This window comes from Micromonospora sp. ATLC20 (assembly GCF_057196585.1).
The window spans coordinates 1-55,437 of sequence record NZ_JBXUOV010000009.1; the positions used below are offsets into that span (position 1 = coordinate 1).

55 protein-coding genes and 1 pseudogene (1 of these 56 only partly in view) are annotated in these 55,437 nt (G+C 73.5%); 25 read left to right on the plus strand and 31 right to left on the minus strand.

The window, feature by feature from the left end; translation table 11 throughout:
- A pseudogene (locus AC2CHG_RS03880) lies at positions 1–546 on the plus strand (serine/threonine-protein kinase); the annotation flags it as partial.
- 4 nt (positions 547–550) lie between these two features.
- Here AC2CHG_RS03880 and AC2CHG_RS03885 read toward each other — a convergent pair.
- From AC2CHG_RS03885 to AC2CHG_RS03925, 9 genes are all read right to left on the minus strand, one after another.
- Entirely contained in the window at positions 551–1,663 is a 1,113-nt protein-coding gene (locus AC2CHG_RS03885) for a glycosyltransferase family 4 protein (protein WP_484524184.1), read from the minus strand.
- An 82-nt stretch (positions 1,664–1,745) separates the two neighbouring features.
- A complete protein-coding gene (locus AC2CHG_RS03890; RefSeq protein WP_355512666.1) occupies positions 1,746–2,417 on the minus strand; it encodes a BON domain-containing protein in 672 nt (223 codons plus the stop codon).
- 147 nt (positions 2,418–2,564) lie between these two features.
- The gene (locus tag AC2CHG_RS03895) at positions 2,565–4,070 is read right to left on the minus strand and encodes a S1C family serine protease (RefSeq protein ID WP_484524163.1); all 1,506 of its coding nucleotides are present in this window, start codon (positions 4,068–4,070) and stop codon (positions 2,565–2,567) included.
- 62 nt (positions 4,071–4,132) lie between these two features.
- On the minus strand, positions 4,133–5,689 hold the full coding sequence (locus tag AC2CHG_RS03900; protein WP_366622388.1) for a sensor histidine kinase: 1,557 nt from the start codon (positions 5,687–5,689) through the stop codon (positions 4,133–4,135).
- Positions 5,686–6,387: a response regulator transcription factor gene (locus AC2CHG_RS03905; RefSeq protein WP_030271847.1), complete on the minus strand. Its 702-nt coding sequence runs from the start codon at positions 6,385–6,387 to the stop codon at positions 5,686–5,688. The genes AC2CHG_RS03900 and AC2CHG_RS03905 overlap by 4 nt, the downstream gene beginning before the upstream one ends.
- 63 nt (positions 6,388–6,450) lie before the next feature.
- Positions 6,451–7,071 (minus strand): PadR family transcriptional regulator, encoded by a 621-nt coding sequence (locus AC2CHG_RS03910; protein WP_262013919.1) that lies wholly within the window; start codon positions 7,069–7,071, stop codon positions 6,451–6,453.
- A complete protein-coding gene (locus tag AC2CHG_RS03915) occupies positions 7,068–7,898 on the minus strand; it encodes a DUF4097 family beta strand repeat-containing protein (protein WP_357209806.1) in 831 nt (276 codons plus the stop codon). Before AC2CHG_RS03915 ends, AC2CHG_RS03910 begins: the two co-directional genes overlap by 4 nt.
- A 153-nt stretch (positions 7,899–8,051) precedes the next feature.
- A complete protein-coding gene (locus AC2CHG_RS03920) occupies positions 8,052–9,014 on the minus strand; it encodes a lysophospholipid acyltransferase family protein (RefSeq protein ID WP_484524164.1) in 963 nt (320 codons plus the stop codon).
- Positions 9,011–9,787 carry a GNAT family N-acetyltransferase gene (locus AC2CHG_RS03925; RefSeq protein WP_484524165.1) on the minus strand — a complete coding sequence of 259 codons (777 nt, stop codon included), beginning with the start codon at positions 9,785–9,787 and terminating at the stop codon, positions 9,011–9,013. Before AC2CHG_RS03925 ends, AC2CHG_RS03920 begins: the two co-directional genes overlap by 4 nt.
- 173 nt (positions 9,788–9,960) lie before the next feature.
- On the opposite strand from AC2CHG_RS03925, the gene AC2CHG_RS03930 reads away from it, so the two are divergent.
- The 5 genes from AC2CHG_RS03930 (at position 9,961) to AC2CHG_RS03950 (ending at position 16,767) form a co-directional block, all read left to right on the plus strand.
- On the plus strand, positions 9,961–10,617 hold the full coding sequence (locus tag AC2CHG_RS03930) for a hypothetical protein (RefSeq protein ID WP_366622512.1): 657 nt from the start codon (positions 9,961–9,963) through the stop codon (positions 10,615–10,617).
- A 136-nt stretch (positions 10,618–10,753) separates the two neighbouring features.
- On the plus strand, positions 10,754–11,695 hold the full coding sequence (locus AC2CHG_RS03935; protein WP_370584921.1) for an ABC transporter ATP-binding protein: 942 nt from the start codon (positions 10,754–10,756) through the stop codon (positions 11,693–11,695).
- Positions 11,692–12,519 (plus strand): ABC transporter permease, encoded by an 828-nt coding sequence (locus tag AC2CHG_RS03940; RefSeq protein ID WP_366622381.1) that lies wholly within the window; start codon positions 11,692–11,694, stop codon positions 12,517–12,519. The genes AC2CHG_RS03935 and AC2CHG_RS03940 overlap by 4 nt, the downstream gene beginning before the upstream one ends.
- A 258-nt stretch (positions 12,520–12,777) precedes the next feature.
- Positions 12,778–16,521: a multifunctional oxoglutarate decarboxylase/oxoglutarate dehydrogenase thiamine pyrophosphate-binding subunit/dihydrolipoyllysine-residue succinyltransferase subunit gene (locus AC2CHG_RS03945; RefSeq protein WP_484524166.1), complete on the plus strand. Its 3,744-nt coding sequence runs from the start codon at positions 12,778–12,780 to the stop codon at positions 16,519–16,521.
- A gap of 66 nt (positions 16,522–16,587) precedes the next feature.
- A complete protein-coding gene (locus AC2CHG_RS03950) occupies positions 16,588–16,767 on the plus strand; it encodes a DUF6104 family protein (RefSeq protein ID WP_194800518.1) in 180 nt (59 codons plus the stop codon).
- A 6-nt stretch (positions 16,768–16,773) separates the two neighbouring features.
- Here AC2CHG_RS03950 and AC2CHG_RS03955 read toward each other — a convergent pair whose 3' ends face one another.
- Both AC2CHG_RS03955 and AC2CHG_RS03960 read right to left on the minus strand, forming a co-directional pair.
- The gene (locus AC2CHG_RS03955; RefSeq protein ID WP_484524167.1) at positions 16,774–19,011 is read right to left on the minus strand and encodes a bifunctional polysaccharide deacetylase/glycosyltransferase family 2 protein; all 2,238 of its coding nucleotides are present in this window, start codon (positions 19,009–19,011) and stop codon (positions 16,774–16,776) included.
- Positions 19,004–19,540 (minus strand): hypothetical protein, encoded by a 537-nt coding sequence (locus AC2CHG_RS03960; RefSeq protein ID WP_194800516.1) that lies wholly within the window; start codon positions 19,538–19,540, stop codon positions 19,004–19,006. Before AC2CHG_RS03960 ends, AC2CHG_RS03955 begins: the two co-directional genes overlap by 8 nt.
- Before the next feature lie 102 nt (positions 19,541–19,642).
- On the opposite strand from AC2CHG_RS03960, the gene pta reads away from it, so the two are divergent.
- Positions 19,643–21,709: a phosphate acetyltransferase gene (pta, locus tag AC2CHG_RS03965; RefSeq protein WP_484524168.1), complete on the plus strand. Its 2,067-nt coding sequence runs from the start codon at positions 19,643–19,645 to the stop codon at positions 21,707–21,709.
- On the plus strand, positions 21,706–22,818 hold the full coding sequence (locus AC2CHG_RS03970; RefSeq protein WP_366622371.1) for an acetate/propionate family kinase: 1,113 nt from the start codon (positions 21,706–21,708) through the stop codon (positions 22,816–22,818). Before pta ends, AC2CHG_RS03970 begins: the two co-directional genes overlap by 4 nt.
- An 80-nt stretch (positions 22,819–22,898) precedes the next feature.
- Here the strand turns inward: AC2CHG_RS03970 and AC2CHG_RS03975 are convergent, their stop codons facing one another.
- Positions 22,899–23,072: a hypothetical protein gene (locus tag AC2CHG_RS03975; RefSeq protein ID WP_262013929.1), complete on the minus strand. Its 174-nt coding sequence runs from the start codon at positions 23,070–23,072 to the stop codon at positions 22,899–22,901.
- Between the two features lie 181 nt (positions 23,073–23,253).
- Here AC2CHG_RS03975 and AC2CHG_RS03980 point away from each other — a divergent pair, with 181 nt between their 5' ends.
- The 3 genes from AC2CHG_RS03980 to AC2CHG_RS03990 all read left to right on the plus strand — a co-directional run bounded on the left by AC2CHG_RS03980 (position 23,254) and on the right by AC2CHG_RS03990 (position 25,916).
- Positions 23,254–24,252 (plus strand): alpha/beta hydrolase family protein, encoded by a 999-nt coding sequence (locus AC2CHG_RS03980; protein ID WP_484524169.1) that lies wholly within the window; start codon positions 23,254–23,256, stop codon positions 24,250–24,252.
- 124 nt (positions 24,253–24,376) lie between these two features.
- A complete protein-coding gene (locus AC2CHG_RS03985; protein WP_484524170.1) occupies positions 24,377–24,910 on the plus strand; it encodes a nucleotidyltransferase domain-containing protein in 534 nt (177 codons plus the stop codon).
- A gap of 40 nt (positions 24,911–24,950) precedes the next feature.
- A complete protein-coding gene (locus AC2CHG_RS03990) occupies positions 24,951–25,916 on the plus strand; it encodes an alpha/beta hydrolase family protein (RefSeq protein ID WP_262013932.1) in 966 nt (321 codons plus the stop codon).
- Positions 25,917–25,920: 4 nt separating this feature from the next.
- Here the strand turns inward: AC2CHG_RS03990 and AC2CHG_RS03995 are convergent, their stop codons facing one another.
- The 3 genes from AC2CHG_RS03995 to AC2CHG_RS04005 form a co-directional block, all read right to left on the minus strand.
- The gene (locus AC2CHG_RS03995; protein ID WP_355512279.1) at positions 25,921–26,883 is read right to left on the minus strand and encodes a zinc-binding dehydrogenase; all 963 of its coding nucleotides are present in this window, start codon (positions 26,881–26,883) and stop codon (positions 25,921–25,923) included.
- 76 nt (positions 26,884–26,959) lie between these two features.
- Positions 26,960–28,135 (minus strand): NAD(P)-dependent malic enzyme, encoded by a 1,176-nt coding sequence (locus tag AC2CHG_RS04000; RefSeq protein WP_402807422.1) that lies wholly within the window; start codon positions 28,133–28,135, stop codon positions 26,960–26,962.
- Positions 28,136–28,292: 157 nt separating this feature from the next.
- Positions 28,293–28,631 (minus strand): S26 family signal peptidase, encoded by a 339-nt coding sequence (locus AC2CHG_RS04005; RefSeq protein WP_484524171.1) that lies wholly within the window; start codon positions 28,629–28,631, stop codon positions 28,293–28,295.
- 78 nt (positions 28,632–28,709) lie between these two features.
- Here AC2CHG_RS04005 and sodN point away from each other — a divergent pair, with 78 nt between their 5' ends.
- From sodN to AC2CHG_RS04020, 3 genes are read left to right on the plus strand one after another with little or no spacing between them, the layout of a single operon-like run.
- The gene (gene sodN / locus AC2CHG_RS04010) at positions 28,710–29,114 is read left to right on the plus strand and encodes a superoxide dismutase, Ni (RefSeq protein ID WP_135241884.1); all 405 of its coding nucleotides are present in this window, start codon (positions 28,710–28,712) and stop codon (positions 29,112–29,114) included.
- Positions 29,111–29,635 (plus strand): GNAT family N-acetyltransferase, encoded by a 525-nt coding sequence (locus tag AC2CHG_RS04015; RefSeq protein ID WP_262013936.1) that lies wholly within the window; start codon positions 29,111–29,113, stop codon positions 29,633–29,635. Before sodN ends, AC2CHG_RS04015 begins: the two co-directional genes overlap by 4 nt.
- A 32-nt stretch (positions 29,636–29,667) precedes the next feature.
- Positions 29,668–30,075 (plus strand): ATP-binding protein, encoded by a 408-nt coding sequence (locus AC2CHG_RS04020; protein ID WP_013475278.1) that lies wholly within the window; start codon positions 29,668–29,670, stop codon positions 30,073–30,075.
- Between the two features lie 29 nt (positions 30,076–30,104).
- On the opposite strand, the gene AC2CHG_RS04025 is transcribed toward AC2CHG_RS04020, so the two are convergent.
- A complete protein-coding gene (locus AC2CHG_RS04025; protein ID WP_262013938.1) occupies positions 30,105–30,506 on the minus strand; it encodes a hypothetical protein in 402 nt (133 codons plus the stop codon).
- Positions 30,507–30,549: 43 nt separating this feature from the next.
- Here AC2CHG_RS04025 and AC2CHG_RS04030 point away from each other — a divergent pair, with 43 nt between their 5' ends.
- Positions 30,550–31,500 carry a diacylglycerol/lipid kinase family protein gene (locus AC2CHG_RS04030; protein WP_135241886.1) on the plus strand — a complete coding sequence of 317 codons (951 nt, stop codon included), beginning with the start codon at positions 30,550–30,552 and terminating at the stop codon, positions 31,498–31,500.
- Positions 31,501–31,947: 447 nt separating this feature from the next.
- A complete protein-coding gene (locus tag AC2CHG_RS04035) occupies positions 31,948–32,205 on the plus strand; it encodes a WhiB family transcriptional regulator (RefSeq protein ID WP_013288358.1) in 258 nt (85 codons plus the stop codon).
- A 63-nt stretch (positions 32,206–32,268) separates the two neighbouring features.
- Here the strand turns inward: AC2CHG_RS04035 and AC2CHG_RS04040 are convergent, their stop codons facing one another.
- From AC2CHG_RS04040 to AC2CHG_RS04055, 4 genes are read right to left on the minus strand one after another with little or no spacing between them, the layout of a single operon-like run.
- On the minus strand, positions 32,269–33,018 hold the full coding sequence (locus tag AC2CHG_RS04040; RefSeq protein WP_194800504.1) for a sirohydrochlorin chelatase: 750 nt from the start codon (positions 33,016–33,018) through the stop codon (positions 32,269–32,271).
- Complete coding sequence (locus tag AC2CHG_RS04045) at positions 33,000–33,749, minus strand: phosphoadenylyl-sulfate reductase (RefSeq protein ID WP_013288360.1); 750 nt, start codon at positions 33,747–33,749, stop codon at positions 33,000–33,002. Before AC2CHG_RS04045 ends, AC2CHG_RS04040 begins: the two co-directional genes overlap by 19 nt.
- Positions 33,746–33,904 carry a hypothetical protein gene (locus AC2CHG_RS04050; RefSeq protein WP_262013941.1) on the minus strand — a complete coding sequence of 53 codons (159 nt, stop codon included), beginning with the start codon at positions 33,902–33,904 and terminating at the stop codon, positions 33,746–33,748. The genes AC2CHG_RS04045 and AC2CHG_RS04050 overlap by 4 nt, the downstream gene beginning before the upstream one ends.
- Complete coding sequence (locus AC2CHG_RS04055; protein WP_484524172.1) at positions 33,901–35,610, minus strand: nitrite/sulfite reductase; 1,710 nt, start codon at positions 35,608–35,610, stop codon at positions 33,901–33,903. Before AC2CHG_RS04055 ends, AC2CHG_RS04050 begins: the two co-directional genes overlap by 4 nt.
- Positions 35,611–36,178: 568 nt before the next feature.
- Between AC2CHG_RS04055 and AC2CHG_RS04060 the strand changes: the two genes are divergently transcribed.
- Entirely contained in the window at positions 36,179–38,077 is a 1,899-nt protein-coding gene (locus AC2CHG_RS04060; RefSeq protein WP_484524173.1) for a glycosyltransferase family 39 protein, read from the plus strand.
- Here the strand turns inward: AC2CHG_RS04060 and AC2CHG_RS04065 are convergent.
- Positions 38,052–39,644, minus strand: a complete 1,593-nt coding sequence (locus AC2CHG_RS04065; protein WP_262013944.1) for a PAS domain-containing sensor histidine kinase — start codon at positions 39,642–39,644, stop codon at positions 38,052–38,054. The genes AC2CHG_RS04060 and AC2CHG_RS04065 overlap by 26 nt on opposite strands.
- Before the next feature lie 25 nt (positions 39,645–39,669).
- Positions 39,670–40,698 carry an SIS domain-containing protein gene (locus tag AC2CHG_RS04070; RefSeq protein ID WP_194800719.1) on the minus strand — a complete coding sequence of 343 codons (1,029 nt, stop codon included), beginning with the start codon at positions 40,696–40,698 and terminating at the stop codon, positions 39,670–39,672.
- Between the two features lie 184 nt (positions 40,699–40,882).
- On the opposite strand from AC2CHG_RS04070, the gene AC2CHG_RS04075 reads away from it, so the two are divergent.
- Positions 40,883–42,484: a tetratricopeptide repeat protein gene (locus AC2CHG_RS04075; RefSeq protein WP_484524174.1), complete on the plus strand. Its 1,602-nt coding sequence runs from the start codon at positions 40,883–40,885 to the stop codon at positions 42,482–42,484.
- A gap of 235 nt (positions 42,485–42,719) precedes the next feature.
- On the opposite strand, the gene AC2CHG_RS04080 is transcribed toward AC2CHG_RS04075, so the two are convergent.
- Positions 42,720–44,309 carry an MDR family MFS transporter gene (locus AC2CHG_RS04080; protein WP_463839184.1) on the minus strand — a complete coding sequence of 530 codons (1,590 nt, stop codon included), beginning with the start codon at positions 44,307–44,309 and terminating at the stop codon, positions 42,720–42,722.
- Positions 44,310–44,428: 119 nt separating this feature from the next.
- Between AC2CHG_RS04080 and AC2CHG_RS04085 the strand changes: the two genes are divergently transcribed.
- Positions 44,429–45,004 (plus strand): TetR/AcrR family transcriptional regulator, encoded by a 576-nt coding sequence (locus tag AC2CHG_RS04085; protein ID WP_262013947.1) that lies wholly within the window; start codon positions 44,429–44,431, stop codon positions 45,002–45,004.
- 6 nt (positions 45,005–45,010) lie between these two features.
- On the opposite strand, the gene AC2CHG_RS04090 is transcribed toward AC2CHG_RS04085, so the two are convergent.
- Positions 45,011–45,523, minus strand: a complete 513-nt coding sequence (locus AC2CHG_RS04090; protein WP_357209818.1) for a GNAT family N-acetyltransferase — start codon at positions 45,521–45,523, stop codon at positions 45,011–45,013.
- Positions 45,520–45,735: a biotin/lipoyl-binding carrier protein gene (locus AC2CHG_RS04095; RefSeq protein WP_135241895.1), complete on the minus strand. Its 216-nt coding sequence runs from the start codon at positions 45,733–45,735 to the stop codon at positions 45,520–45,522. The genes AC2CHG_RS04090 and AC2CHG_RS04095 overlap by 4 nt, the downstream gene beginning before the upstream one ends.
- 239 nt (positions 45,736–45,974) lie before the next feature.
- On the opposite strand from AC2CHG_RS04095, the gene AC2CHG_RS04100 reads away from it, so the two are divergent.
- Positions 45,975–46,049, plus strand: a complete 75-nt coding sequence (locus AC2CHG_RS04100) for a 50S ribosomal protein bL37 (protein WP_369752275.1) — start codon at positions 45,975–45,977, stop codon at positions 46,047–46,049.
- An 81-nt stretch (positions 46,050–46,130) separates the two neighbouring features.
- Here the strand turns inward: AC2CHG_RS04100 and rsrA are convergent, their stop codons facing one another.
- The 5 genes from rsrA to AC2CHG_RS04125 form a co-directional block, all read right to left on the minus strand.
- A complete protein-coding gene (gene rsrA / locus AC2CHG_RS04105) occupies positions 46,131–46,418 on the minus strand; it encodes a mycothiol system anti-sigma-R factor (protein ID WP_135241896.1) in 288 nt (95 codons plus the stop codon).
- Positions 46,419–46,420: 2 nt separating this feature from the next.
- Entirely contained in the window at positions 46,421–47,230 is an 810-nt protein-coding gene (locus AC2CHG_RS04110; protein WP_315985935.1) for a sigma-70 family RNA polymerase sigma factor, read from the minus strand.
- A gap of 228 nt (positions 47,231–47,458) precedes the next feature.
- On the minus strand, positions 47,459–48,070 hold the full coding sequence (locus AC2CHG_RS04115; RefSeq protein ID WP_484524175.1) for an alpha/beta hydrolase family protein: 612 nt from the start codon (positions 48,068–48,070) through the stop codon (positions 47,459–47,461).
- 100 nt (positions 48,071–48,170) lie between these two features.
- Positions 48,171–48,563: a WhiB family transcriptional regulator gene (locus AC2CHG_RS04120; RefSeq protein WP_013288375.1), complete on the minus strand. Its 393-nt coding sequence runs from the start codon at positions 48,561–48,563 to the stop codon at positions 48,171–48,173.
- A gap of 213 nt (positions 48,564–48,776) precedes the next feature.
- The gene (locus tag AC2CHG_RS04125) at positions 48,777–49,484 is read right to left on the minus strand and encodes an SOS response-associated peptidase (RefSeq protein ID WP_262013950.1); all 708 of its coding nucleotides are present in this window, start codon (positions 49,482–49,484) and stop codon (positions 48,777–48,779) included.
- Positions 49,485–49,586: 102 nt separating this feature from the next.
- Between AC2CHG_RS04125 and aroA the strand changes: the two genes are divergently transcribed.
- Genes aroA through AC2CHG_RS04145 form a run of 4 tightly spaced genes read left to right on the plus strand, consistent with a single transcriptional unit; the run spans position 49,587 to position 53,890 of the window.
- Entirely contained in the window at positions 49,587–50,888 is a 1,302-nt protein-coding gene (gene aroA, locus AC2CHG_RS04130) for a 3-phosphoshikimate 1-carboxyvinyltransferase (protein WP_366622338.1), read from the plus strand.
- Positions 50,858–51,985 (plus strand): ribosome small subunit-dependent GTPase A, encoded by a 1,128-nt coding sequence (gene rsgA, locus AC2CHG_RS04135; protein ID WP_366622336.1) that lies wholly within the window; start codon positions 50,858–50,860, stop codon positions 51,983–51,985. Before aroA ends, rsgA begins: the two co-directional genes overlap by 31 nt.
- A 60-nt stretch (positions 51,986–52,045) precedes the next feature.
- Positions 52,046–52,864: a histidinol-phosphatase gene (hisN, locus tag AC2CHG_RS04140; RefSeq protein WP_194800491.1), complete on the plus strand. Its 819-nt coding sequence runs from the start codon at positions 52,046–52,048 to the stop codon at positions 52,862–52,864.
- A gap of 60 nt (positions 52,865–52,924) precedes the next feature.
- Complete coding sequence (locus AC2CHG_RS04145) at positions 52,925–53,890, plus strand: hypothetical protein (protein ID WP_366622510.1); 966 nt, start codon at positions 52,925–52,927, stop codon at positions 53,888–53,890.
- Here AC2CHG_RS04145 and AC2CHG_RS04150 read toward each other — a convergent pair.
- Positions 53,773–55,041: a glycosyltransferase gene (locus tag AC2CHG_RS04150; RefSeq protein ID WP_366622332.1), complete on the minus strand. Its 1,269-nt coding sequence runs from the start codon at positions 55,039–55,041 to the stop codon at positions 53,773–53,775. The two genes, AC2CHG_RS04145 and AC2CHG_RS04150, sit on opposite strands and share 118 nt — an antisense overlap.
- 192 nt (positions 55,042–55,233) lie before the next feature.
- Here AC2CHG_RS04150 and AC2CHG_RS04155 point away from each other — a divergent pair, with 192 nt between their 5' ends.
- Positions 55,234–55,437 carry the 5' end (the start) of an SDR family oxidoreductase gene (locus AC2CHG_RS04155; protein ID WP_484524176.1) on the plus strand. The gene runs 795 nt beyond the window's last position, so only the first 204 of its 999 coding nucleotides appear in the window; it begins with the start codon at positions 55,234–55,236; its stop codon lies beyond the right edge, outside the window.

Here is a 55,437-nt window from a genome sequence, read left to right on the forward strand (position 1 = left end):
GCGCAGCCGAGCCCGGAGCCGGGGCAGGATCCCGCCGCGCAGCCGGCGCCGAGCCGGCGCCGCACCCTCACGCTGGCCGCCGTCGGCGTGACTGTGGTCGCCGCCGCGGCGCTGCTGGCGCCCGCGCTGACGCCGGACCGGACCACCGACCCGCGGGTGCTGCCGACCGCCGGGCCGGTGCAGCCGTCGCCCGCCGACCCGCCGGTGGTCGAGGAACCGGCCACCACGCCGCCGGCCGCGCCGACGTCAGTGCCGCCGAGCGGGGGCGCCCGCCCGCCGGCCACCGGTCAGGCCGACGCCGCCGAACGGGTGGACGGGCTGATCGAGGCCGGGCTGACCGAGGGCCAGATCCGCGAGGACGTCGGGGTGGACCTGCGCAACCTGCTGCGCAACGCGGTCGCCGCGAACGGCGAGGGCGAGGTGACCGCCGCCGTGGACCGGCTCCGCGGCAAGATCGACGAGCGTCGCCGGGAGGGCAGCATCAGCTCCGGGTACGCGCGGCGACTCGACGCCGCGGCGGCGGAGCTCGTGGCCGGGCAGACCTGACCGGTCAGCCGGCCACGGCGGGCGCGACCGTCCGGGATGCCAGGGCGGGTGCCCGCGCGGCCAGGAAGCCCCGGTAGACCGCCTCGTAGTCGGCGGCCATCCGCTCCACCGAGAAGTTCTCCGCGACGTGCGCGACGCAGTCCTGCGGATCCAGGTCCGCCGCCGCCCGCAGCGCCGCCGGCAGCTCGCCGGGGTGCTCGCAGACGAAACCGGTGATCCCGTCGCGGACCAGCTCCGGCACGGCGCCCCGGCCCAGCGCCACCACCGGCGTACCCGTCGCCATCGCCTCCACCATCACCATGCCGAACGGCTCCGCCCACTGGATCGGCATGATCAGGCAGCGGGCGTCCAGCAGCAGCCGCAGCGCGGTGGACCGGTCCGCGTTCACCACGAGCGTCACGTCGTCGCCGAGCAGCGGCCGGACCACCTGCTCCAGGTAGCGGCGCTCGGCCGGCTCGTTGCTCTTGCCCGCGAGCGTGAGCGGCAGCCCGGCGGCCCGGCAGGCCGCGATCGCCACGTCCGGGCCCTTGTCCGGGCTGAACCGGGCCAGCCAGAGCACCGGGCCCGCGCCCGGGCTGCGCTTGCGCGGGATGTCCCGCAGCGGCATCGCGTTGTGCACGGTGCCCGCCCAGGGCAGCCCCGGGTTCGCGCGGCGCTGGGCGTGCGAGATCGCGACCAGGCCCACCCCCCGATCGGTGTTGCCGAGCACGGTGCCGTACTCGCCGACCGGGTTGCCGTGCACGGTGGCCACTGTGGGCACGCGGCGGCGGCCGGCCACCATCGGGCCGATCGTGGTGTGGTCGTGGATCAGGTCGAAGCCGGCCGGGTCGACCAGGCGGTCCACGTGAGCGAGATGCGCCAGTTCGGGCAGCGACTCGCCCATCCGCTCGTACTGGAGGTCGTCGCAGGTGGAGACGAAGTCGGCGGCGGTGCCGTGCTCGGTGCCCGCGCCGAACAGCGTGACGCGGTGCCCCCGGTCGACAAGCGCGTCGACGAGGCCCGCTACCACCGTCTCCAGTCCGCCGTAGCCGGGCGGCGGCACCGACAGCCACGGCGGCACCACCATGGCGATCCGCAACGGCCCGGCCCAGGCGCGCTCCGAGGACTGCTGGTTCACGGCCACGAGTCCTCCCCGTCGGTCCCCGGCGTACCCCGCTGCGCGCGGGTTCCCGGCCCGGCCCGCGGTAAACGACCGGCGGTCAGCCGGACACCACGATCCCGACGTGCACCTCCCGTACGCCGGGCAGCGCCCAGGCGGCCCGTTCCGCGTCCTCCCGCTGCCACCAGGCGCTCACCACGCCGTCGAGCACCACCGTGTCGCCGTCGACCCGGGCGTCGATCCGCTCGGTCCCGGTACGCCGCAGCAGCAGGGCGCGCAGGTCGAGTCGCTTCTGTTCGTCACTCGGCGGCGTCGGGGGCCGCACCTCGACCAGGTTCGTCAGCCCGCGTACGCCGCGCAGCCGGCGCAGCTCCCGCTCGGCGGTACGGCGCTGGAAGCCGAACTCGACCTCGCCGCGCAGCATGATCCAGCCGTCGGCGACGGTCACGTCCAGCCGCTCGGCGGGCACGAAGCTGTCCCACTCCAGCGCCCGGCTCGCCGCGATCGCGATGTCGGCGTCGGTACGCCGGTCCGTGGCGGGCAGGTCGACCGCCAGGTCGCTGGCGACGGCCCGGACGCCGCGTACCCGGTGGGCGCAGCGCTCGGCGGCCCACCGCCGGGCGTAGCTGTCCACCTGGCCGGTGAGCGTCACGACGCCCCGCGAGACCGTCACGCCGATCTCGGTGGCCCGGGTCTGCGCGTCCCAGTCCAGTTCGGCGAGGACGTCGCGCTGGATCTGCTGGTCGGTACGCACGGCGGACGTGGTGGTCATGCCCCGAGCCTCCCGCCGGTACGGGTGAGGCGCGTTCACCCGTACCGGGTGAGAAACGAGGAGGGGCGGGGGGGGGGGGGGGGGGGGCCCCCCCCCCCCCCCCCCCCCCCCCCCCCCCCCCCCGGGAGGGAGGCAGGTTCCTCGGGACTATGACGTCTCGGCGAGCGTCACGGTTGCGCTCTCGCTGGATCCGTTTCGCTTGTACTGCACCTCGACCCGGTCGCCGACCTTGCCGGCCTGCACGGCACCGACCAGGTCGTTCGAGTCGTTGATCACCTTGTCGCCGAACTTGGTGATCACGTCGCCGCGCTGGAGCCCGGCCTTCTCGGCGGGGCTGCCGGGCGTGACGGCGGCGACGAGCGCCCCGCCGTCCTCGGCGCCGTTCACGCTCACCCCGAGCGAGGGGTGGCTGATCTTCTCGCCGCGCTGGAGCTTCTCGGCCACGTTCTTGGCCTTGTTGCTCGGAATGGCGAAGCCCACGCCGATGTTTCCGGTGCTGCCCTGCCCGGCGGTGGCGATGGCGGTGTTGATGCCGATCACCTCGCCGCGAGTGTTGACGAGCGCGCCGCCGGAGTTGCCCGGGTTGATCGGGGCGTCGGTCTGGAGCAGGCCGGAGATCGAGCTGGCGCCCTGCTGCGGGTTCTGCTGGCCACCCTCGCCCGCCTGGATGGTGCGGTCGCGGGCGCTGAGGATGCCGGCGGTCACCGAGCCCTGGAGGCCGAGCGGGCTGCCCAGGGCGAGCACCTGGTCACCGACCTGCATGGCGTCGCTGTCGCCGAACTTGGCCGCCTTCAGGTTGCCCACGCCACTGGCCTGGACCACCGCGAGGTCGGTCTTCGGGTCGGTGCCGACGATCTTCGCGGAGGCGCTCTTGCCGTCGGCGAAGACCACCCGCACGGTGTCGCCACCGGCGCCCGCGACGACGTGGTTGTTGGTGAGCACGAACCCGTCGGCGCTGAGGATCACCCCGGAGCCCTCACCGCTGTTCGTCATGATCGTGACGATGCTGTCCTGGACGGACGCCGCGATCTTGGGCAGGTCGGCGCTGTTGATCACCGGGGCGGCGGAGTAGGTGCGGGTGGGGCCGTCCCCGTCGAGCGCGAGGGCCAGCGCGCCACCGGCCACGCCGGAGCCGAACATCAGGGCCAGCGCCAGCGCGCCCGCGCCGACGAACTTCCCGGCCCGGCTGGGGCGCGGCGGCTGCTGCGAGCCCCACTGCGGCATCTGCTGCCCGGGCTGGTACGGCTGGTAGCCCTGCTGCGTCTGGTGCGGCTGCGCCTGGTACGACGGCACCGGCCCGCCGTGCTGGGTGGACGGGTAGCCGCCCGCGGTCTGCTGGTTCCAGCCGCCCTGCTGGTGCTGCTGTTGCCCGTACCAGGGGTGCGGCTGCCCCGAGGCCGGGTACGGCGTCGCCGGCTGCGGCGGGTACGGCCCGGCGGGCGCGGCGTCTCCGGCACTGCCGGCCGGGTTCGTGTCTCCGGCGGGTGTGCCGGTTCCGGCGGCCGGGGAGTCGGCCGGAACCGACGCGGGGGCCGGGGTGCTGGAGGAGTCCGACGTCCCGCTCTCGACGCGGGGCAGCTCGGCGGTGTGGTGCGACGGCTCGGCGTCGGCGGGGGCCGGCGACCGCTGCGGATCGGTCTCGTGGTCGGTCATGTCACCAGCTTTCCCCGTAGCACTGTCACCAGCCTGGAATCCGCCTGGAAGTTTTCTGAATGTCATTCCCCGGGCTCGGGCTCCTCCGGCAGCAGCGGCAGCTTCACCCGGAACGTCGCCCCGCCGCCCGGCGTCTCCGCCACCTCGACGGTGCCGTGGTGCGCGGCGACGAGCGCGGCCACGATGGCCAGGCCGAGGCCGGTGCTGATCGGTCCGCCGGCCCGGCGGGTACGGGCGGCGTCCACCCGGTAGAACCGCTCGAAGACCCGTTCGGCCTGCTCCGGGGTGAGGCCGGGACCGGTGTCCGCCACCTCCACCACGGCGAGGTTGCCCGCCTCGGCCCGCAGCCGCAGCGTCACCGAGGCGTCCGGCGGCGTGTGGGTGAGCGCGTTCGTCATCAGGTTGCCGATCACCTGACGCAGGCGCGCGTCGTCGCCGAGCACCACCAGCGGCCCGGCGCCCGGTTCCCGCTCCAGCTCGATCCGCCGGTCCGGGGCGATCACCCGGGCCGCCTCGACCGCGTCGGACGCCAGCACCGGCAGCTCGACCGGGGCCAGCGCGATCGGCCGTTCCCGGTCCATCCGCGCCAGCAGCAGCAGATCCTCCACCAGCAGACCCATCCGGGACGCCTCGTCCTCGATGCGGCGCAGCAGGTCGGCGGTCTGCTCCGGCGCCCGCGCCGCGCCCTGGCGGTACAGCTCGGCGAAGCCCCGGATGGTGGTCAGCGGCGTGCGCAGCTCGTGCGAGGCGTCGGCGATGAACTGCCGCATCCGCTCCTCGGACCGGCGGGCCCGCGCTTCCGACGCCTGTGCGTACGCGGCGGCGTCCCGCGCGCCCATCTCGGCGCTGCGCGCCGCCGCCTCGGAGGCGGCCCGCGCGGTGAACGCGGCCTCGATCTGCGCGAGCATGGCGTTCAGTGCCCGGGACAGGCGGCCCAGCTCCGAGGTCGGGCACGACCGCCCCTCCTCCGGGTCGGGCACCCGCCGGGTCAGGTCGCCGCCGGCGATGGCGGCCGCCGTCCGCTCTATCTCCACCAGCGGCTTAAGGCTGGTACGGACGATGCCGGCGCCGACGGACGCCAGCGAGATCAGCACCGCGCCACCGACCAGGAGGTCTATCCAGACCAGCCGGCCGACCGCGGAGTCGACGCCGGTGAGGTGCTGCCCGAGCGCGATGATCCGCCCGTCGGGCAGGGCGGTGTAGAGCATCCGCCACCGGCTCCGGCCGTCCTCGGAGCGGACGGTGAACGGGTCGCCCACCCGATCCTGGTAGCCCGCGTAGTCGGCGGGGAACCGGGGCAGTTCCTCTTCGCGCAGGCCCTCGTAGCGCGTCGGCTCCTCCGGCAGCTCACCGGGCGCCATGACGGACGCCACGTAGTCCGACGGGATGGTGATCTTGATCCCGCCGCCGCCGGCCTTGTCGAGCGTGTTGGCCACCGTGTACGCGCCGCCGCGGAGCTGGTCGTCCGCCTGCCCGATCAGATAGTTGCGCAGCAGGAACGCCGTGAGGCCGCTGATCACGACGAGCGCCACGGCCACGAGGGCGAGGACCGCGGCGACGAGCTTCAGCCGGAGCGGGACGCTGCGCAGCCTGCCCTTCGCGTCGTCGACGACGTTCACGCCGCCGGCTTGCGGAGCACGTAACCCACTCCCCTGAGCGTGTGGATCAGCCGGGGCTGGGTGTTGTCGACCTTGCGGCGCAGGTAGGAGATGTAGGACTCGACGATGTTGTCGTCACCGCGGAAGTCGTAGTTCCAGACGTGGTCGAGGATCTGCGCCTTGCTGAGCACCCGGTTGGCGTTGAGCATCAGGTAGCGCAGCAGCTTGAACTCGGTCGGCGACAGCTGCACCCGCTGGCCGGCCCGGTGCACCTCGTGGGTCTCCTCGTCCAGCTCCAGGTCGGCGAAGGTGAGGCGGGACGGGGCCTGCTCACCGGTCGCGGTACGCCGCAGCACGGCCCGGATCCGCGCGGTCAGCTCCTCCAGGCTGAACGGCTTGGTGACGTAGTCGTCGCCGCCCAGGGTGAGCCCGCGGATCTTGTCGTCGGTGGCGTCGCGCGCGGTCAGGAACACCACAGGTGTACGCGTACCACCCTCGCGCAGCATCCGGATGACCTCGAAGCCGTCCAGGTCGGGCAGCATCACGTCGAGCACCACCAGGTCGGGCCGGTGGTCCTTGGCGGCGTTCAGCGCGGCACTGCCGCTGGTCGCGGTGGCCACGTCGAAGCCCGCGAACCGCAGGCTCGCGGAGAGCAGTTCGAGGATGTTGGGGTCGTCCTCGACGACGAGAAGCCGTGCCTCGGTCTGGGTAGCCGCCATGGCCCCATCATCCGCGCTCCGGCTGCGGTCGCGCTGGGTGCCGGCTGGAAACAACCTGTGAGATCAGCGGAGCAGCCGCCGGAGCCCTTCCAGCGCGCCGTCGAGCAGCCGGATCGCGGTACGGAGCTGGTTGTCGCTCAGCCGCCGGGCCCGGACCAACGCCCCGACCTCGACCGTGAACGCGGCCAGCCGCTTGTCGAAGTCGGCGAGCAGCGGCGAGTCGTCCGGACGGGCCGCGCCCTCGCCGGTCGCCGGCCGGGCGGTGGCGGACGTCGCCCAGCCGCCCTGCCGGGTCTGCCGGGCCACCTCGCGCAGTTCCCGCTTCAGGTCGCGCACCGATCCGCGTACCTCGGTGCGGATCTCCCCGGCCAGCGCGGAGAGATCCTCGACGGCGGCGCCGATGTCGCTCTCCAGCGCCGACAGCTCGTCGGCGCGCTGGCGCAGTTCGGCGCGGCCCGCCTCGGTGATCTCGTAGACCTTGCGCCCGCCCGCGGCGGTGTGCGTGACCAGCCCCTCCGCCTCCAGCCGTTGCAGGCGCGGGTAGATGGTGCCGGCGCTTGGTGCGTACAGGCCGAGGAAGCGCTCCTCCAGCAGGCGGATCAGCTCGTAGCCGTGCTTCGGGCCGTCGTCGAGCAGCTTCAGCAGGTAGAGCCGGAGCCGGCCGTGGCTGAACACCGCGGTCACGGCACGTCCTCCACATGGTCGGCGGGCGCGACCGGGCGGGCGAGCAGCGCGATGCTGCCGGAGGTCGCGGAGGCCCAGAGCCTACCCGCACCGCCGCCGAGCACACCGTGGCTGTCCTTGATCGAGCCGAGCCCGCGTCCACCGCTGTCCACCTGGGGAAAGCTGCTGGTGATCTTGCCGGACGTGGTGTGCAGGTGCACGGTGAGGTCGCTGTCCTCGCGGACCCGGACGGTGATGCTGCCGGAGATGGCGCTGAGCCGGATCTCGCTGCCGCGCGGGTTGTCCAGGTCGCAGGTGATCGAGCCGGAGACGGCGTGGGCGCGGACCCGGTCGGGCGCGCTGTCGGCGAGGATCAGCTCACCGGAGACCGTCTCCAGGTCCAGGTCGCCGCCGATGCCGAGCGCCTCGACCGGCCCGGAGATGACCTTCGCGCTGGTGCGTCCCCGCAGCCCGCGCAGCGTGACCTGCCCGGAGGTGACGTCGACCCGGGTCTCCCGGCGCAGCCCGGAGGCGACGAGCGCGCCGCTGACCACCGACAGGGTGGCGAGCACGTCCGGCGGAACCGCTACCGACACCTCGGCCCGGATCCGGTTGCCGAACCACGAGAAGATGCCGAACAGGCCGGGCTTGCGCTTGTGCCGGATCGTCAGCCGCCCGTCGCGGACCTCGACGAGGAGCGGCCGGCTGCTGACCCGGGTCACGTCGACCCGGGCCGGACCGTCGGCGCCGACCACGTTGAGCCGGCCGCTGATCAGCTCGGCGTCGAGCCGGGTGATCGGCTCGTCCAGCGTGATGCGCTGCGGGTTCTCGACCGTCCAACTGGCCATGACACGCTCCCCTCGTCGGCGCGCCGACCCACGGCGTGCCAGGTGTTGCGAGGAGCATAACGCGATACATCGCGACTGAACAAGACACTATCGCGACTGTGTCGCGTCCCCGACGAGCCCGCGCCGGAATCCCCCTCCACCCTTTGAGACGGCTTACAGATCTTGGTACGAAACGGCCCCTACGAGGGCCGTTTCGTACCAAGATCTCCGGCCGGCCCGGCGGACAGCGGGCACTGGCAGATGGGCGAGCGTGCGGCGACGGGTGGGTGCCACCGGGTGGACGGCGGCCTCGGCGATCCGGGCCAGCGCGCGGCGATCAGCGCCCTCGGCCGGGTGCAGCGCCGCGCTCACCGTCACCGACACGGTCAGGCCCCGGGCGGCGAGCACGCGGCGTACCGACGCCCAGAGCGTCTCCGCTCCCAGGAAGGCGGGCAGCGTGCTCGGGTCGCCCGCGTACCGGTAACCGAGGCTCAGCGGCACCACCGGTGCGCCCGCCGCCACGGCGGCCTCGAACATCGCCGGGCGGAAGCCGCGGCTCGGGCGGCAGTCCGTCGCGGCGCCGCACCAGGTCGTACCCTCCGGGAACACCGCCACCGACCGCCCGGACCGCAGCGCGCCGGCCACCCGCGCGACGGTGGCCGGCAGGTCACGCGGCCGGGACCGGTCCACGAAGACGGTGCCCGCCGCGGCGGCCAGGGCGCCGACCAGCGGCCAGCTCCGTACCTCGCGCTTCGCCACCATCCGGGCCGGCGACACGGCGAGCACCGCCAGGACGTCCAGCCAGGAGACGTGGTTGGCGACCAGCAGCGCGCGGCCCCGCGGCACCCGGCCGCGGACCAGCAGCCGGACCCCGAGGGTACGCAGCATCCACCGTGCCCAGGCGCGCAACGCGGCCCGGCCCCGGGCGGCGGACAGCAGCGGTAGCAGCACGGTCAGGCCCGCCCCGGCCAGCAGCATGCCGAGTACGCCGAGCAGCCGCCCGGCCCGGCGCGGCCGCGACACGTCCGGGGCGGCGGGCGGCGGCAGGCAGTCCGGCCCGCAGCCGGAGGCGGGCCGCCACAGGCCCTCCCCGGCACCCGGACCGGCCGTCCACGGCTCGGCGGCGGCGGTGGTCACGACCTCGCCTCGCCGAGGAAGTGCCGCAGGTAGCGCGGGTTCATCCGGTCCAGCGAGAACAACACGTAGAAGTCGGCGCAGCCGAAGTCCGCGTCGTACCCGGGCTCGCCGGCCACCCAGGCGCCCAGCCGCAGGTAGCCGCGCAGCAGCGGTGGCACGAGCGCCCGGCGTTGCGCCGGGGTGAGCGCGGCGAGGTCGGCGGCCGGCGCCTCGGCGAACCAGGGCCGGCGCGGGGTGACCCGCAACAGCGGCGGGGCGAGGTGCCGGGCGGTGACCTCGGCCCACACCTGCGCGGCCGCGGTCCCGCCGTCGGCGACCGGCACCGAGGCGCAGCCGCCGAGCCAGCGGGCGCCGCGCAGGTGCAGGTAGCGGCAGATCCCGGCCCACATCAGGTTGATCACCGCGCCGGTGCGGTGATCAGGGTGGACGCAGGAGCGGCCCGCCTCGACCAGGTGGTCGCGGAGCGGGGCCAGCGGGCTCAGGTCGAACTCGGCGTCGGCGTACCGGTGGTCGGTGCGGCCGGGCGGCAGCAGCCGGTACGTGCCGACGACCTCGCCGGTGCCCTCGTGCAGCACCACCAGGTGGTCGCAGTACGCGTCGAACCCGTCGGTGTCGAGCCCGGTGGCGGCGGTCGGCAGGGTGGCGCCGAGTTCGCCGGCGAACACCTCGTGGCGCAAACGTTGCGCGGCCGCGACCAGTGTCGGGTCGTCGGCGATCAGCAGGGTGTAACCGCTGGTCGTGAGCGGTGCGCCAGCGGCGTGCAGAACGGCCATGACTCCTGTGTAGGTGCGCCGGGTTGCCGCCGGACGGGATGAGGGGTGTCGATCCGGTGAACGCCGGTCGGCGGCGGCGTGCGAACCGGGACGGCCGGGACGGGACCGGCGTGTGCGAGGCTGCCGGGCGGACCGCCGCGACGGCGCCGGCGGAGGGAAACCCGGAGGTGCACATGCTGGTCGAGGCCCGCTTCCAGGGGCCGGACGGCTCCGGCAACGGCGGCTGGAGCGCCGGCATCTTCGCCGCGCTGATCGACGACCGGGGGCCGGTGGAGGTCACCCTGCGTCGGCCGCCGCCGCTGGACACGCCGCTGACCGCCGCCGACGGCGAGGTACGCGACCCGGACGGTCACGTGATCGCCCAGGTGCGCCGGATCGAGCCGGTCGACGCGGTGGTGCCGCCGGTGGACCCGGCGACGGCGGAACAGGCCGCGCGGGCGTACCCCGGTCTGGTCGACCACCCGTTCCCCCGCTGCTACGTCTGCGGCCCGGCGAACCCGGACGGGCTGCGGATCTTCCCCGGCCGGCTGCCGGACGGGCGGGCCGCCGCGCCGTTCCGCGCGCCGGGCCAGGTGGTGCCCGCGACGGTGTGGGCGGCGCTGGACTGCCCGGGCGGCTGGGCGGTGCTCGCGCCCGGCCGGCCGTACGTGCTGGGGCGGATCGCCGCGCAGGTCACGGCGCTGCCCCGACCCGGCGACGAGTGCGTGGTGACCGGCGTCGCGGTCGGTTCCGAGGGACGCCGGGCCGAGGTGCACACCAGCCTGTACGGTGCGGACGGCGCGCTGCTCGGCCTCGCCCGGGCGACCTGGGTGGCGCTGCCGGCCCGGTGATCTCCTCCCTGAGGAGGACGGCGCGTACGCGTCCCGCCTGATTGACCCCCTTGCGCCGGGTTGGAAGGCTGTTGCGGGGCGCCCCCGCAACGGTGCCCCACCGGCGTGCGACGAGCCCGCCGGGCAGGAGAGGAGAATGATGTCCGACGGGCAGCCACGCCCCAGCGCCGGGACCGGCCAGATCATCGTGTCCGGCCTGACGAAGCAATACAAGAACGTCCGCGCGGTGGACAACCTGTCGTTCACCGTCGAGCCGGGCCGGGTCACCGGCTTCCTCGGCCCGAACGGCGCCGGTAAGACGACCACGCTGCGCATGCTGCTCAACCTGGTGACGCCGAGCGCCGGCACGGCCACCATCGGCGGCAGCCGGTACGCCGACCTGCCCGACCCGCTGCGTACCGTCGGCGCGGTGCTGGAGGCGTCCAGCGCGCACAAGGGCCGCACCGGCATCAACCACCTGCGGGTGATCTGCGCGGCGGCGGGCCTGCCGAAGGAGCGCGCCGACGAGGCGCTCGCCCTGGTCGGGCTCACGCCCGCGGCCAAGCGCAAGTTCAAGGGCTACTCGCTCGGCATGAAGCAGCGGCTCGGCATCGCCGCCGCGATGCTCGGCAACCCGCAGGTGCTGATCCTGGACGAGCCGGCCAACGGCCTGGACCCGGAGGGCATCCGCTGGATGCGCGGCTTCCTCAAGGGGCTGGCCGCCGAGGGGCGCACGGTGCTGGTCTCCAGCCACCTGCTCTCCGAGATGCAGCTGCTCGCCGACGACGTGGTGATCATCGCGGCCGGCAAGCTGGTCCGGCAGGGCCCGGTCGACCAGGTGATGGCCTCGATGACGCACGACGTGCGGGTGCGGGTACGCACCCCGCAGGCCGACGAGCTGGTCGCGGCGCTGCGCGAGCAGTCCGCCACCGTCGACACCGACCCGCACGGCGCGCTGCTGGTGACCGGCGTGGACGCGCCGACCGTGGGCCGGGTCGCGCTGGCCGCCAAGGTCGAGCTGCACGAGCTGACCACCGAGCGCCCCGACCTCGAAGGGGTCTTCCTGGAGCTGACGGCCGGAAAGGCGGAGATCCGATGACGCTGGTCCGATCCGAACTGCTCAAGATCCGTACCACCAGCACCTGGTGGATCTTCGGGCTGATCAGCCTGGCGCTGTGGGCGCTCACGCTGTTCTTCAACTGGTTGCAGACCGAGGCGCTGGCCGGCGGGGACTTCGGCGAGGTGCCGGCCGACCAGTCCGACCAGTTGCAGGCCATCTCGGCCGCCGACAACCTGGCGGCCAACCTCTACACCAACGGGCAGTTCTTCGGGCTGCTCATCGTGCTGCTGCTGGGCATCGTGGTGGTGACCAGCGAGTTCTTCCACCAGACGGTGACCACCACGTTCCTCACCGCACCGCACCGCACCGCGGTGATGCTGGCCAAGCTGGCCGCGGCCGGCGTGCTGGCGCTGCTGTTCTGGCTCGTCACCACTGTGCTGAACCTGATCATCTCGCCGCTGATCCTCAACTCGGTGGACGTCGGCTCGCAGCTCGGCAGCGGGGCGATCTGGCGGGCGATCGCGCTCAACGGCCTGGCCTACCTGCTCTGGTCGGTGCTCGGCGTCGGGCTCGGCGTGCTGATCCGCAGCCAGATCGGCGCCACCGTGACCGGCATCCTGTTCTACCTGGGTGGCGCGATCGGCGCGGCGATCGTGCTGAGCCTGCTCGCCTCGCGGTACGGCGACTGGATCAACAAGCTCCAGCTGCTGGTTCCGTCGCTGGCCTCCGGGCTCATGGTGGGCGGCGACACCAACATCCCGGGCAACCCGCCGCAGTGGGCGGGCGCGCTGGTGCTGATCGGGTACGCGGTGGTGGCCGGCGCGATCGGCGTGGCCACGATCCGCAAGCGCGACATCTCCTGACCTCGCGGTCAGGCCGGGCCCCGGCCGGTGACACCCGTCACCGGCCGGGGCCTTCGCCGTCTAGCAGGAGTCGGCGGATCACGCAGCGTTTGCCGAACTTCTGGCATCTTCTGTGAAACGGACCACCAGCCGGAGGCGAGAATGCCTGCGCGCAGCGCACGGCGTAGCCTTGGCATCGGTTTACCCAGCGTCGGCAACCGGGGGTCACCGGGGGCCACCGTGACATTCACAACCGCGTGAAAGAGGCGATTAGCGGCCGTGTCGACCCAGCAGACTTCGCAGGAGAACCCACTGGCGGGTTTCGGCCCGAACGAGTGGATCGTCGAGGAGATGTACCAGCGTTACCTCGCCGACCCCTCGAGCGTCGATTCGGCCTGGCACGACTTCTTCGCCGACTACCGGCCGGCCCCGGGCGCCGCCACGCCGCGCCCGGACGGGCAGGCCAAGCCGGCCGCGAAGCCGGAGCCGGCCGAGCAGCAGGAAGCAGTGGCCACGGTCAAGGAGCAGCCCGCCAAGGCGGAGCCGAAGGCCGCCCCCAAGGCAGCGGCCGCCCCGGCCAAGCCCGCCGCCAAGCCGGCGGCGAAGGCGCCTGAGCCGGCCAAGAAGTCCACCCCGGCCAAGCCGGCCGCCAAGGCGCCGACCGCGAGCGCCGCGGGCACCACGCCGCTGCGCGGCGTCGCCGCCAAGATCGTGCAGAACATGGACGCGTCGCTGTCGGTCCCGACCGCCACGAGCGTGCGCGCCGTCCCGGCCAAGCTGCTCGTCGACAACCGCATCGTGATCAACAACCACCTGACCCGCGGTCGCGGTGGCAAGGTCAGCTTCACCCACCTGATCGGGTACGCGCTCGTCCGCGCGGTCGTCGAGCACCCGGAGATGAACAACTCCTTCGCCGAGGTCGACGGCAAGCCGGCGATGGTCCGCCCGGAGCACGTCAACCTGGGCATCGCGATCGACCTGGTCAAGCCGGACGGCTCGCGCAACCTGGTGGTGCCGTCCATCAAGGGCTGCGAGCAGATGGACTTCCGGCAGTTCTGGCAGGCGTACGAGGACGTGGTCCGACGCGCCCGCCGCAACGAGCTGACCATGGAGGACTACTCCGGCACCACGATCTCGCTCACCAACCCGGGCGGCATCGGCACTGTGCACTCGATCCCGCGCCTGATGCAGGGGCAGAGCGCCATCATCGGCGTCGGCGCGATGGAATACCCGGCCCCCTACCAGGGCATGAGCGAGGCCACCCTGGCCGAGAACGCGGTCAGCAAGGTCATCACGCTGACCAGCACGTACGACCACCGGATCATCCAGGGCGCGCAGTCCGGCGAGTTCCTGAAGGTCATGCACGAGCTGCTGCTCGGCGAGCGCGGCTTCTACGACGAGATCTTCACCTCGCTGCGGATCCCGTACGAGCCGGTGCGCTGGATGCGCGACGTGGCCGTCGACAGCGAAGGCCAGATCAACAAGACCGCGCGGGTGCACGAGCTGATCCACGCGTACCGGGTCCGCGGCCACCTGATGGCCGACACCGACCCGCTGGAGTTCAAGATCCGCAAGCACCCGGACCTGGACGTCCTCCAGCACGGGCTCACGCTGTGGGACCTCGACCGCGTCTTCCCGGTCAACGGCTTCGCCGGCCAGCAGCGGATGAAGCTGCGCTCGATCCTCGGCGTGCTGCGCGACTCGTACTGCCGCCGCGTCGGCATCGAGTACATGCACATCCAGGACCCGGAGGAGCGCCGCTGGATCCAGGAGCGGGTCGAGCGCAAGTACGAGAAGCCCAGCTCCGACGAGCAGAAGCACGTGCTGAACCGGCTCAACGCCGCCGAGGCGTTCGAGACGTTCCTGCAGACCAAGTACGTCGGCCAGAAGCGCTTCTCGCTGGAGGGTGGCGAGTCGCTGATCCCGCTGCTCGGCGAGGTGCTGGAGTGCTCCGCCGAGGCCGGGCTGGACGAGGTCGTCATCGGCATGGCCCACCGCGGCCGGCTCAACGTGCTGGCGAACATCGTCGGCAAGCCGTACGAGAAGATCTTCTCCGAGTTCGAGGGGCACCTCGACCCGCGGTCCACGCAGGGCTCGGGCGACGTGAAGTACCACCTCGGCCAGAACGGCAAGTTCACCACCCCGGACGGCGAGCACGCGGTCAAGGTGTCGGTGGTGGCGAACCCGTCGCACCTGGAGGCCGTGGACCCGGTGCTGGAGGGCATCGTCCGGGCCAAGCAGGACCGGATCGACCTCAAGCTGGAGGGCTACACCGTGCTGCCGCTGGCGGTGCACGGTGACGCCGCCTTCGCCGGCCAGGGCGTGGTCGCCGAGACGCTCAACCTCTCCCAGCTGCGCGGCTACCGCACCGGCGGCACCGTGCACGTGGTCGTCAACAACCAGGTCGGCTTCACCACCGCACCCGAGTACAGCCGGTCCAGCCTCTACAGCACCGACGTGGCCCGGATGATCCAGGCGCCGATCTTCCACGTGAACGGCGACGACCCGGAGGCAGTGGTCCGGGTGGCCCGGCTCGCGTTCGAGTACCGGCAGGCGTTCAACAAGGACGTCGTGATCGACATGGTCTGCTACCGCCGGCGCGGGCACAACGAGGGTGACGACCCGTCGATGTCCAACCCGGAGATGTACAAGATCATCGACTCGAAGCGGTCCGTCCGGAAGCTCTACACCGAGGAGCTGATCGGGCGCGGCGACATCACCGTGGAGGACGCGGAGGAGCTTCTGCGTGACTACCAGGGGCAGCTGGAGCGGGTCTTCAAGGCCACCCGGGACGCCGCGACCACGCCGCGTCAGCTCAGCCGCCCGGCGCGGGAGGAGGAGCCGGAGCCGCAGGTCGACACCGCCACCGACGCCTCGGTGGTCAAGGCGATCGGCGAGGCGCACGTCAACCTGCCGGAGGGCTTCACCCCGCACAAGCGGATCCAGCAGCTGCTGGAGCGGCGCCGCAAGATGTCCGTCGAGGGCGGCATCGACTGGGGCTTCGCCGAGATCATCGCGTTCGGCACGCTGCTGCACGACGGCGTCACCGTCCGGCTCGCCGGGCAGGACTCGCGCCGCGGCACGTTCGTCCAGCGGCACGCCTCGGTGGTCGACGCCAAGACCGGCGAGGACTACCTGCCGCTGATGTCGCTCACCGCCGACGGCGAGCGGTCGCGCTTCTTCGTCCACGACTCGCTGCTCTCCGAGTACGCGGCCATGGGCTTCGAGTACGGCTACTCGGTGGAGAACATCAACGCGCTGGTGGCCTGGGAGGCCCAGTTCGGTGACTTCGTCAACGGCGCCCAGTCGGTGATCGACGAGTTCATCTCGTCCGGCGAGGTGAAGTGGGGCCAGCGCTCGGCGGTGACGCTGCTGCTGCCGCACGGCCACGAGGGCCAGGGCCCGGACCACACGTCCGGCCGCCCGGAGCGGTTCCTGCAGCTCTGCGCCGAGGACAACATGCGGGTGGCCATCCCGACCACCCCGGCGAACTACTTCCACCTGCTGCGCCGCCAGGCCCTGTCGCCCAAGCGCAAGCCGCTGGTGGTGTTCACGCCGAAGTCGCTGCTGCGGCACAAGCTGTGCGTGTCGCCGGTGGAGGACTTCACCACCGGGACGTTCCAGCCGGTGCTGGCCGACACCGCGGCTCCGGCGCCGGAGCAGGTGAAGCGGGTGCTGCTCTGCTCGGGCAAGGTCTACTACGACCTGTTCCAGGCCCGGCAGGAGCGGGGCGTGACCGACACCGCGATCATCCGGATGGAGCAGCTCTACCCGCTGCCCGTCGAGGAGGTCCGGGCCGCGCTCGCGCAGTACCCGAACGCCGAGGACTTCGCCTGGGTCCAGGAGGAGCCGGCCAACCAGGGCGCCTGGTCGTTCGTCGCGCTCAACCTGCTGGAGCACCTGCCCGAGGTCCGGCTGCGCCGCATCTCCCGGCCGGCCGCCGCCGCGCCGGCGGTGGGCTCGGCGAAGATGCACGAGGTCGAGCAGAACGCGCTGATCGAGGCGGCTCTCCCCCGCCCGTGACACCACCGGCAGCGGCCCGTCCCGACCCGGGGCGGGCCGCTGCCGTACGACGACGAGAGGAAAACCGTGTACTTCACCGACCGTGGCATCGAGGAACTGGTCGAGCGCCGGGGTGACGAGCAGGTCAGCCTGGAGTGGCTGGGCGAGCGGCTGCGCGACTTCGTCGACCTGAACCCGGAGTTCGAGACCCCGATCGAGCGGTTCGCCACCTGGCTGGCCCGTCTCGACGACCCGGACGAGGACTGACGGGCGTCAGCCGGTCGCGCCCCGCCCGGCGACCCGGAGGTCTCCGGTGCGCCGCAGCTTCTGCCAGCCCAGCCGGCCGCCGGTCAGCGCGGTGCCGACCGCCTGGAGCAGCACCAGGTACATCACCTGCCGGTAGACGAACTGCTGCAACGGCAGCACCCAGAGCATGCCGAGCTTCTCCCGGTCCAGCCGGAAGGCCAGTACCGCGGTGAGGAACTGGAGCGCGAGCATCGCCAGCCAGGCCACCACCGTGTCGCTGCGGTCCAGGAAGATCAGCCCGTAGATCGCGAGCAGGTCGATCACCGGGGCGGCCAGCGGCAGCAGCACGCCGAACAGCGTCAGGAACGACAGGGACCGGCGGCCGAACCGGCCCGACGGGCCGCTCTCGATCACCGAGCGCCGGTGCTTCCACATCGCCTGCATGGTGCCGTAGCTCCACCGGTACCGCTGCTTCCACAACTGGCCGATGGTGGCCGGCGCCTCGGTCCAGGCGCGGGCGCTCTCCTCGTACACGATGTGCCAGCCGGCGCGGCCGATGGCGATGGTGACGTCGGTGTCCTCGGCCAGCGTGTCGTCGGTCAGACCGCCCACCTGCTCCAGCGCCTGGCGCCGGAACGCGCCGATCGCGCCGGGGACGGTGGGCATGCAGCGCAGCGTCTCGTAGAGGCGGCGGTCGAGGTTGAAGCCGATGACGTACTCGATGTGCTGCCACTTGGCGATCAGGCCGCGCCGGTTGCCGACCTTGACGTTGCCGGCGACCACGCCGACGCGGGGGTCGGCGAACGGCTGGACCAGCCGGCGGACCGAGTCCGGCTCGAAGATCGTGTCGCCGTCGACCATGACGATCAGGTCGTGCCGGGCCAGCGCGACGCCGGTGTTGAGCGCGCTCGGCTTGCCGCCGTTGGGCTTGCGGACGACCCGGACGTTCGGCAGGCGCAGCGCCGCGACGATGTCGGCGGTGCCGTCGGTCGAGCCGTCGTCGACCACCACCACCTCGATGCCGCCGGGGTGGTCACCCAGGGCGAGCGAGCGGACCGCCGCGGCGATGCCCTCCCGCTCGTTGTAAGCGGGCACGATCACCGAGACCGGTCCGGTGACCGGCGGACCCCACGACCAGTCGCGGCGACGGCGGCGGCGGGCGTGCCGTGGGGCCAGGACGAACAGCAGCAGGGTCCGGCCGATCGTGAGCACCCCGACGAGCACGAAGAAGGCGCCGAGCACCCCGAACATGCCGTCGGCGACGCGGACCGCGCCGACCAGGACGTGGCCCCGCAACCGCTCGTCGAGCGTGGCCTGCGTGTGCCCGCCCACCGGGCCCGAGACGCCCGCAGCCGCGAACGTCTGGTTGAGTCCCTCGCTCACAGTGGTGAAGCGGTATCCGCGCTCGAGCAACGCCGGGATGTAGCGGTCCAGCGCGGCCACGGTGCCGGACCGGTCGCCGCCCGCGTCGTGCCAGAGCGCGATCGTGCCGGCCGTCCCGTCCGGCGTGGCGCTGGCGACCATCTCGTCGACCGGGGGCAGCTCCCAGTCCCGGCTGTCGACGTCGTTGACGACGGTGAGGTAGCCCAGCTCGCCGGCCTGCCGCAGCATCGGCCAGTCCCGGTCCGTGTAGGCGTCGGCGCGGGACGAGTACGGGAAGCGCAGCAGCGACGTCCGGACACCTGTGGTGCTGGCGATGGCGAGCTGCGTCTGTGCGTACTCCAGTTCGCGCCGCCACTCCGGCAGCGCGGCGAGGTCGGGATGGGTGAACGTGTGCACGCCCAGCTCGTGCCCCTCGGCCACCAGCCGGCGGGTCACCTCCGGGTTTCTGACGACCTGCGAGCCGATCACGAAGAAGGTGCCCTTCACCTGGTACTTGTCCAGGACGCGCAGCACCTCCGGCGTCCACCGCGGGTCGGGCCCGTCGTCGAAGGTGAGCGCGACGGTGCGCGGCGGCAGGTGGTGCGACTGGGTGCGGCCCTCCGCGCCGACGTTGACGATCGGGCCACCCCCGATCACCGAGCTGGGCACCTCCCGCTGGCTGCCGGGCGTCACCCGGTTGTCGGGTACGAACGCGGCGTTCGTGTACGCCTCGACGACCAGCAGGCCGCCCAGGACGACCACGACCATGATGACCAGGGCCCAGCTCGGCCGGGGCAGGAGACGCCTGCCCCGGAACCGGCGCCGGCCGGCGATGCGGCGGGCGTCCAGGACGACGGTGGGCTGATCACCTGTCGAGGGGCGGCCGGGCCCCTCGTCACTCATCGGTGGGCGCGGCGGGCGCGACAGGCTCGGCGGGCGGGTCGACGACGGACGGCGGGTCGACAGCGGGCGGCGGTGGCACCTCGGCGGTGGGAGCGGTGGGCGGCGCGGTGAGGGTCGGCGCCTGGGTGGCCGGCGGCGCGGTGGGGGCGGGCCGGGTCGGCCGTTGGTACCGAGGGCTCGGCGGGACCGTGGCGTCAGGGGTGACGGAGGTGGCCGGCACCCGCACCGGAGCGGTTCGGACGTCGGTGGGCGCGTCCGGCGTGGGCCCGGTCACCGCGGGCGCGGGCGACGCCGGCGCGTCCGGCGACGGCAGCCGCTGCTCGCTGGTCGGCTCGACGAACGGGATGACGCTGTCCGGGGTGATCGGCCCACCGGCGAAGCTGGCTCCGACCATGACCGTGTAGATCACGCCGGCCGCGCCGGCGCAGTAGGCGAGACGGCGAAGCCGCCGACGTCGCCGCCCGCTCGGATCGACGAAGACGGGGGGCGATTCCGGTACGACGGGAATCAGTGCGGTCGGGCCATCCACGCGGCCAAGTGTAGATGCGAAAAATCCCCACCTTCTCCACCGGGCAGCCGGTGTGACCAGGCAGAACAGGTAACACTGACCTCGATCTTGTAGGTTGGTGCCGTGGCGCGCAGCGTATACCTGACCGGCGTTGGTTCGGGCGGGGGAAAATCAACTGTGGCACTCGGGCTGGCCGAGCTGTTGTCCCGGCAGGTGGAACGGATAGGCGCGTTCCGGCCGCTCGTCGCCGGTGACGGCACCGACCCGATCCTCGCCCTGCTCACCGAGCGGTACCGGATGGATCTGCCGGTCGACGAGCTGTACGGCGCGACGTACGCCGAGGCGAGCGCGCTCGTCGCGGACGGCCGCCGGGAGGAGCTGATCTCCCGGATCGTCACCCGCTACCGGGAGGTCGAGCGCCGCTGCCCGGCGATAGTGGTGGTCGGCAGCGACTTCGCCTACGGCGACGGCACCGGCCCCCGTGAGCTGGCCTTCAACGCCCGGCTGGCGACCGAGTTCGGCAGCGTCGTGGTACCCGTGGTGGACGGGTTCGGGCAGGAGCCCGACGCGATCGCGGCGGCGCTGCGCGGCGCGTACCACGATCTGGTGGACCTCGGCGCGACGGTGATCGCGGCGCTGGCCAACCGCGTGCCGGAGCCGATGACGCTGCCCGAGCTGCCGGTGCCCGCGTACGCGATCCCGGAGGTGCCGACCGTGTCGGCGCCGACGGTGGCCGAGGTGGCGGCGGCGCTGCGCGGCACGGTGCTCACCGGCGACGAGACCGCGCTCGACCGCGACGTGCTCGACTACGTGGTGGGCGCGGCGCACGTGCCGACGCTGCTGGACCACCTCACCGACGGGGCGCTGGTGATCACCCCGGGCGACCGCGCGGACCTGCTGGTGGCGGCCGGCGCCGCGCACGTCGCCGGGCAGGTGTCGCTGGCCGGGCTGGTGCTCACCCTCGGCGAACAGCCCGACCCGCGCACCATGCGCCTGGTCGAGCGGATGAACACCGGGCTGCCCGTGCTGTCGGTGCCCAGCGACAGCTACGACACGGTCTCCGCGTCCAGCCGCATCGAGGGCCGCCCCAGCACCGCCAACCCGCGCAAGGTCGAGGCCGCGCTCGGCGCGTTCGAACGCTGCGTGGACACCGACGACCTGGCCCGTCGGCTGCGGGTCAGCCGGTCCGCACGGGTCACCCCGCTGATGTTCGAGAACGACCTGATCGACAGGGCCCGCGCCCGGCGCCGCCGGCTGGTGCTGCCCGAGGGCGCGGACGAGCGGATCCTGCGCGCGACCGAGGTGCTGCTGCGCCGGGGCGTCGCGGAAATCACCCTGCTCGGCCGCCCGGACGAGATCGCCCGGCGGACCCGGGAACTGGGCGTCGACCTCGGGGACGCCCAGGTCGTCGACCCGGTGACCAGCCCGTGGCGGGACGAGTTCGCCGATGCGTACGCGCAGTTGCGCGCCCACCGCGGCGTCACCGTGGAGCTGGCGCACGACATCGTGGCGCAGCCCAACTACTTCGGCACGATGATGGTGCAGACCGGTCACGCCGACGGCATGGTCTCCGGCGCCACCCACACCACAGCCGCCACCATCCGCCCGGCCTTCGAGATCATCCGGACCGTGCCGGGCGTCTCCGTCGCCTCCAGCGTCTTCTTCATGCTGCTCGCCGACCGGGTGCTGGTGTACGGGGACTGCGCCGTCAACCCCGACCCGGACGCCGACCAGCTCGCCGACATCGCCATCTCGTCGGCCGACACGGCGGCCCGGTTCGGCATCGAGCCGCGGGTGGCGATGCTGTCGTACTCCACCGGCAGCTCCGGCGCGGGCGCCGACGTGGAGAAGGTCGCGGCGGCCACCAAGCTGGTCCGGGAACGGCGGCCCGACCTGCTCGTCGAGGGCCCGATCCAGTACGACGCGGCGATCGACCCGCAGGTGGCGGCCACCAAGCTGCCGGACAGCCCGGTCGCCGGGCGGGCCACGGTGTTCATCTTCCCGGACCTCAACACCGGCAACAACACGTACAAGGCGGTGCAGCGGTCCGCCGGAGCGGTGGCGGTCGGGCCGGTCATGCAGGGCCTGCGGCGGCCGGTAAACGACCTGTCCCGCGGCGCAACCGTGCCGGACATCGTCAACACGGTGGCGATCACCGCCATCCAGGCCGCCGCGGAGGCGTCGGAATGAGCCGCATCCTGGTCCTCAACAGCGGGTCCTCGTCGGTCAAGTACCGGCTGTACGACGGCGACGTAGTCCTGGACAAGGGCACCGTCGAGCGGATCGGCGAACCCGGCGGCGGGCCGGCCGACCACGAGAGCGCCGTCCGGGAGATCATCGGCCGGCTCGACCTGACGGGGCTGTCCGGCGTCGGCCACCGGGTGGTGCACGGCGGGCGGAAGTTCAGCGCGCCGGTACGCATCGACGACGCTGTCGTCGCCGCGATCGAGGACCTGGTGCCGCTGGCGCCGCTGCACAACCCGGCCAACCTGGCCGGCATCCGGGTGGCCCGGGAGGCGCTGCCGGACGTCCCGCAGGTGGCCGTCTTCGACACCGCGTTCCACCACACGCTGCCCGAGGCCGCCGCCACGTACGCGATCGACAAGGCCACCGCCGAGCGGTACGGCGTCCGCCGGTACGGCTTCCACGGCACCTCGCACGCGTACGTCTCGCGGCGCGTCGCCGACCTGCTCGACCGTCCGTACGACCAGCTCAACACCATCACCCTGCACCTGGGCAACGGCGCGAGCGCGTGTGCCGTCCAGGGTGGGCGCAGCGTGGCCACCTCGATGGGCATGTCCCCGCTGGAGGGCCTGGTGATGGGCACCCGCAGCGGCGACCTCGACCCAACAGTCATCTTCCACCTGCGCCGCGAGGGCGGCATGGTCGTGGACGACATCGACGACCTGCTCAACCACCGCAGCGGCCTGCTCGGGCTGACCGGCGTCAACGACATGCGCGAGGTGCTGGCCCGCCGCGACGCCGGTGACCCGGACGCGACGCTGGCGTTCGACGTCTACTGCCGGCGGATCACCGGCTACGTCGGCGCGTACTACGCGCTGCTCGGCCGGGTCGACGCGATCGCGTTCACCGCCGGGGTCGGCGAGCACGCCGCACCGGTCCGGGCGGCCTCGCTGGCCGGGCTGGAGCGGCTGGGCGTCGCCGTCGACCCGGCGCGCAACGACGCCCACGGCGACCGGGTCGTCTCCCCGGACGACGCGGAGGTCGCGGTGCTCGTGGTCGGCACCGACGAGGAGCGGGAGATCGCCCGCGAGACCCGCGAGGTGCTCGGCGTCTGACCGCGTGCGCCCCGGCCTCCCCGCGCGGACCGGGCGGGTCGGACGCGCCGGGCGGGCCGGGGTCAACCCGGTCAACCCGGTCAGCCCAAGGCGATCCAGGCGATCAGGGCGACCACCACGACGGCGGCAACGGCCACACCGGCGATCAGCGGCAGGCGGGACGGCGCCGACGCCGACGCGGCCGGCTCGGGAGAATCGACGAATGCGCGGAACTGCGCGGTGTTGCCACTCGGGTCGGTGTAGTTCTCAGCCATGCGGCTGACCCTAGCGAAGCCCACCGGACCGGTCCGCCCCGCCGGGCCGCCACCTGCGGATCCGGTCGGCGGGATCGGGCAAACCCGGCCACCCGGTGGAGGCGGGAGCCGCCCGGGTGGCGGCGCCGACCGGCCCGGACGGCGGGCGCGGACCGACCGCTCGGCTGCCTACCGTGCAGGTGTGAGGGGGCAGCGGCTGGTCGCCGCGCTGATGACGGCGCTGCTGGCCGGTTGCGGCCCGGCCGTGGCCACGTCCGACCCGGTCCCGGCGAGCGTCGGGCCCGCGCCGGAACGCCCGTACGCGGTGGGGATGCGGCAGTTCACGCTCGACCCGGACGGTAGGCGCCCACTGCCGGTCACCGTCTGGTACCCGGCCACCCCGTCTTCGCCCGGCCCGCCCACGTCTGCTTCCGCCACTGTCTCCGGCTCCCCCCGGGCCGTACCGGCGAGCCCCGGTCCGGCGCGTGGACCGCGCGTCTGGCCGGGGGCCCCGTTCGCCGCCGGACGGTTCCCGGTGGTCCTCTACAGCCACGGACTGCGCAGCCTGCCCGCGTTGCACGCGGCGCTGACCAGCCGCTGGGCCGCCGCCGGGTTCGTGGTGGTCGCGCCCGCCTACCCGCGGACGAACCAGCGCGCCCGCGCGTTCACCCGGGAGGACGTCCGCAACCAGCCCGCCGATGCCTGGCGGCTGATCCGTCACCTGGTCCGGCTGGGCGCCCGCCCCGGCGATCCGCTCGGCGCGCACCTGGCGGTGGACCGGTTCGCCGCCGCCGGGCACTCGGCCGGCGGGCACACCACGCTCGGCATGTTCGCCTCCGGGCAGTCGTCCCCGCTGCGGGCCGGAATCGTGATCGCCGGTGGCCGCATGGTCGCCGGCCCCTCCCGGCCGCTCGCGCCGATGCTGTTCGTGCACGGGAGCGCCGACCGGATCGTGCCGGAGTCGATCGGCCGGGCCGCGTACGCCCGCTGTCTCGGGCCGGCCGCCTTCCTGAGCCTCACCGGTCAGGGCCACGGCGAGTACCTGACACCGGGGCGGCCCGGCTTCCCCCAGGTGCTCGACACCACCACCGACTTCCTGCGCTGGACGCTCTACGCCGACCGCGCCGCCCTGCACCGCCTCCCCACCGACGCCACCGCGCCGGCCACCACCACCTTCACCACCCGAGCCCTCCCCACCTGACGCCCCACCCCCGCCCCTTTGCCCCGTCGATCATGAAGTTGACGGCGTTCGCTGTCCGGTTTGTCGCCGTCAACTTCATGATCGACGCTCCCCCGGGGCGGAGTGGGGTGGGTAGGGTGCCGGGGTGGACAGGCTGGAGGTGCGGCAGCTGGGGGCGATCCGGGAAGTGGTCGACGTCGCCGGCGGGTGCGGGGTGGACGTGTGGCTGCGCGGGGGGTGGGCGATGGACTTCCACCTCGGCGAGGTGACCCGGCCGCACGTCGACGTCGACTGGTACTGCTGGCGGCGCGACGCCGACACGCTGGTCGACCGGCTCGGCGCGCTCGGCTGGCGCCCCGATCCCCGGATGCCCGCCACGACGCAGCTCGACCTGCTGCGCGACGACGTCGAGCTGAGCTTCGCGTACCTCGACCGGGACGCGGACGGCCGGGTGGTCGTCGGCGCCGGACCGTGGGCGGGCACCATCCTGCCGGAGGGGATGCTGGCCGGGCCGCCCGGCCGGATCGGCACGCTAGCGGCACCCGTGATCAGCGTGGCAGCGCAGATCGAGTTCAAGGAGATGTTCCCGGTCTGGATGCCGGAACGCCCGCGCCGGCCCAAGGACGCCGCCGACCTGGCCCGTCTCCGGGCGTCAGCGGGTGGTCACCCGGCGCGCTGACCGGGCCTGTCCGCCGCGATCGCGAGGCACAATCGAGTTCATGCGCCGTCGTCCCGTCGCCCTGCTCACCGCCGCCGTGCTCGGCGCCGCCCTCGCCGGCTGCTCGCAGCAGCCCACCGCCCCGGCCGGGCAGCCCGCTCCCGACGCTCCACCGACAAGTGCCGCGCCGACTCCGCGCGTACCGGCCGGCAAGGCGCCTGCGGAGAGCTTCGCTGTCGGCGTACGCCAGGTGAAGCTGAACCGCGACGGCGACCGGCCGTTGCCGGTGACGCTCTGGTACCCGGCGGCGGGCGCGGCCGGTGGCGGGGTCGAGCGGTCCGCCCCGGCGGCGGACGGGCGGTTCCCGGTGGTGCTGTTCAGCCACGGGCTCAGTGCCCGGCCGGAGGACTACCAGGCGCTGCTGACCCGCTGGGCGGCGGCCGGGTTCGTGGTCGCCGCGCCGCGTTTCCCGCACACCTCCCGGGGCACCGACGGCAACCCACTGGACGTGCTCAACCAGCCGGCCGACGTGTCGTACGTGCTGACCCGGGTGCTCGCGCTCGGTGAGAAGGCGGGCGATCCGCTGCGCGGCCGGCTGGACCCGGAGCGGGTGGCCGCGACCGGGCACAGCGCCGGTGGCGTGACCACTATCGGGCTGTTCACCGCGGGCCGGGACGAGCGGCTGGACGCGGGCATCGTCTTCGCCGGCACCGCGCTCGGTGTGGGTACCGCGTTCGCCGGCGCCGCCGCGCCGCAGCTGTTCGTGCACGGCGAGGCCGACGAGGTGGTGTCGTACGCGGCGGGCAAGGCCGTGTACGACGCGGTGCCGTGGCCGAAGGCGATGCTCAGCCTGCCCAAGGGCGACCACGGCCGGGCGCTGCTCGGCGACGGCAAGGCGCTGGGCGTGGTCGCCGACACCACAGTCGAGTTCCTCCGCTGGACGCTCTACGGCGATCCGGCGGCGAAGAAGCGCCTCCCCGCCGACGCCGCCCGGGGCGGCCTGGCCACCCTGGACGACCGGCTCTGAGACGTCAGGAGGTGTGGTCGACGACCACCTTGCCGAAGACGTCACCGGAGTGCAGCCGGGCGAACGCCTCGGAGATTTCACTGAACGGCACCACCCGGTCGACCACCGGGCGCACCTCGTGCTCGGCGCAGAACGCGAGCAGCTCGGTCAGCTCGTCCGGGGTGCCCATCGACGTGCCGAGGATCTCCAGCTGCATGGCGAAGACCCGGCGCAGGTTGATCTTCGGCTCGTGCCCGGAGGTGGCGCCCGAGACCACGATCCGGGCCGTCGGGGCGGCCGACTTCAGCGAGTGGTCGAAGGTGGCCGCGCCGACCGTCTCGATCACCACGTCGACCCGTTCCGGCAGCCGCGCGCCGGGTTCCAGCGCGGTCGCGCCCAGCTCGGCGATCCGCTCCCGCTTGCCGGCGTCGCGGCTGGTCGCGTACACCCGCTTGCCGAGCGCGACGCCGAGTGCGACAGCCGCGGTGGCCACGCCACCGCCGGCGCCCTGGACCAGCACCGACTCGCCGTCGGCGACCCGGCCCTTGGTGGTCAGCATCCGCCACGCGGTGAGCCAGGCCGTGGGCAGGCACGCCGCGTCGGTCGCCGACAGGCCGTCGGGCAGCGGCAGCAGGTTCATCCGGGGTACGGCGACACGCTCGGCGAACGTGCCCTGGTAGTGCTCGGAGAGGATGGAGACCCCGCGCGGGTCACCTGGAGTGGGCACGACCGGGTAGATGACCACCTCGTTGCCGTCCGGGTCGGTGCCGACCGCGTCGCAGCCGAGGATCATCGGGAGTTGGCCGGCGGTGAGGCCCACACCGCGCAGCGACCAGAGGTCGTGGTGGTTGAGCGAGCTGGCCCGGACCTGCACGGTGACCCAGTCGTCCTGTGGGGCGGTCGGCTCGGGACGGTCGCCGACGGCGAGCGCGGCGAGCGGGTTGTCGGCGTCGAAGGCCGAGGCATAGGCAGCACGCATGATCGGCACGGTAACAAGCTGAGCAGGAGTTAAGAAGGGGCCCTTCCTCTACCGGAGGCGTTGGGAAGGGCCCCTTCCTTACATCTCAGCGGCGCGCGACGCCGTCGCGGCGGGCGGCCTCGGCGACCGCCTCGGCCACCGCCGGGGCGACCCGCGGGTCCAGCGGCGAGGGCACGATCGCGTCGGCGGTGAGCGACTCGGCGACCACGCCGGCGATGGCGTCGGCGGCGGCGACCTTCATCGAGTCGGTGATCCGGGTGGCCCCGGCGTCCAGCGCGCCCCGGAACACACCGGGGAACGCGAGCACGTTGTTGATCTGGTTCGGGTAGTCGCTGCGCCCGGTGGCGACCACCGCCACGTGCCGGGCGGCCACCTCGGGATGCACCTCCGGGGTGGGGTTGGCCAGCGCGAACACGATGCCGCCGGGGGCCATGCCGGCCACCGCCGCCTCCGGGATCTGGCCGCCGGAGACGCCCACGAGCACGTCCGCGTCGCGCAGCGCCTCGGTGATGCCGCCCTGCCGGCCCTCGGCGTTGGTGAGCTCGGCCAGCTCGGCCTTGGTGCCGGTCAGCTCGCGGTGCCGGCCGATGATGCCGCGCGAGTCGCACACCACCACCCGGTCCGGGTCGACGCCGCCGGCGATCAGCATCTTGGTGACCGCCACCCCGGCCGCGCCTGCACCGCTGACCGCCACCCGCAGGTCGCCGAGCTTGCGGTTGAGCAGCGCCGCGGCGTTGCGCAGCGCGGCGAGCACCACGATCGCGGTGCCGTGCTGGTCGTCGTGGAAGACCGGGATGTCCAGCGCCTCGTCGAGCCGGCGCTCCACCTCGAAGCAGCGCGGGGCGCTGATGTCCTCCAGGTTGATCCCGCCGAACGAGGGCGCGAGCGCCTTGACCGTGGCCACGATCTCGTCCACGTCCTGGGTGTCCAGGCAGATCGGCACCGCGTCCACGCCGGCGAACTGCTTGAACAGCACCGCCTTGCCCTCCATCACGGGCAGCGCGGCGCGCGGGCCGATGTTGCCCAGACCGAGTACGGCGGAACCGTCGGTGACCACCGCGACGGTGTGCGACACCCAGGTGTAGGTGTCGGCGAGCGCGGGGTCGGCGGCGATCGCCTCACACACCCGGGCAACCCCCGGGGTGTACGCGAGGGAGAGGTCCTCGCGGCTGGTCAGCGGCACGGTGGAGGCGACTGCCATCTTGCCGCCGACGTGCAGGCGGAAGACGGGATCGGCGGGGTCCGGGGTGGACGAAGACATGGTGACTCCAGGATCTGTCGAGCAGACGGACCGGCCGGCGTGGTCAGCGGTGGTCAGCGACCGGCGGCGCGGCGGTGCGGGGGTCACCCGGGCACTTTTCGAGCATAGTCACGCTTCGGCACCCAGTATGTGAGCGGGGTCATATCCGCTCCGGTCGTTACCCGCCCCTGACTCGTCCCGGACGCGGCCACCAGCGGGCCACCACCCGGCCGCGGACGTCGGCCACCCCGTACGCCCGGGAGTCGTCGGCGACGAACTCGTTGTCGCCGCGCAACCACCATCCGCCGTCGCGCGGTTCCACAGCCCGCTTCACGACGAGCAGGCCGGGACGGGTGCGGAACACCGCGACGACCACGTCACCGGGGCGTACCGCCCGGCCTTTCGTGCGGACCAGCACCGCGTCGCCGTGACGCAGCGTCGGGGCCATGGACGGGCCGGTCACCAGCACCGGCACCAGCGGGCCGTGCAGGACCGGAGGTTCACCGGTGGGCGCCATGTCACCTCCCAGCCCCCGAGGGCGTCTCCAGGAGTAATGTCGTCTTGGATCATCGCAAACAACCCATGGAGGACCCTGATGCGCCTTCCCCGCATCCTCACGCCCCGGGTGACGGCCAGCGCTCACTGCGACCTGCCCTGCGGCGTATACGACCCGGCCCAGGCCCGGATCGAGGCCGAGTCGGTCAAAATGATCTGCGAGAAGTACCAGGCCAACACCGACCCGGAGTTCCGCACCCGCGCCATCCTGATCAAGGAGCAGCGGGCGGAGCTGGTCAAGCACCACCTGTGGGTGCTCTGGACCGACTACTTCAAGCCGCAGCACTTCGAGAAGTACCCGCACCTGCACCAGCTGTTCAACGAGGCCACCAAGCTGGCCGGCGCAGCCGGCGCCAAGGGCGGCACCGACCCGGCCAAGGCCGACGAGCTGCTGGCGAAGATCGACGAGATCTCGAAGATCTTCTGGGAGACCAAGCAGGCGTGACGTCGCCCGACGGCACTCCGACGATCCGGCCGGTACGTCCCGAGGACGTACCGGCCGTCGTCGCCATGGTGCACGAACTCGCCGAGTACGAGCGCGCGCCCGAGCAGTGCCACCTCACCACGGCACAGCTCGACGCGGCGCTGTTCGGCCCGTCCCCGGCGCTGTACGGCCACGTCGCCGTCGACGCCTCGGACCGGCCGATCGGCTTCGCGCTCTGGTTCCTCAACTTCTCCACCTGGGCCGGCGTGCACGGCATCTACCTGGAGGACCTCTACGTCCGCCCGGACGCCCGGGGCACCGGCGCGGGCCGGATGCTGCTCGCCACGCTGGCCTCGATCTGCGTCGAGCGCGGCTACCAGCGCCTGGAGTGGTGGATGATCCACTGGAACCCGGCGGCCCGCTTCTACGCCGCGATCGGCGCCACGCCGATGGACGAGTGGACGCCGTACCGCCTGGCCGGGCCGGCGTTGCACGAGCTAGCCACGCACGCGACCGCCGCGCCCACGCGCCCCGCCCGCTGACCGGGTAGAGTCCCGCACCGGGGGGAGGAGCCGTGACTCAACTGACCGGGCACCCGACGACCGACGACGACGTCGTCCACCTCACCGTGCCCGCCGACGGTGGTTACCTCGGCGTGCTCCGCACCGCCACGGCCGGCCTCGCGGCTCGGCTCCAGTTCGCCCTCGACGAGATCGAGGATCTGCGCATCGCCGTCGACGAGGCGTGCGCCATGCTGCTCGCCATCGCCACCCGCGACGCCGAACTGGAGTGCCGGTTCGCGGTCACCGACGACGCCCTCACCGTCGAGGTGACGGTGCCGACGGTCCGGGGCGCCACGCTGCCGTCCGAGTCGTCGTTCGCCTGGAAGGTGCTGACCGCGCTGACCACCGGGGCGAACGCCCACGCGTCCGGCGGCCGGGCCACCATCTCGCTGCTGACCCGCCGCGCCGGCGTCTACTGACCGACGCGCGGCCACGGCCCCGGCGGCGCTCAGGCGGCCGGCTCGCCGAAACCCAGCGCGCGGTTGGTCGGCCCGCTCACCAGCAGCCCGACCATGCCGATCCCGAGCGCGATCAGCGGCACCCCGAGCCAGCCCATGCCGCCCTCGATCATGAACCAGCCGACCGGCAGCAGCATGAGCTGAAGCACGATGGCCGGCGCGCGGGCCCCGGCACGGCGGCGGGACAGCGCGCCGCCGAGCGCCCAGAGCGCCACCGCGCCGCCGACGGCGAAGACGGTCACCAGCAGCGCCGAGGTCAGATCCGTCGTGTCGGCGGTGAGGTCGGACCAGATGAGCCACACCGCGATCAGCCCCAGCGCCACCGCCTCGGCACGTAGCAGGAGCACCGCGGCGCGCAGCGTGCCGGGGAGCGGGTCGGAGTCGATCGTCACGGGCGCCACGATACCGGTGGGTAGTCGCGGTACAGTGCCGCCCATGCGGGCCGTCCTGGTGGTCAATCCGAAGGCCACCACCACCAGCGAGCGCAGCCGGGACGTGCTGGTCCGGGCGTTGCGCAGTGAAGTCGACCTGTCGGTGCGGTACACCCGCCGGCGGGGCCACGCCATGGACCTGGCCCGGGAGGCCGCCCAGGAGGGCGTCGACCTGGTCGTCACGCTCGGCGGCGACGGCACCGTCAACGAGGTGGTGAACGGGCTGATGGCGGCGGAGCCGCCGACGTTCCGTACCGGACAGACCTCGGCCGAGCGGCTGCCCGCGCTGGCCACCGTGCCGGGCGGTTCGACGAACGTCTTCGCCCGCGCACTCGGGCTGCCCCGGGAGTGGCCGGACGGCACCAGCATGATCCTGGAGGGGCTGCGGCTGGGCCGGTCCCGCACGATCGGGCTGGGCCGGGCCGACGACCGCTACTTCACGTTCTGCGCCGGCTTCGGGCTGGACGCGGCGGTCATCCGCCGGGTGGAGCAGGCCCGCAAGAAGGGGCGCGTCTCCACCCCGGCGCTCTACTTCCGCTCCACCGCGGGTCAGTACTTCGTCGGCTCGGACCGCCGTCACCCGTCGATCACGCTGGAGCGCCCGGGCGAGGCGCCCGCGACGGAGCTGGCCACCGCGATCATCCAGAACACCGCGCCGTGGACCTACCTGGGCGACCGGGAGATCAACCCGAACCCGGAGGCGTCGTTCGACCTGGGGCTCGACGTGCTCGCGTTGCGGCGGCTGCGGGTCGCCAGCACCGCCCGTACGGCGGTGCAGTTCTTCTCGAAGCGACCGGATCCGCACGGCAAGCAGGTGCTGCGGCTGCACGACGTGGCGGAGTTCACGCTGGTCTCGGAGCGCCCGTTGCCGTTCCAGCTCGACGGGGACTACCTCGGCGAGCGGGAGAAAGTCCGATTCACATCCGTACCGGCCGCACTGAGAGTAATCTGCTAGGTCTCGGGTATCCCAGTCGGTTGACGCGGACCCCCCGCCGCGCGGGCGCGGTGGCCGCCACGCCGAGGAAGGGTGCCGGAAATGTCAGCAACGTCACGCAGACCGTACTACATTGATTATCGACTGTGGCACGCCGGGTAACCAGGGCTCTGGCAAACCCGGACAAATGGGTGGTGAGCCCGCTCACTGTTCGGAGTTTTTCCGAGCGCCACCCTTGACATCGCTGTAGTTCGTGAAAGTATTCACAAGCGAACTCGTGTTGCCGGGACATTGCCTGGATATGCTCGTTCGGTTGAGCCGTTCCAGCAGGTCCGGGCACCCCACAGCCTGCTCACGCTGCGCCGAATTGATGGATGCTGACCGTCACCATTCGGCAATGCGGACGCATATAGAAATAGCAACGAAGCGTTATCTGGCCACCCACTAAGAATGAGGAGTGTTGCCGCCATGGACTGGCGCCACGATTCGGTCTGCCGCGACGAGGACCCGGAGCTGTTCTTCCCGATCGGGACGTCCGGCCCCGCCCTCCTTCAGGTGGAGCAGGCGAAGGCCGTCTGCCGGCGCTGCCCCGTGACCGACCAGTGCCTGCAGTGGGCGCTGGAGTCCGGTCAGGACGCCGGCGTCTGGGGTGGGATGAGCGAAGAGGAGCGTCGCGCGGTGAAGCGCCGCGGCGGCCTCCGGGTGCTGCGCGCTCACTCCGCCTGACCCGTACACGCTGACCGCCCCGGCCGGGCTTCCGGCCGGGGCGTTCTGCTGTCCCGGACCGGGTCAGCCCGCCACCGCCGCCACCCGCCGCCGGACCAGGTCGGCCAGCTCCGGCAGGTCGGTCAGGGGATCCGCCACCGCCACCGCGCCAGCGGAACGGGCCGACGCGCGTACCCCGTCGTGGAACCGGCCCGGCGCCAGGAAGTAGGCCGCCACCGCGACCCGGCGGGCACCCGCCGCGCGCAGTCGCGTCACCGCGCCGCCGACCTCCGGGGGCGCCGCCGAGGCGTACGAGACGCGGCAGGGCACTCCGAGCCCGGCGCCGAACGCCGCGGCGACCCGGCCCACCGAGGCCCGCGCCGCCGGATCCCGGGTACCGGCCGCCGCCAGCACCACCGCGTCCAGCCCGTCCGGTCCGTCACCGGTCGCCTCCGCCAGGCGGCGGCGCAGCCCGTCCAGCAGCCCGCCGTCCACCCCGCCGCCGGTCGGCCCCAGCACGTCCGTCACCCGCACCTCGATGTCCGCGCCGGCCGCCGCGACCGCCGCCGGGATGTCCACCTTCCGGTGGTACGCGGCGGTCAGCAGCAGCGGCACCAGGACCGCCCGGGAGTGACCGGCGTCGGCCAGCCCGCGCAGCACCTCGGCCGGCCCGGGATCGGTGTGGTCGAGCCAGCTCGGCAGCACCGGACGACCGGGGCAGGTGTCCGCCACGGCCCGGGCCAGCGCCCGGGTCGCCTCCGCCGCGCGCGGGTCACGGCTGCCGTGGGCCACCAGCACCACCGGCGGCCCGGCGCTCAGGTGTGCAGGCCGCACTCGGTCTTCTCGAACATCGCCCAGCGCCCGGCGCGCGGGTCCTCCCCCGCCTTCGTCCGCCGCGTGCACGGCCAGCAGCCGATCGAGCCGTAGCCGCGGGCGAACAGCTCGTTCACCGGGATGTCGTACCGGGCCACGTAGGCGTCCACCTCCCGCTGCGTCCACGCCGCGATCGGGTTCACCTTGACCTTGCCGCGCCGCGCGTCGAAGCCCACCACCGGCGTGTTCGCCCGGGTCGGCGACTCGTCCCGGCGCAGCCCGGCGGCCCAGGCGTCGTACCCGGACAGCGCCCGCTCCAGCGGCTCCACCTTGCGCAGCTGGCAGCAGTCGTCCGGGGACCTGTTGAACAGGCGCGGACCGTACTGGCCGTCCTGCTGCCCCACAGTCATCCGCGGCCGGATCGAGCGCACGCGTACCGGCATCCGCCGGGCCACCTCGTCGCGGACCCGCAGCGTCTCCGGGAAGTGCAGCCCGGTGTCCAGGAACACCACGTCGACGCCGGGTGCGACCCGGGAGACCAGGTGCGCCACCACGCCGTCGGCCATCGAGCTGGTCACGCAGAACCGCTCGCCGAACGTCTCCACCGCCCACCGGGCGATCTCGATCGCCGGCGCGTCGGCCAGCTCCCGGCCGGCCTCCTCGGCCAGCGCCCGCAGCTCCTCCGGGTCGCGGCGCGTCGGCTCGGCCGCGCCGATCAGGCCGAGGCCGGCGGCCGAGACGAGGCCGCTCACCGGGTCACCGCCCGGCCCAGCAGGCCGGTGAACCTCACCGCGAAGACCCGCGCGCAGGCGTGGCACTCCCAGGCGCCGTGCCCGGCCTCGTGCGGTCGCAGGTCCTCCTCCCCGCAGTACGGGCAGTAGAGAGGCGCAGATCTGGCGTCGCTCATCGGAGCTCCTCCTCGTCGGCTCTGATCACCCAGTTGGCGAACGTCTCACCCTCGGTCCGGCCGGCCAGGTAGCGGCGGGCGAGCCGTTCCACGTACTCCGGAAGCTCCTCGGCGGTGGTCTTCAGACCGCGCAGCTTGCGGCCGAAGCCGGCGGTCTGCCCCTGCGCCATGCCGAGGCCGCCGCCGAGGTGCACCTGGAAGCCTTCGACCTGCCGGCCGTCCGGGCCCACCACGAGCTGGCCCTTGAGCCCGATGTCGGCGACCTGGGTGCGGGCGCAGGCGTTCGGGCAGCCGTTGAGGTGGATGGAGATGTCCGCGTCGAAGTCGCGCAGCCGCTCCTCCAGGCGCGCGACCAGTTCCTCGCCGCGCCGCTTGGTCTCGACGATGGCGAGCTTGCAGAACTCGATGCCGGTGCAGGCCATCGTGCCGCGCCGCCAGGCCGACGGCCGGGCCTCCAGGCCGATCCCGCGCAGCGCCGTGACCAGCGAGTCGGTCCGCTCCGGCGCCACGTCCAGCACGAACAGCTTCTGGTACGGGGTGAGCCGCACCCGGTCGCTGCCGTGCGCCTCGACCACGTCGGCGAGCTGCGCCAGCTGGGTGCCGGACACCCGGCCCACCACCGGGGCCGCGCCCACGTAGTTCGCGCCGTCGCTCTGCCGGTGCACGCCGATGTGGTCGACCGGCTTCGCCGGCAGGTCCGCGGCCGGACCGTCGAGCAGCGTGCGGCCCAGGTACTCCTTCTCCAGCACCTCCCGGAAGCGCTCCACGCCCCAGTCGGCGACCAGGAACTTCAGCCGGGCCCGGTTGCGCAGGCGGCGGTAGCCGTAGTCGCGGAAGATGCCGACCACACCGGCCCACACGTCCGGCACCTCGTTCAGCGGCACCCAGACACCGAGCCGCTTGGCGAGCATCGGGTTGGTGGAGAGCCCGCCGCCGACCCACACGTCGAACCCGGGCCCGTGCTCCGGGTGCTCCACGCCGAGGAACGCGATGTCGTTCGCCTCGTACGGCGTGTCGACCAGCCAGGAGATCGAGGTCTTGAACTTGCGAGGCAGGTTGGAGTACGCCTTGTCGCCGACGTACCGGCGGACGATCTCGTCGATCGCCGGCGTCGGGTCGAGCACCTCGTCGCGGGCCACCCCGGCGACCGGGCTGCCCAGCACGATCCGGGGGCAGTCGCCGCACGCCTCGGTGGTCTGCAGGCCGACCGCCTCCAGCCGGCGCCAGATCTCCGGCATGTCCTCGACCCGGATCCAGTGGTACTGGATGTTCTGCCGGTCGGTGATGTCGGCGGTGTCCCGGGCGAACTCGCGGGAGATCTCCGCGATCACCCGGAGCTGGGCCAGGTTGAGCTGGCCGCCGTCCACCCGGACCCGGAGCATGAAGAACTCGTCCTCCAGCTCGTGCGGCTCCAGCACGGCGGTACGCCCGCCGTCGATGCCGGCCTTGCGCTGGGTGTAGAGGCCCCACCAGCGGAACCGGCCGCGCAGGTCCTGCGGGTCGATCGAGGCGAAACCGCGGTGGGCGTAGATGTTCTCGATCCGGTCCCGCACGTTCAGCGGGTCGTCGTCCTTCTTGATCCGCTCGTTGGGGTTGAGCGGCTCACGGTGTCCGAGCGCCCACTGCCCCTCGCCGCGTGGCCGGCGGGGCGCACGGGCGGCAGGCGCCGGGGTGTCGGGACGGGTCGGGGTGCTGCTGACCGCCATCGCGGCGTCCTCCATGGTCTGCTGCGGTGCCTGGAGCGCGGACGCGGCGGCCGGCCCTGAAGAGGGCCGTGGACGGCGATGTCGATGACGGCCGGCGCGAGTACGCGCCCGAGACGGAAAGGTCGGGCGTCGTCAGTGGGCCGGACAGATCGCGCTGCGCACGCGGCCGTAATCGACGTGGCGACGAGCCACGAAGCGGCGGACGACAGCGGCGGTCATGTGCCTCATGCTGCCACACCACGCCCCGCACGACCACAGCTCCGCACTGTGATCCCACATCACGGGCCCACCACCCCACATCGACCCCCGTCCCTACCACCCTCGCTCCCCGCCTTCTCCCGTTGATCAAGGAGTTGACGTCCCCCAACCCGCCACATCAGGCCGCAATCTCCTTGGTCAACACCACCGGTCCCCGCCCACCCTCGCCCACCCCCGCCCACCGCACCGTTGATCATGAAGTTGGCGGGGACAAAAGGGGCGGTGCGTGCCGTCAACCTCATGATCGACGGGGCGGGCCGGGGCGGGGTGGGGTGGGGGTGGGGGTGGGGGTGGGCCGGGTGGGTGGGAAATGGGAGAGCTGGGGGGTGAGTGGGAGCGGGCGTGTGACGCTGCGGGGGTGAGGAGGTTCGCGCCCGCGTCTGTTCGCGCCCTTCCCGGCTGGGCGGTGTGGGTGACGCCGGGCCTGCTCACGCTCGTGGTGACGCTGGCGGGCATCGGGCACGCCCAGCCGTGGCGGGACGAGCTGGCCACCTGGAGCGCCGCCACCCGCCCGCTCCCCGACCTGGCCCGGATGACCCGCACGATCGACGCCGCCACCGGCCCGTACTACCTCCTCATGCACGGCTGGACGGCGCTGGCCGGTACGTCGCCGACCGCGCTGCGGCTGCCGTCGGCGCTCGCGATGGCGGTGGCCGCCGGGTTAACCGCCCGCCTCGGCGCGGTGCTCGTCGGCCGTCGCGCCGGGCTGCTGGCCGGACTGCTGTTCGCGGTGCTGCCGGTCACCTCGCGGTACGGCCAGGAGGCCCGCCCGTACGCCCTCGCGACGCTGCTCGCCGTGCTGGCCACGCTGCTGCTGGTCGAGGCGCTGCGCCGGCCGACCTGGCGACGCTGGGCCGGGTACGCCGCAGCGGTCGCCGCGCTCGGCCTGCTCCACCTGATCGCGCTCACCCTGCTCGCCGCGCACGCCGTGGTGGTGCTGCTGACCGCCGCACGTGGCCCCACAGCGGTCGTCGATCCGCCCGGCCAGTCCCGAGCCCAGATGCCCGACGCGGTCACGGCGCCCCGCAGACACTCACCGCGTTCCACCCAGCCACGAGATCGAGCGCCGGTGGAACGCCACGGGTCTCACGGCGCCCCGCAGACACCCATGGCGTTCCATCCAGCCACGAGATCGAACGCCGGTGGAACGCCACGGGTGTCACCGCATCCCGGGAGCAGGGAGCATGGCACGGACGCACCGGAAGCGGAACCGCAGAACGTGACCGGCGAGGCTCGGGAGGCGCTGGCCGGGTGGCTGCTGGCGCTGCTGCCGGTCGTCGTGCTCGTCACCCCACTGGCACTCGTCGCTCGGGGACAGCGCGGTCGACAGCTCGACTGGGTGGACCCGGCGCGCCTGCCCGACCTGGCGGCACTACCGGGCGCGCTGGCGCAGAGCGGCGTCGTCGGCGGGTTCGTGCTCGCGCTCGCGGCGCTCGGCACGGCCCGGCTGGGTCGCCGGGCGCTGCTGCCGGTCGCCGCCGTACTGCTGCCGGTGCTGCTGGTCTTCGCCGCCGGGACGATGGTGCCGCTGTGGGTGACCCGCTACCTCGTCTTCACCGTGCCGTTCGCCTGCGTACTGGCCGGCGCCGCGCTGGCCACCGCGCGGGTCACTCCCGCACCGACCCGAACGCCGGGCACAGCAACGCCCGCCGAACCGGAGCGCACGGCGACACCCGCCGCAGCCGGCCGCACTGCCGCGCCCGCGGAAGCAGAGCAAGGACCGACGTCGCCGCGCGGACGGGTCGCGGCGGGAATCGCGGTGGTGGTCCTGGCCGGGCTGCTCGGGCTGCCCGATCAGGCGGCGCTGCGCCGTACCCATGAGTGGCCGCGCAGCGCACCCGTCGACTACGCGGGCGCGGCCGGGATCATCCGCGCCGAGCAGCGACCGGGCGACGCGATCGTCTACTCGCCCCGGGACGGCTGGCTGTTCCCGGATCTCGGCATGGCGTACCACCTGGGGCCGAGGCTGCCACGCGACGTGCTCGTGGTCCGCGACCAGCGTCAGGACGCGAGCCTCTGGGCCGTGGAGTGCGACGACCCGGCGCGGTGCCTGGCCGGGGTGGACCGGGTGTGGCTGGTGGTCACCGGGCGCCGCGCCGACCCGCTGGCGGCGGTGCCTGGTGCGAAGGGGGACGCGCTGCGCGCGGGCTACACGGTGCGGCGGGTGTGGCCGCGGCCGGGGATCACGGTGGCCCTGCTCGTCCGGTGAGGCGGTCGGTGGTACCGCGGGCCAGCGGTACGACGATGGCCGCCTCGGTGCCGCCGTCGGCGCCGTTGCGCAGCTCGATGGTGCCGCGCAGCTCGCCGGTGACCAGCGCCCGGACGATCTGGAGGCCCAGGTTGCCGCCGCGCTCGGCGTCGAACTGCTCGGGCAGTCCCCGGCCGTTGTCGGTGACTGTGACGTGCAACTGCTTGCGGGCCCGGTGCGCGGTGACCACCACCTCGGGCCGGGGCGCGGTGACCTCGGCCTCGGGCCGGGGGGCTTCCGCGGGCGAGGGGGCAGCGGTCTCCTCGTCGGCCGGCGGGAAACCGTGTTCCACGGCGTTGAGCAGCAGTTCGTTGAGCACCATCACCAGCGAGGTGGCGATCTCGGCGGGCAGGATGCCGAACGTGCCGCGGCGGCGCATGCCCACGCTCACCTCGGTGGCGGCGACCTCGGTGGCGGCGCTGGCGACCCGGTCCACGATGCCGTCGAACTCGACCGCCTCGTCGCTGGACAGGGAGAGCGTCTCGTGGACGAGCGCGATCGAGGCGACCCGGCGTACCGATTCTTCCAGCGCCACCCGCGCCTCGGGCATGGCGACCCGCCGGGCCTGGAGGCGCAGCAGCGCGGCAACGGTCTGGAGGTTGTTCTTCACCCGGTGGTGGATCTCCCGGATGGTGGCGTCCTTGGTGATCAGGGCGCGGTCGCGGCGGCGTACCTCGGTGATGTCGCGGACCAGCACCAGCGCGCCGATCGGCACTCCGGCGGGCATCAGCGGCAGCGCCCGGGTGAGCATGGTGGCGCCGCGGGCGTCGATCTCCCGGCGGGGCGGCGCCTCGCCGCGCAGCGCGGCGAGCACGGCGTTGCCCGCGTCGGTGCCTTCGAGGGGGTCGCCGGCGAGCCGGCGGTGCAGCTTGGCCAGGTCCTCCCCGACGAGGTGGGAGGCGTAGCCGAGGCGGCGGTACGCGGACTGCGCGTTCGGGCTGGCGTAGGTGACCTTGCCGTTGGCGTCGAGCCGCACCAGACCGTCGCCGACCCGGGGTGCCGAGGTGGTCTCGCCGGGGTGCCGGGGCGGCGGGAACGTGCCGTCGGCGATCATCTGGGCGAGGTCGTCGGCGGTGGTCAGGTAGTTCAGTTCGAGCTGGCTCGGGGTGCGCGCGGTGGACAGGTTGGTGTCCCGGCCCACCACGGCGATCACCTCGCCGGCTTCACCGTCGCCGGTGCGCAGCCGGACCGGGATCGCCTCGTGGCGGGCCGGGACGTCGCCGTACCAGACCGGGTCGCCCTCGCGCCAGATCCGTCCCTGCCGGTGGGCCACCTCCAGGTGGGCCACCTCGGCCCCGCCGACGATGCGCCCGACCTGGTCGTCCAGGTAGGCGGTCGGTGCGGTGGTGGGACGGACCTGGGCCACGCAGAGGAACGTGCCGTCACCGTCCACCGGCACCCAGAGCAGCAGGTCGGCGAAGGACAGGTCGGACAGCAGCTGCCAGTCGCCGGCGATCCGGTGCAGGTGGTCGATGTCGGCCGGGCGGAGCGCGGTGTGCTCCTCGGCGAGGTCACGGAGGGTGGACACGCCACACAGCGTGCCACGCCGGACCTCACATCGTCGCCGTGACCTTCTTCAAGCCGCGCGGCGCGTCCGGGTCCTCGCCCCGGGCCAGCGCCAGGGCCAGCGCGAGCCGTTGCAGCGGCAGGATGTCGAGCAGCGGCGCGTACCGCTCGTCGACCTCGGGCACCGCCATCCGGGTCTCGCCGACCTCGGCGGAGCCGACCACGACCACGTCGGCGCGACGTTCGCCGAGGCGGGGCAGCACCTCACGCATCGACGTGCCGCCGGGACCCGAGCCGACCACGGCGAGCACCGGGACGTCCGGGTCGGTCATGGCGAGCGGGCCGTGCAGCAGGTCGGCGCCGGAGAAGGCGAGCGCCGGGAGGTACGAGGTCTCCATCAGCTTCAGCGCCGCCTCCCGGGCGGTCGGGTACGCGTACCCCCGGCCGGTGGTGACGAGCTGGGCGGCGAACCGGTAGCGCGGGGCGAGCCGGGCCGGGGTGTCGTCGGCGAGCGTCTGCGCGGCCAGCTCGGGCAGGCGGCTCAGGGCGGCGTGCTCCTCGGCGGGCAGCACGCCGTCGCCGGCGCGTACGCCCTCGATCAGCATGAGCAGCGCGAGCAGCTCGGCGGTGTAGGTCTTGGTGGCGGCGACCGCGCGTTCGTGGCCGGCGGCGATGTCGACGCTCAGCTCGGCGGTCTCCACCAGCGGCGAGCCGGGGTTGTTGGTGACGGCGAGGGTGAGCGCGCCGGAGGCGCGGGCGACCCGCAGCACCTCGGCGAGGTCGGGCGAGCCGCCGCTCTGGCTGACGCCGACGACCAGCGCGTCGGAGAGGTCGGGCCGGGCGCCGAAGACGGTGATCGCGCTCGGGGAGGCCAGCCCGGCGGGCAGGCCGAGGCGGATCTCGGTCAGGTAGGCCGCGTAGAGCGCGGCGTGGTCGGAGGTGCCCCGGGCGGTGAAGACGACGTGCCGGGGGCGCCGTTGCGCGACGACGGCCGCCACCTCGGCGATGGCCGCCGCGTGCTCGGTGGAGAGCAGACGCTCGTAACCGGCGGGCTGCTCGTCGATGTCGGCGGCCATACCGGCCCCTGGAAGCGTCACTCCAGAACCTCCTTCTGCGCGTTTCCCGCGCGTTCGATGCTCAGTCTTGCACGTTTGAGCAGCCTCAATCAACGCAACGAACAGGAGTGCGCAGTGGATCACTAATCGACGGAAGATCCCCTAGGCTTGCCCGGCTGACCGACCCGACCGGCGAGAGGACGACGTGCCCGAGGACGACGCCGCGCTCTCCGCGGAGGAGGAACTCGCACTGGCCCGGCTGGCGCTGGGCGAGGGGGACCTGCGGCACGCCGCCGACCACGTGGCCGCCGCGCTGGTCCGCTCCCCCACGCTGCCCGAGGCGCACGAGACGCTCGCCCGGCTGAACGCGGCCAGCGGCGGCGACCTGGACCTCTTCCCGCTCGGTCAGCAGGCGTTCGTCGGCGCCGTGGTGGCCCGCGCGCATCTGCTCGCCGCCGCCGGCCGCCCCGCCGAAGGGCTCGACCTGCTGGCCGCCGCCACCGGCTACGCGCCCACCGCGCCCTGGGCCGCCGTGCCCTGGGTGACCGCCTCCGACCTGCCGGAACGCCTCGACCCCGAGCGCACCGCCCGGATCCTCATGCAGGTCTGCGCGGCAGCGCCGGACCCCGCGCCGCGCCGGCTGCGCGAGCCGCTCGCGCCGTACCTCACGCTGGCCCGCAACGCGATCACCGTCCATCCGGCCCATCCGCTGCTGCTGGGCGCGGCGTCCGCGCTGGCCCGGCGCCTCGGCGAGGTCACCCTCGCCGTCACCTGGGCCACCCGGGGGGTACGCGCACAGCCCACCAAACTCGGCGAGGTGTGGCTCGGCTACGCGTACCGCAGCGCCGGCCGGACCGCCGAGGCGCTCGCCGCACTGGAACGCGCTGTCGCGCTCGACCCCGACGACCTCGCCGTCTACGCGGACATCGCCGGCACGCTGGCCGACAACGGCCGCCTCGACGCGGCACTGGGCTGGATCGACAGGGCACTGGCGAAGGACCCCGCGTTCGACTGCGCGGTACACACCGCGCACCGGCTGCGCTACCTGCGCGACGGCGACGTGGACCACCTGGTGGCGCTCGCCGACTTCGTCCGCGACCACCCGGACGACACGCACGAGCACGGTGACCTCGCCGAGTGCTGCCGGGGCCGCCCCTGGCTCGGGCAGGTGACCCCGGCGGGCGACGACGCCCCGGCCCCGGACGGTCCCGCTCCCTCGGCGGCGGCGGTACGGCGGCTCCAGCAGCTCGCGCACCCGGCGTGGGCGCATCCGCCGGCCGCGTACGACGCCGCGGTCGGGCTGGCCACACTGGACCTCGCCGACCTGCTCGCCCTGCTGGCACACCCGCCGGAGGCGCCGGCGACAGCGCTGGGCCGGGTGCTCGGCGGGCAGGATCCGGCACTGTGGACGCGCTGCGCGCAGGTCTGGGCCTGCCTCGGCCTGCTGCACCACCGCACCGACGAGCCGTGGGAGTGGTCGACCCGGCGTCGGGTGCTGGGGGAACTGGCCGCCGGCGATCCCGGACCGGCCGCCGAGGCGGCACTGTTCGCCCTGGTCACCGCCGCCTGGGTGCATCCGGACACCCGCGCCGACGTGGCCGCGCTGGTGTCCGGGCGGATCGCCGAGGTGGCCGCCGGGCCGATCCGGCGTACCCCGGTGGCGGTTTCGCTGGCGTACCTGGCGCGGGCCACCCCCGCCCTCGACCCGGCGGCACGCGCCACCGCCGAACGGCTGATCGCCGGCGCCGAGGGCGGTCCGCTCCGGCGTCTCTGGCGACGCCTCACCGCCCTGTTCCGCAGCGGCTGAGCGCCGGGACCGTCCCGGGGCCCCATTTCCTGCCCGCTCCCCGGCCCACACCACCCAGCCGAGCGCCGCCACCTCGCCGAGGTGGCGCGATCAACTCGCCCCGGACCCCGCCACCTCCCCGAACTGGCGGGCAGCGGGCGGAAGTACCGGGCACCGGGGCACCGCGGCGCCTCACTGGAGTGGGTACGCGGCGGCCCCGCGTACCCCCGGGGGGTGGCGGGGCCGCGACGATGCGTCAGGCGACGGGGGCCTTGCCGAGCGCGGCCTCGGCCTCGTCCTCCGGTGTGGTGCCGGCCGGCGGTACGTCGTTCGTCGCGCGCAGCGGCACCTCCTTGATGAACCAGGCGAGCACCGGTACGGCCACCGTGAAGAGGACGGCCCAGAAGAAGACGTGCGAGATGGCGTCGGAGAGGCCGCCGAGCACCGCCTCGCGCATCGGGCCGGTGAGCTTCTTGAGCGCCTCCAGGTCCATCGCGCCGCCCTCGCCACCCGAGCCCGCGAACGCGGCACCGGCGGCCGAGTCGGCCAGGCGGTTGGCGAAGATCGCGCCGAAGAGGGAGACGCCGAACGAGCCGCCGATGGACCGGAAGAAGGTGGCCGCGCCGCTGGCCGCGCCGAGGTCCTTCTGTTCCACGCTGTTCTGCGCGATCAGCATCGAGGTCTGCATGAGGAAACCCATGCCGACGCCGAGCACGATCATGTAGAGCGAGGACTGCGCCTTGCCGGTGTCCACGTCCAGCAGGCTGAGCAGGCCCATCCCGGCGACCATGACCACGCCGCCGACGATCGGGAAGACGCGGTAGCGGCCGGTCTTGGTGATGGTCCGGCCGACCACCAGCGACACCACGAGCATGCCGAACATCAGCGGGAGCAGCAGCAGGCCGCTGTTCGTGGCCGACGCCCCCTGCACGGTCTGCTGGTAGAGCGGCAGGAAGTTCATCGCGCCGAACATGGCGAAGCCGAGCAGGAACCCGATCACCGAGATCAGCGCGAAGTTGCGGTTGGCGAACAGGCTCAGCGGCAGGATCGGCTCCGGCACGCGCCGCTCCACCACCGCGAACGCGCCGAGCGCGAGCGCCGCCAGCACGGCGAGGCCGAGGATCTGCGGCGAGATCCAGTCGTACTCGTTGCCGCCCCACGTGGTCACCAGCACGATCGCGGTGATGCCGACGGACAGCAGCGCCGCGCCCAACCAGTCGATCTTGTGTTCGGTGCGGTACTTCGGCAGGTGCATGGTGGTGGCGAGGACCAGCAGCGCCGCGCCGCCCAGCGGCAGGTTGACGTAGAACGCCCAGCGCCAGGAGAGGTTGTCGGTGATGAAACCGCCGACGAGCGGGCCGGCGACCATCGCGATGGCCATGATGCCGGCGATCATGCCCTGGTAGCGGCCCCGCTCGCGGGGCGGGACCAGGTCACCGATGATCGCCATGACGCCGACCATCAGGCCGCCCGCGCCGAGGCCCTGGACGGCGCGGAACGCGATCAGCTCGGTCATGCCGGTGTCGGCGCCGCCGAAGACGCCGGAGCCGGACATGCCGCAGAGCGCGGAGCCGACCAGGAACACGACCACAGCGGTGAGGAAGACCGTCTTGCGGCCGTACAGGTCGCCGAGCTTGCCCCAGATCGGCGTGGAGACGGTGGTGCCCAGCACGTACGCGGTGACCACCCAGGTGAAGTGGTCGGCGCCGCCGAACTCGAAGACGATCCGCGGCAGCGCGGTGCTGACGATCATGTTGTCGAGCATCGCGAGCATCATCGCGATCATCAGACCGAACAGGACGACCCGGACATTGGGTCTCGTGGTCACCTGGGCTGGTTGACTCATCGGTAGGCTCCCCCGCAGATCGGATGATCGACTTACTTGCCGCCCGGCTAGTTTGCTTACTAGCCGGACGGTAAGCTGATGGCGGGCGCACGTCAAGCGGATTGGAAGGATGTCGGCCGGTGAGGGAGACCACAGGTGGCACGCGGGAGCGGATCCAGGCCGTCGCCTTGGAACTCTTCACCGAACAGGGCTACGAGAAGACGTCGCTGCGGGAGATCGCCGAGCGGCTCGGCGTGACCAAGGCGGCGCTCTACTACCACTTCAAGAGCAAGGACGAGATCGTCACCAGCCTGGTCGACGACCGGCTGCGCCGGATGGACGAGCTGATCGCCTGGGCCGCCGGCCAGCCGCCCACGCTGGCGACCCGGCGCGCCCTGATCGGCAAATACGCCGACAGCATGTTCGCCGGCGACCTGCCCCAGGTGATGCGCTTCTTCGAGCAGAACCAGACGGTGCTCAAGAGCCTGGTCGCCGGCCAGCAGATGCGGGACCGGATGATGCGGCTGGCGCACGAGCTGTGCCGCGGCGACGACTCACCCGCCGCCCAGCTCCGCGCCGCGCTCACGCTGTTCGCGGTGCACAGCAGCTGGTTCGCGGTACGCGTGCCGGGCATCACCGACGACGAGCGCAAGCGGATCGCGCTCCAGGTGGCCGACGAGCTGCTCGCCAAGATCGGCGAGACCGGCCAGGGCTGAGCCGGTTCAGCCCGCCGCGGTCAGGTCCAGCCGCAGGCCGCGCAGGTCGATGCCGGGCAGCGGCGTCCAGTCCTTCTCCGGGTACCTGACGAAACCGAGCCGCTCGTAGAGGCGGTGTGCGCTCGCCGCCATCCCGGCGCGGACACAGATCACCACGGCGGTGCAGCCCAGCTCCGTGGCGCGCGCCACGCAGGCGGCCGCGAGCGCGGCGCCCGCGCCCCGGCCCTGCGCGGCCGGATCCACGGCGAGCATCCGGAACTCGGCCTCGCCCGGGCCGGCCAGTTCGGCGTACGGGGTGCCGGGCAGCACGAACGTCACCGCGCCGAGCACCTGGCCGGTGGCGTCGTCGACGGCCACCAGCACCTCGCCGGTCTCGGCGCGGCCGGCCACGTCGGCGAGCACCGGCGCGTACCCGCTCTCGTCCTTGAGCTGGCCGTCCGCCTCGTACGCGGCGACGGTCAGCCGGGCCACGACGGGGAAGTCCGCCGGCTCGGCGCGGCGCACCCGCAGGCCGGTCAACCGATCTCCGCGATCAGGTCGCCGTCCTGCACCACGTCGCCCTCGTTGACGGCGAGCTTCTGCACCACGCCGTCGGACTCGGCGACCACCGGGATCTCCATCTTCATCGACTCCAGGATGACGAGGGTGTCGCCCTCGGACACCGTGTCGCCGGCCGCCACGACGACCTTCCAGACGTTCGCCACCATCTCGGCGCGGATCTCCTCGGCCATCTCGCGGCCCTCCCTCTCCCCGACAGCTCCCCGACAATCCTGCGAACGGTATCCAATCATGACGCCGGTCACGCGGGGCCGCGCACCACCGGGCCGCGATCCGCCCCGCCGCGCCCCGGCGGGCGGTGACGGCACTAGCATCGTGCGGGTCGGCCACCGGCGAGCCCGGTGGGCCACACCGCGACCTTCCGCCGCGCCCCGCCGCGGACGGAACCGTGACCAGTACAAGGAGGCAGAGCATGGCGAAGAAGGCCCGCAAGAAGAAGGCCCGTAAGAAGAGCAGCGCCAACCACGGCAAGCGCCCCAACTCCTGATCATCCGATCAGGCGGCGCAGTCGCCGGACAGCGAGACGGCCCGGGTCCGTGATCGGACCCGGGCCGTCTCGCGTCGTTCGTCAGTCGGCCAGTTCGCGGGACTCGGTGGTCTCGAAGACCACCAGCTCGGTCAGCCGCAGGCGCAGCCGCTCCCGCAGCTTCTCCGGGGCCGCCTCGTTGCCGCAGCACCGGGCGACCAGCGCCTTGACCTCCTGCTCGATGCCGTACTCGCGCAGGCACGGCCCGCACTCGTCCAGGTGGTGCCGGATCAGCACCCGGCGCTCCTCGGCGCACTCCAGGTCGAGGTAGAGGTAGACCTCGGCGAGGACCTCGTGGCAGTCCGTCTCGTGCGGTTGTCCACAGCTCACGGTCACACCTCCCGGCCGGCGGCGGCGGTCGAACCCTTCTTCGACGAGGCGGCGCTGAAACCCCGCTCCGCCGCGTACTGCTCCAGCAGCTTCCGCAGATTACGTCGGCCACGGTGCAGACGGGACATCACGGTGCCGATCGGCGTGCCCATGATGTCGGCGACCTCCTTGTAGGAGAAGCCCTCGACGTCGGTCAGGTAGACGGCCAGGCGGAACTCCTCCGGCAACTGCTGGAGGGCCTCCTTGACGTCGCTGTCCGGCAGCCGGTCGAGCGCCTCCGTCTCGGCCGAGCGCAGGCCGCTGGACGTGTGCGACTCGGCCTCGGCGAGCTGCCAGTCGGTGATCTCCTCGGTCGGCGCCTGGATGGGCTGGCGCTGCCGCTTGCGGTAGGTGTTGATGTAGGTGTTGGTCAGGATCCGGTAGAGCCAGGCCTTCAGGTTCGTGCCCTGCTCGAACTGGTGGAAGGCGGCGTACGCCTTCAGGTACGTCTCCTGAACCAGGTCCTCCGCGTCCGCCGGGTTGCGGGTCATCCGCAGCCCGGCAGCGTAGAGCTGATCGACGAAGGGCATCGCGTCCCGCTCGAAGCGGGCCCTGCGCTCGTCCGTCTTCTCGGTGGTCAACCGCACATCCCCTCGCGTCGGATGCTTTCCCGCCGAGGATACGCGTACCCGCTTGCCGGCAGATTCACTTCCGGAGTGTGTGCCGGTGCTCACGACCGACGCCGCCGCGGGCCACTCCGGCGCGTCGAGCAGCCGCCGGAGCTGGCGCTCGTCCCGTTCGTCCCGTTCCCGGCTCCGTGTCTCGGTCGGCACCGGTCACCCCCCTCGCGATGGCTCTGTCGTCGTCCAAGGGAAGTAACGCGAGTTGTGGGGCGTGGCATTCCTCCGGCCCCACCCGATCCTGGTCCCGGCCTCGGCCGCGACCGACGCTGGGACCAGGAAGGGCCTGGGAGGGTGGCCCCGGCGCGCCCGAACCGGGCGGCCGGCACCAACCGGTGCAACGACCCGCCGCGCCGGACGGTCACGGCGCGCGCCGCCCGGTCAGGACGACCACCCGTGTACGCGCAGCCAGTCCCGCACCACGGCGGCCGTACCAGCCGGATCGCGGCGCAGGTCGTGGCGCTCCCCCGGCCGGACCACCACCTCGATGCCGGGGCCCGGCTCGGGCACGCCGAACGGGTCCCGGTCGCCGTTGACGACGAGCGTGGGCAGCCCGGTGAGCAGTTCGCCGGCCCGGGAGCGTTCCGGTCGTCCCGGCGGGTGCAGCGGGAACGCCAGCGCGACCACTCCGGCCGCCTCTACGGCGGTGGCGGTACGGCAGGCCACCCGGGCGCCGCTGGACCGGCCGCCGACCACCCAGTGGCGCACCAGCGGGGCACGGCGACGCAGGTCGGCCAGCACCGCCGTCCACGCCTCGTCGAGGTGCCCGGCGGGAGCGGGCGCGCGTCGCCCGGCGACCCGGTACGGCTGGGTCACCAGGGCCACCCCGGCCCCGGCGGCGAGCACCGCGTCCCGCACCGCGGTCAGGTCGGGCGCGTCCACGTCACCACCGGCGCCGTGCCCGAGCACCAGCACCGTGGTGGCGTCGGCGGGTGTGTCGAAGCGGAGCCGGGCGGGTCCGCGTGGGGTGTCGATCTCGTCGTCGTGCCGCACCGGCCCATTGTGCGCGGACCGGCGCGCCCGCCGGTGGTTCGGCGCGGAGACGCCGACGTCGCCCGCGGCCTGCCGGAGCGGACCACGGGCGACGTCGGGATCAGCTCAGCGGAACCAGCGTGAGCAGGCGGTCGCGCACCGGCGGACCGGCGTCGTCGAGCGCGTCCGGATCCGGCTGCACCTCGCTGCGCCAGGCCACCAGCATGGCGCGCCGCTCACGCGGCGTGGTGCCGCCCCAGACGCCGTGGCAGTCGCCCACCTCAAGCGCCCAGGCCAGGCAGGAGCCCTGGACGTCGCAGGTGCGGCAGAGCGCCACCGCCGCGTCGGCCGGTTCGTTCGGTGCCGGAAAGAACGTCTCCGGATCGACGTTCTGACAGGTGCCCCTGGTGCGCCACGCGTCGTCCTGGCGTCGTTCGCTCAGCGCCCGCAGCAGTCGCGGATCGCGCCGCGCGGCGGCTACCTCGTGCGGACGCGGCATACGTGCCCGTGTCAATACACCCACCTCCCCCGTGGGAACCGGCGTAGATCTCTCACAAGATCGATGAGTGTCATCCGCCCCGTGCGAACAGACGCCCATCACCGGCGCTGTGTTCTATCGCATTCGAATACGTAAGGACAAGGGTCTTCAATGAAACTGACTGAACGTCCGGGCGACTTTTCCGGCCCAACCCCGGCAAACGGGGCGCGCAAATGTGGCGGAGCGTGATCAGAACAGCGTCGGTCCGGCGGCCGTCCCGGCACCCGCCGGAGCCACCGCGGCGACCAGCTCCGGGCCGTCGTTGCGGACGTCGCCGACGGCCCGGGACACGGGCCGGATCTCCAGCCCGGCGAGCAGGCCGGCGTCCGGCGGCGCGAGCAGTTCCGCCGGCTCCTCGGCCGGGCCGAGCCACTCCGCCCAGCGCTCCGGCGACAGCAGCAGCGGCATCCGGTCGTGCACCTCGGCCAGCTCGCCGACCGCGGCGGTGGTGAGCACGCTGAACGTGAGCCGGGCCGCACCGGCCGACTCCCAGACCGACCAGATGCCGGCGAAGGCCAGGACCGAGCCGTCCCGCGGGGTCATGAAGTAGGGCTGCCGCCCGCCGTCGGCGAGGCGGACCCACTCGTACCACCCGTCGGCGGGGACCAGGCAGCGACGGCGGGCGAAGGACGGCGCGTACGCCCGGCTGGTGGCGACCGTCTCGGCCCGCGCGTTGATCATGCGGGCGGCCCCGGCGGCGCTGCGCGACCACTGCGGGAGCAGGCCCCAGCGGCCGAGGGAGAGCAGCCGGTGCCCCTCCGGGGCGAGCCGGACCAGCGGCACCGGGTCGGTCGGCGCGACGTTGTAGTCCGGCGTCACCCCGCCGGTCTCGTCGGCCGACTCGAACAGCGCGCTCAGGTCGGCGGCGCTCCGGGTCGTGGCGTACCTCCCGCACATGGCGCCCACGCTAGCCGCATCCGGACGTTCCGGCTGTCCCGCCCAACGGGAGCAGCGGCGCCGGACGGTTCCACCAGGCCGTGAGCTTGGCAGAATGTAACGGTGAGCAATCCGACCGCGACGCGTCCGCCGCAGCAGTGGACCGCGCCGACCGCGAGCGACCCGGTCGCCGCGACGCTGCGCCTGCCCGGCTCCAAGTCGATGACCGCCCGGGCCCTGGTGCTCGCCGCGCTCGCCGGCGGGCCGTCGACACTCGCCCGGCCGCTGCGCGCCCGGGACACCGAACTGATGGCCGGTGGCCTGCGCGCACTCGGCGCCCACATGTCGATCTCGGACGACGACCGCTGGCTGGTCCGCCCCCACCCGCTGGCCGGCCCGGCGCACGTCGACGTCGGCCTGGCCGGCACCGTGATGCGCTTCCTGCCCCCGGTGGCCGGACTGGCCGCCGGGCGGGTCACGTTCGACGGCGACCCGCACGCCCGGACCCGGCCGCTCGGGCCGCTGATCGGCGCGCTGCGCACGCTCGGCGTCCGCATCGACGCACCACCGGCCGGCAGCCTGCCGCTCGTCGTCCTCGGCGCGGGCCGGGTGACCGGCGGCGACGTGGTGATCGACGCCTCCGCGTCCAGCCAGCTCGTCTCCGGGCTGCTGCTCGCCGCGCCCCGCTTCGACCGGGGCGTCGTGGTCCGGCACGAGGGGCCGCCCGTGCCGTCCGCGCCGCACGTGCGGATGACGGTGCAGATGCTGCGCGCGGCCGGCGCCGCCGTGGACGACACCACGCCCGACGTGTGGACGGTCGAGCCGGGCCCGCTGTCCGGGCGCGGCTGGGAGATCGAGCCGGACCTGTCCGGCGCCGCGCCGTTCTTCGCCGCCGCGCTGGTCACCGGCGGCGAGGTGACGCTGCAGGGCTGGCCGCGCAGCAGCCTCCAGCCGGTCGAACGGCTCCGGGACCTGCTGCACCGGATGGGCGGCGAGGTGAGCCTCGGCACCGACGGCCTGACCGTGCGGGGCACCGGCACGGTGCGCGGGATCGACGCCGACCTCTCCGACGTCGGCGAGCTGACCCCGGTGCTGGCCGCGCTCACGCTGCTCGCCGACGGTCCGTCCCGGCTCACCGGCATCGGCCACATCCGGGGCCACGAGACCGACCGGGTCACCGCGCTCGCGAAGGAGTTCACCGCGCTCGGCGCGGACATCACCGAGACCCGCGACGGGCTGGACATCCGGCCCCGACCGCTGCGCGGCGGGACGTTCCGTACGTACGCCGACCACCGGATGGCGCACGCGGCGGCGGTGGCCGGGCTGGCCGTCCCCGGCATCGAGGTCGACGACGTGGCGTGCACCTCCAAGACCATGCCGGAGTTCCCGGCACTATGGTCGGGGATGGTGACCGGCAAGAACTGAGAGCGGGGGACGTCCTGGCGACGAAGCGGCGTGAGTACGACGAGGACGACGTCCGGGTCCGGCCGGGCCGGTCGTCGCGCCCACGAACGCGCACCCGGCCCCGCCACGCCGACGCCGTCGAGGGCTTCGTCATCGCCGTCGACCGGGGCCGCTACACCTGCGTGCTGTCCGGTGCCGGACCGGATGCGCCGCTCGTGACCGCGATGCGCGCCCGCGAGCTCGGACGCAAGTCGGTGGTGGTGGGTGACCGGGTGGGGCTGGTCGGGGACACCTCCGGTGCGCCGGGCGCGCTGGCCCGGATCGTGCGCATCGCCGAGCGGACCTCGGTGCTGCGCCGCACCGCCGACGACGACGAGACCACCGCCGAGGGGCGGCTGGAACGGGTGGTGGTGGCGAACGCCGACCAGTTGGTGATCGTCAGCGCGCTCGCCGACCCGCCGCCGCGTACCGGGTTCATCGACCGCTGCCTGGTGGCCGCGTACGACGCCGACATCGAGCCGCTGCTCTGCCTCACCAAGGCGGACCTGGCCGGCCCGGAGGCGGTGCTCGGCTACTACACCGAGCTGGAGCTGCCGTACGTGCTGATCCGCCCGGACTCCGACCTGGCCGCGCTGCGGGCGCTTCTCGCCGGCCGGGTCTCGGTGATGGTGGGCCACTCCGGGGTGGGCAAGTCGACGCTCGTCAACCGCCTCGTCCCGGACGCCGAACGGGCGGTGGGCACGGTCAGCGCGATCGGCCGGGGCCGGCACACGTCGACGAGCGCGGTGGCGTTGCGGCTGCCCGCCGAGCCCGGCGCCGACGGCGACACCGGCTGGATCGTCGACACCCCCGGGGTACGCAGCTTCGGGCTGGCCCACGTGTCCGCGGAGAGCCTGCTGCACGGCTTCCCCGACCTGGTGGAGGCGACCGTGGACTGCCCGGCCAACTGCCCGCACACCGCCGACGAGGCGGACTGCGCGCTCGACGCCTGGGTGGCCGCCGGGAAGGCGGACGCGCGCCGGCTCGCCTCGTACCGCCGGTTGCTGGCCTCCCGCAGCGGCGACGGCGACCCGCGCGAGCCGGAGCGCAACCCCGGCGATCCGCTCGCCGGGTCCTGACCGGCGGACCGGCGGCGACCCGCCGTCGCCGGCCGGGCCGCCGCCACTAGCGTGTCCGTCATGACCGGGTACGCCGACGACCTCGCCCTCGCCCACCTGCTCGCCGACGCCGCGGACGCCGTCTCCTCGGCCCGGTTCCGCGCGCTCGACCTGCGCGTCGAGTCCAAGCCGGACCTGACCCCGGTCTCCGACGCGGACACCGCAGTGGAGCGGGAGATCCGCGCGCTGCTGGCCGCCCACCGTCCCGGCGACGGTCTGCTCGGCGAGGAGTACGGCGAGCAGCCGCCGGCCGGGCCGGACGGGCGGCGCTGGGTGATCGACCCGATCGACGGCACGAAGAACTTCGTCCGGGGCGTACCGGTCTGGGCCACCCTGATCGCGCTGCTGGAGCACGACCGGCCGGTGCTCGGCCTGGTCTCCGCCCCGGCGCTGGGCCGCCGCTGGTGGGGCGCGCTCGGCGCGGGCGCGTTCGCCGGCACCGGCCCGGCGGACGGCACGCCGATCCGGGTCTCCGGCGTGACGGCGCTCGGCGACGCGAGCTTCTGCTACTCGTCGCTGACCGGCTGGGAGCAGGCCGGGCGGCTGGACGCGGTGCTCCAGCTCATGCGCGACACCTGGCGCAGCCGCGCGTACGGCGACTTCTACGGCTACATGCTGCTGGCCGAGGGTGCACTGGACGTGATGGTGGAGCCGGAGCTGTCGCTGTGGGACATCGCCGCGCTGGTCCCGATCGTCACCGAGGCGGGCGGAGTCGTCACGGATCTGGCCGGGCGGCCCGCGCCGGCCGGCGCCGACTCCGCCGACATCAGCGCCGTGGCCAGCAACGGGGCGCTGCACGACGACATCCTGGCCCGGCTCGGCCGTCCAGCCGAGCGCTGACCCCGGGGGAGCCTCTATCCTCGCCAGGTGGTTTCCTCCGGTTGGTGCTTCCTGGCGGCGATGATCATCGCGTACGGCTTCGCCAACCTCCTCCAGTCGGTCGCGGCCGCGCGGACCACCGTGCACCACACGTTCGACCCCGGGCTGCTGCTGCGCCTGGCCGGGCACCGGACGTACCTGATCGGCCTGACCTGCCAGGTCGTCGGCTTCGTGCTGGCCTTCCTGGCCCGCCGCGACCTGCCGTTGTTCCTGGTCCAGGCCAGCGTGGCGGCCGGGCTCGGGGTGACCGCCGTCCTCGGCGTGCTGGTGCTCAAGTGGCGGCTGCCGGCAGCCGAGGTGGTACTGCTGGTGCTGCTGTTCGCGGGCATCACCGCGCTCGTGCTCTCCGCCCAGCCGGCGCCGTCACGGCAGCTCGGCACCGCCGGGCTGGTCGGCCTGGCGGTGGCGGTGGTGGCGATCGCCGCCTCCGGCTTCTTCGCCGCCCGGCTGCACGGCGCGCTCGGGTCGGTGGTGCTCGGCTCGCTGGCCGGGATGGCGTTCTCCGCCGCGGCGGTAGCGGCCCGCCCGCTCGCCTCGGCCGGGTCGGTGGAGGCGTTCGTCCGCGACCCGCTGCTCTACCTGCTGATCGTCCACTCGCTGATCGGCCAGTTGCTGCTCGGGCTGGCCATGCAGCGCGGTTCGACCACGGCGGCGGTCGCGGCGATGGACGCCGCCGGCGCGGTACCCGCGGCGATCGTCGGCCTGCTGCTGCTCAACGACAAGATCTGGCCCGGCCGGGAGTGGCTGGCCGGGCTCGGCTTCCTGGTTACGCTCGCGGCGGTGGTCGGCCTGACCCGGTACGCCGAACCGCAGCACCACCACAGCGGCGCCCGCCAGAAGGCGATGGTGGGCGCCGCTATGGTGCCGGTTCAGGCGGCCTCGACCGGTCCGCGTTCGGAGACGACCACCTCGACCGGCGGCGTCGCCTCGACCGGCGTCGGCTCGATCGGGGTGGCCGGGCGGCGGCGCCCGATCACCCGCTCGTAGAGGCGCTCCAGTGCGGCGGCGGTACGTTCCCAGGTGTAGCTGCACCGGACCCGGTCCACCGCGGCGTGCCCGTACGCGAACCGTCCGGCGTTGTCGGACAGCAGCCGGCGCAGCGTGACCCCGAGCGTGCGGACGTCACCCGGCGGCACCAGCTTGCCGGTCACCTCGTCCACCACCGCGTCGGCGATGCCGCCCATGGCGTAGCCGACCACCGGCACGCCGCAGGCCATCGCCTCCAGCGACACCCGCCCGGCCGACGCGTAGTGCGGAGTGCAGGCCACCACGTCGGCGGAGCGGTACCAGGTGGCCATCTGGTCGTGCGGCACCGCGCCGACCAGCTTCACCTGCTCCGCCACCCCCGCCCTCTCGGCCAGGTCGCGCAGCCGGCGCGCCTCGGCGTGCCCGTCCAGCCGCTCGGGCGGCGGACCGCCGGCGATCACCAGTTCCGCGTCACCGACCAGCCGCATCGCCCGGATCAGGTCGTCCTGGCCGTGCCCGGGCGCGAGCCCGCCGACGGAGAGGATCCGGGGCCGCTGGTCCCGGGGCGCCGCCTCGCCGTCCGGGTGGAACTGGCCGGTGTCCACCCCGGTCGGCACCATCGCCACCGCTGTGCGTTGCAGGCCCATCCGGGTCAGCTCGTCGACCTCGTCGTTGCACTGGGCCACCGCCACGTCCACGGCCCGGGTCAGCGCCCGCTCCAGCGGGATGCGCTCCCCCGGCCCGCCGTACCCGCGACCGAGGTGCCGCAACTGCTCCACACCGAGCGAGTGGAACGTCTGCACCACCGGGATGTCCGTGGCGCGGACCGCGTGCGCGGCGGCCAGCCCGCCGACCCAGTAGTGCCCGTGCACCACGTCGGGGGTCCAGTCCCCGGCCCACTGCCCGGCCAGCCAGCGGCCGTACTCGGCGACGAACGGGACCAGCTCGGCGGTGGAGAGCATGTCGGGCGGCCCGACCGGGACACGTTCCACCCGGTAGCCGTCGAGTTCGGTCAGGGCGGGCTGGGCGGACGCGGCGCGGCGCTCGTAGACGCGGACGTCATGGCCCCGGGCGGCGAGCTCCGCCGCCACGCGCGCAATGTGCTCCTGCGTCCCGACGGTGGGACCGTCGGTGGACGAGCCGGCGTGCGCGCATACAAGGCCGACGCGCATGGTGCACCTCCATGCGTTCTCTGCGAGCGGGGTCTCCGGTCAGAGCGTCCCATTAACCCAGGTCCGGTGCGCCCAAACCTGACAGATCGGCGTCGCCCGGCCACGGCGTCCCGCGGACGGGACAGCCGTCCGATGCCGATCACCGGCGAAAACGGTCGGCATGACCGCCCGGCCCGGGGGTACCGACGGGGAATGCCCCTGACCCGCAGCCTCTCCGACGCAACAGTGGTCATCACCGGCGCCTCCAGCGGGATCGGCGCCGCCACCGCGTACGCGCTGGCCCGCCGGGGTGCCGACGTGGTGCTGGCGGCCCGGACCGAGTCCGCGCTGCGCCGGGTCGCGTCGTACTGCCGGGAACTGGGCGGCCGGGCCCTGGTGGTGTCCACCGACGTGACC

Excerpts from the sequence above, each read along its gene's own strand:
- AC2CHG_RS04005 (WP_484524171.1), bottom strand. The coding sequence starts at position 28,631 with ATGGCGCCCACCGGTGAACCTCCGGTCCTGCACGGCCCGCTGGTGCCG.
- AC2CHG_RS04125 (WP_262013950.1), bottom strand. The coding sequence starts at position 49,484 with ATGTGCGGGAGGTACGCCACGACCCGGAGCGCCGCCGACCTGAGCGCG.
- hisN (WP_194800491.1), top strand. The coding sequence starts at position 52,046 with ATGACCGGGTACGCCGACGACCTCGCCCTCGCCCACCTGCTCGCCGAC.
- AC2CHG_RS03940 (WP_366622381.1), top strand. The coding sequence starts at position 11,692 with ATGACGCTGGTCCGATCCGAACTGCTCAAGATCCGTACCACCAGCACC.
- AC2CHG_RS03925 (WP_484524165.1), bottom strand. The coding sequence starts at position 9,787 with ATGGCCGTTCTGCACGCCGCTGGCGCACCGCTCACGACCAGCGGTTAC.
- AC2CHG_RS03990 (WP_262013932.1), top strand. The coding sequence starts at position 24,951 with ATGCGCCGTCGTCCCGTCGCCCTGCTCACCGCCGCCGTGCTCGGCGCC.
- AC2CHG_RS03955 (WP_484524167.1), bottom strand. The coding sequence starts at position 19,011 with ATGAGTGACGAGGGGCCCGGCCGCCCCTCGACAGGTGATCAGCCCACC.
- AC2CHG_RS03890 (WP_355512666.1), bottom strand. The coding sequence starts at position 2,417 with ATGACCACCACGTCCGCCGTGCGTACCGACCAGCAGATCCAGCGCGAC.
- AC2CHG_RS04000 (WP_402807422.1), bottom strand. The coding sequence starts at position 28,135 with ATGTCTTCGTCCACCCCGGACCCCGCCGATCCCGTCTTCCGCCTGCAC.
- AC2CHG_RS04060 (WP_484524173.1), top strand. The coding sequence starts at position 36,179 with ATGGGAGAGCTGGGGGGTGAGTGGGAGCGGGCGTGTGACGCTGCGGGG.
- AC2CHG_RS04070 (WP_194800719.1), bottom strand. The coding sequence starts at position 40,698 with ATGGCCGCCGACATCGACGAGCAGCCCGCCGGTTACGAGCGTCTGCTC.
- AC2CHG_RS04145 (WP_366622510.1), top strand. The coding sequence starts at position 52,925 with ATGATCATCGCGTACGGCTTCGCCAACCTCCTCCAGTCGGTCGCGGCC.
- AC2CHG_RS04035 (WP_013288358.1), top strand. The coding sequence starts at position 31,948 with ATGGACTGGCGCCACGATTCGGTCTGCCGCGACGAGGACCCGGAGCTG.
- AC2CHG_RS03915 (WP_357209806.1), bottom strand. The coding sequence starts at position 7,898 with ATGGCCAGTTGGACGGTCGAGAACCCGCAGCGCATCACGCTGGACGAG.
- AC2CHG_RS03975 (WP_262013929.1), bottom strand. The coding sequence starts at position 23,072 with ATGGCTGAGAACTACACCGACCCGAGTGGCAACACCGCGCAGTTCCGC.
- AC2CHG_RS04050 (WP_262013941.1), bottom strand. The coding sequence starts at position 33,904 with ATGAGCGACGCCAGATCTGCGCCTCTCTACTGCCCGTACTGCGGGGAG.
- AC2CHG_RS04030 (WP_135241886.1), top strand. The coding sequence starts at position 30,550 with ATGCGGGCCGTCCTGGTGGTCAATCCGAAGGCCACCACCACCAGCGAG.
- AC2CHG_RS03895 (WP_484524163.1), bottom strand. The coding sequence starts at position 4,070 with ATGACCGACCACGAGACCGATCCGCAGCGGTCGCCGGCCCCCGCCGAC.
- AC2CHG_RS04080 (WP_463839184.1), bottom strand. The coding sequence starts at position 44,309 with ATGAGTCAACCAGCCCAGGTGACCACGAGACCCAATGTCCGGGTCGTC.
- AC2CHG_RS04095 (WP_135241895.1), bottom strand. The coding sequence starts at position 45,735 with ATGGCCGAGGAGATCCGCGCCGAGATGGTGGCGAACGTCTGGAAGGTC.
- AC2CHG_RS03935 (WP_370584921.1), top strand. The coding sequence starts at position 10,754 with ATGATGTCCGACGGGCAGCCACGCCCCAGCGCCGGGACCGGCCAGATC.
- sodN (WP_135241884.1), top strand. The coding sequence starts at position 28,710 with ATGCGCCTTCCCCGCATCCTCACGCCCCGGGTGACGGCCAGCGCTCAC.
- AC2CHG_RS04055 (WP_484524172.1), bottom strand. The coding sequence starts at position 35,610 with ATGGCGGTCAGCAGCACCCCGACCCGTCCCGACACCCCGGCGCCTGCC.
- AC2CHG_RS03970 (WP_366622371.1), top strand. The coding sequence starts at position 21,706 with ATGAGCCGCATCCTGGTCCTCAACAGCGGGTCCTCGTCGGTCAAGTAC.
- AC2CHG_RS03930 (WP_366622512.1), top strand. The coding sequence starts at position 9,961 with ATGCTGGTCGAGGCCCGCTTCCAGGGGCCGGACGGCTCCGGCAACGGC.
- AC2CHG_RS03905 (WP_030271847.1), bottom strand. The coding sequence starts at position 6,387 with ATGGCGGCTACCCAGACCGAGGCACGGCTTCTCGTCGTCGAGGACGAC.
- rsgA (WP_366622336.1), top strand. The coding sequence starts at position 50,858 with ATGGTCGGGGATGGTGACCGGCAAGAACTGAGAGCGGGGGACGTCCTG.
- AC2CHG_RS04150 (WP_366622332.1), bottom strand. The coding sequence starts at position 55,041 with ATGCGCGTCGGCCTTGTATGCGCGCACGCCGGCTCGTCCACCGACGGT.